This is a genomic window from Jeotgalibacillus salarius (genome assembly GCF_004405125.1).
Lineage (GTDB): Bacteria > Bacillota > Bacilli > Bacillales > Jeotgalibacillaceae > Jeotgalibacillus > Jeotgalibacillus salarius.
Window position 1 is genome coordinate 95,058 of record NZ_SORX01000008.1, and the last position, 57,671, is coordinate 152,728.

At 42.9% G+C, this 57,671-nt stretch carries 59 protein-coding genes and 1 pseudogene (1 of these 60 only partly in view); 22 read left to right on the forward strand and 38 right to left on the reverse strand.

Annotated elements, in window-relative coordinates:
• Positions 1-688: 688 nt before the first annotated feature.
• Positions 689-1,519 carry an STAS domain-containing protein gene (locus tag E2626_RS13390; protein ID WP_134382285.1) on the forward strand — a complete coding sequence of 277 codons (831 nt, stop codon included), beginning with the start codon at positions 689-691 and terminating at the stop codon, positions 1,517-1,519.
• Positions 1,520-1,585: 66 nt separating this feature from the next.
• Positions 1,586-2,299 carry a GNAT family N-acetyltransferase gene (locus tag E2626_RS13395; protein WP_134382286.1) on the forward strand — a complete coding sequence of 238 codons (714 nt, stop codon included), beginning with the start codon at positions 1,586-1,588 and terminating at the stop codon, positions 2,297-2,299.
• A 7-nt stretch (positions 2,300-2,306) separates the two neighbouring features.
• Here E2626_RS13395 and E2626_RS13400 read toward each other — a convergent pair whose 3' ends face one another.
• From E2626_RS13400 to E2626_RS13415, 4 genes are all read right to left on the reverse strand, one after another.
• Positions 2,307-3,476: an alanyl-tRNA editing protein gene (locus tag E2626_RS13400; protein ID WP_244094332.1), complete on the reverse strand. Its 1,170-nt coding sequence runs from the start codon at positions 3,474-3,476 to the stop codon at positions 2,307-2,309.
• The gene (locus E2626_RS13405; protein WP_134382287.1) at positions 3,473-4,195 is read right to left on the reverse strand and encodes a CBS domain-containing protein; all 723 of its coding nucleotides are present in this window, start codon (positions 4,193-4,195) and stop codon (positions 3,473-3,475) included. Before E2626_RS13405 ends, E2626_RS13400 begins: the two co-directional genes overlap by 4 nt.
• A 161-nt stretch (positions 4,196-4,356) precedes the next feature.
• A complete protein-coding gene (locus E2626_RS13410; RefSeq protein WP_134382288.1) occupies positions 4,357-4,566 on the reverse strand; it encodes a hypothetical protein in 210 nt (69 codons plus the stop codon).
• A 12-nt stretch (positions 4,567-4,578) separates the two neighbouring features.
• Positions 4,579-4,839 (reverse strand): DUF4190 domain-containing protein, encoded by a 261-nt coding sequence (locus E2626_RS13415; RefSeq protein WP_244094333.1) that lies wholly within the window; start codon positions 4,837-4,839, stop codon positions 4,579-4,581.
• Positions 4,840-5,032: 193 nt separating this feature from the next.
• Between E2626_RS13415 and E2626_RS13420 the strand changes: the two genes are divergently transcribed.
• From E2626_RS13420 to E2626_RS13435, 4 genes are all read left to right on the forward strand, one after another.
• Positions 5,033-5,281 carry a hypothetical protein gene (locus tag E2626_RS13420; protein WP_134382289.1) on the forward strand — a complete coding sequence of 83 codons (249 nt, stop codon included), beginning with the start codon at positions 5,033-5,035 and terminating at the stop codon, positions 5,279-5,281.
• A gap of 14 nt (positions 5,282-5,295) precedes the next feature.
• On the forward strand, positions 5,296-5,730 hold the full coding sequence (locus E2626_RS13425) for a GNAT family N-acetyltransferase (protein WP_134382290.1): 435 nt from the start codon (positions 5,296-5,298) through the stop codon (positions 5,728-5,730).
• Positions 5,731-6,085: 355 nt separating this feature from the next.
• The gene (locus E2626_RS13430) at positions 6,086-6,211 is read left to right on the forward strand and encodes a 3-methyladenine DNA glycosylase (RefSeq protein WP_134382291.1); all 126 of its coding nucleotides are present in this window, start codon (positions 6,086-6,088) and stop codon (positions 6,209-6,211) included.
• A gap of 171 nt (positions 6,212-6,382) precedes the next feature.
• Positions 6,383-8,128: an ATP-binding protein gene (locus E2626_RS13435; RefSeq protein ID WP_134382292.1), complete on the forward strand. Its 1,746-nt coding sequence runs from the start codon at positions 6,383-6,385 to the stop codon at positions 8,126-8,128.
• 50 nt (positions 8,129-8,178) lie between these two features.
• Here the strand turns inward: E2626_RS13435 and E2626_RS13440 are convergent, their stop codons facing one another.
• The 3 genes from E2626_RS13440 to E2626_RS13450 form a co-directional block, all read right to left on the reverse strand.
• Entirely contained in the window at positions 8,179-9,501 is a 1,323-nt protein-coding gene (locus E2626_RS13440) for a TrkH family potassium uptake protein (protein WP_134382353.1), read from the reverse strand.
• A gap of 354 nt (positions 9,502-9,855) precedes the next feature.
• The gene (locus E2626_RS13445; protein ID WP_166786827.1) at positions 9,856-10,419 is read right to left on the reverse strand and encodes an NADPH-dependent FMN reductase; all 564 of its coding nucleotides are present in this window, start codon (positions 10,417-10,419) and stop codon (positions 9,856-9,858) included.
• Positions 10,420-10,484: 65 nt separating this feature from the next.
• On the reverse strand, positions 10,485-10,835 hold the full coding sequence (locus E2626_RS13450; RefSeq protein WP_134382294.1) for a hypothetical protein: 351 nt from the start codon (positions 10,833-10,835) through the stop codon (positions 10,485-10,487).
• Positions 10,836-11,173: 338 nt separating this feature from the next.
• On the opposite strand from E2626_RS13450, the gene zupT reads away from it, so the two are divergent.
• The 3 genes from zupT (at position 11,174) to E2626_RS13465 (ending at position 13,734) form a co-directional block, all read left to right on the forward strand.
• Positions 11,174-12,028, forward strand: a complete 855-nt coding sequence (gene zupT / locus E2626_RS13455; protein ID WP_134382295.1) for a zinc transporter ZupT — start codon at positions 11,174-11,176, stop codon at positions 12,026-12,028.
• A gap of 155 nt (positions 12,029-12,183) precedes the next feature.
• Positions 12,184-12,426 (forward strand): hypothetical protein, encoded by a 243-nt coding sequence (locus tag E2626_RS13460; RefSeq protein ID WP_134382296.1) that lies wholly within the window; start codon positions 12,184-12,186, stop codon positions 12,424-12,426.
• Positions 12,427-12,639: 213 nt separating this feature from the next.
• On the forward strand, positions 12,640-13,734 hold the full coding sequence (locus E2626_RS13465; RefSeq protein ID WP_424955136.1) for an endonuclease: 1,095 nt from the start codon (positions 12,640-12,642) through the stop codon (positions 13,732-13,734).
• Between the two features lie 52 nt (positions 13,735-13,786).
• Here E2626_RS13465 and E2626_RS13470 read toward each other — a convergent pair whose 3' ends face one another.
• The 4 genes from E2626_RS13470 to E2626_RS13485 all read right to left on the reverse strand — a co-directional run bounded on the left by E2626_RS13470 (position 13,787) and on the right by E2626_RS13485 (position 18,201).
• On the reverse strand, positions 13,787-14,269 hold the full coding sequence (locus E2626_RS13470) for an STAS domain-containing protein (protein WP_134382298.1): 483 nt from the start codon (positions 14,267-14,269) through the stop codon (positions 13,787-13,789).
• Positions 14,270-14,375: 106 nt separating this feature from the next.
• Positions 14,376-15,911, reverse strand: coding sequence for a methyl-accepting chemotaxis protein (locus E2626_RS13475; protein WP_166786828.1), 1,536 nt, complete (start codon positions 15,909-15,911; stop codon positions 14,376-14,378).
• Between the two features lie 435 nt (positions 15,912-16,346).
• Positions 16,347-16,796, reverse strand: coding sequence for a FixH family protein (locus tag E2626_RS13480; protein ID WP_134382300.1), 450 nt, complete (start codon positions 16,794-16,796; stop codon positions 16,347-16,349).
• Positions 16,789-18,201 carry a PepSY-associated TM helix domain-containing protein gene (locus E2626_RS13485; protein ID WP_134382301.1) on the reverse strand — a complete coding sequence of 471 codons (1,413 nt, stop codon included), beginning with the start codon at positions 18,199-18,201 and terminating at the stop codon, positions 16,789-16,791. Before E2626_RS13485 ends, E2626_RS13480 begins: the two co-directional genes overlap by 8 nt.
• 253 nt (positions 18,202-18,454) lie before the next feature.
• On the opposite strand from E2626_RS13485, the gene E2626_RS13490 reads away from it, so the two are divergent.
• A complete protein-coding gene (locus E2626_RS13490) occupies positions 18,455-19,792 on the forward strand; it encodes a hypothetical protein (protein WP_134382302.1) in 1,338 nt (445 codons plus the stop codon).
• Positions 19,793-19,983: 191 nt separating this feature from the next.
• Here E2626_RS13490 and E2626_RS13495 read toward each other — a convergent pair whose 3' ends face one another.
• From E2626_RS13495 to E2626_RS17495, 3 genes are all read right to left on the reverse strand, one after another.
• Complete coding sequence (locus E2626_RS13495; protein WP_134382303.1) at positions 19,984-21,486, reverse strand: cryptochrome/photolyase family protein; 1,503 nt, start codon at positions 21,484-21,486, stop codon at positions 19,984-19,986.
• 278 nt (positions 21,487-21,764) lie between these two features.
• The gene (locus tag E2626_RS13500) at positions 21,765-22,610 is read right to left on the reverse strand and encodes a GGDEF domain-containing protein (protein ID WP_134382304.1); all 846 of its coding nucleotides are present in this window, start codon (positions 22,608-22,610) and stop codon (positions 21,765-21,767) included.
• Positions 22,611-22,642: 32 nt separating this feature from the next.
• A complete protein-coding gene (locus E2626_RS17495; RefSeq protein ID WP_134382305.1) occupies positions 22,643-23,542 on the reverse strand; it encodes a methyl-accepting chemotaxis protein in 900 nt (299 codons plus the stop codon).
• Positions 23,543-24,062: 520 nt separating this feature from the next.
• Here E2626_RS17495 and E2626_RS17380 point away from each other — a divergent pair.
• A complete protein-coding gene (locus E2626_RS17380) occupies positions 24,063-24,350 on the forward strand; it encodes an NAD-dependent epimerase/dehydratase family protein (protein ID WP_244094338.1) in 288 nt (95 codons plus the stop codon).
• A gap of 673 nt (positions 24,351-25,023) precedes the next feature.
• Here the strand turns inward: E2626_RS17380 and E2626_RS13515 are convergent.
• Positions 25,024-25,848, reverse strand: a complete 825-nt coding sequence (locus tag E2626_RS13515) for an SDR family oxidoreductase (protein ID WP_134382306.1) — start codon at positions 25,846-25,848, stop codon at positions 25,024-25,026.
• Positions 25,849-26,129: 281 nt separating this feature from the next.
• Between E2626_RS13515 and E2626_RS13520 the strand changes: the two genes are divergently transcribed.
• From E2626_RS13520 to E2626_RS13535, 5 genes and pseudogenes are all read left to right on the forward strand, one after another.
• On the forward strand, positions 26,130-26,324 hold the full coding sequence (locus tag E2626_RS13520) for a hypothetical protein (RefSeq protein ID WP_166786829.1): 195 nt from the start codon (positions 26,130-26,132) through the stop codon (positions 26,322-26,324).
• 338 nt (positions 26,325-26,662) lie between these two features.
• Positions 26,663-26,848 (forward strand): annotated as a pseudogene (locus tag E2626_RS17560) (MerR family transcriptional regulator); the annotation flags it as partial.
• A gap of 3 nt (positions 26,849-26,851) precedes the next feature.
• On the forward strand, positions 26,852-27,040 hold the full coding sequence (locus tag E2626_RS17385; protein WP_244094334.1) for a hypothetical protein: 189 nt from the start codon (positions 26,852-26,854) through the stop codon (positions 27,038-27,040).
• Positions 27,041-27,078: 38 nt separating this feature from the next.
• A complete protein-coding gene (locus tag E2626_RS13530) occupies positions 27,079-28,389 on the forward strand; it encodes a hemolysin family protein (protein ID WP_134382309.1) in 1,311 nt (436 codons plus the stop codon).
• Between the two features lie 117 nt (positions 28,390-28,506).
• Positions 28,507-29,424, forward strand: a complete 918-nt coding sequence (locus E2626_RS13535; protein ID WP_134382310.1) for a metallophosphoesterase — start codon at positions 28,507-28,509, stop codon at positions 29,422-29,424.
• 78 nt (positions 29,425-29,502) lie between these two features.
• On the opposite strand, the gene E2626_RS13540 is transcribed toward E2626_RS13535, so the two are convergent.
• The 5 genes from E2626_RS13540 to E2626_RS13560 form a co-directional block, all read right to left on the reverse strand.
• Positions 29,503-29,685 carry a CsbD family protein gene (locus E2626_RS13540; RefSeq protein WP_134382311.1) on the reverse strand — a complete coding sequence of 61 codons (183 nt, stop codon included), beginning with the start codon at positions 29,683-29,685 and terminating at the stop codon, positions 29,503-29,505.
• A 198-nt stretch (positions 29,686-29,883) separates the two neighbouring features.
• Positions 29,884-30,978: a Ger(x)C family spore germination protein gene (locus E2626_RS13545; RefSeq protein ID WP_134382312.1), complete on the reverse strand. Its 1,095-nt coding sequence runs from the start codon at positions 30,976-30,978 to the stop codon at positions 29,884-29,886.
• On the reverse strand, positions 30,975-32,060 hold the full coding sequence (locus tag E2626_RS13550) for a GerAB/ArcD/ProY family transporter (RefSeq protein ID WP_134382313.1): 1,086 nt from the start codon (positions 32,058-32,060) through the stop codon (positions 30,975-30,977). Before E2626_RS13550 ends, E2626_RS13545 begins: the two co-directional genes overlap by 4 nt.
• Positions 32,044-33,549, reverse strand: a complete 1,506-nt coding sequence (locus E2626_RS13555) for a spore germination protein (protein ID WP_166786830.1) — start codon at positions 33,547-33,549, stop codon at positions 32,044-32,046. Before E2626_RS13555 ends, E2626_RS13550 begins: the two co-directional genes overlap by 17 nt.
• Before the next feature lie 192 nt (positions 33,550-33,741).
• Positions 33,742-36,057, reverse strand: coding sequence for a bifunctional diguanylate cyclase/phosphodiesterase (locus E2626_RS13560; RefSeq protein ID WP_134382315.1), 2,316 nt, complete (start codon positions 36,055-36,057; stop codon positions 33,742-33,744).
• Between the two features lie 218 nt (positions 36,058-36,275).
• Between E2626_RS13560 and E2626_RS13565 the strand changes: the two genes are divergently transcribed.
• On the forward strand, positions 36,276-36,566 hold the full coding sequence (locus E2626_RS13565; RefSeq protein ID WP_134382316.1) for a hypothetical protein: 291 nt from the start codon (positions 36,276-36,278) through the stop codon (positions 36,564-36,566).
• A 78-nt stretch (positions 36,567-36,644) separates the two neighbouring features.
• Here the strand turns inward: E2626_RS13565 and E2626_RS13570 are convergent, their stop codons facing one another.
• The 13 genes from E2626_RS13570 to E2626_RS13630 form a co-directional block, all read right to left on the reverse strand.
• Positions 36,645-37,169 carry a hypothetical protein gene (locus E2626_RS13570; protein WP_134382317.1) on the reverse strand — a complete coding sequence of 175 codons (525 nt, stop codon included), beginning with the start codon at positions 37,167-37,169 and terminating at the stop codon, positions 36,645-36,647.
• 26 nt (positions 37,170-37,195) lie between these two features.
• Positions 37,196-37,510 (reverse strand): hypothetical protein, encoded by a 315-nt coding sequence (locus E2626_RS13575; protein WP_134382318.1) that lies wholly within the window; start codon positions 37,508-37,510, stop codon positions 37,196-37,198.
• Between the two features lie 150 nt (positions 37,511-37,660).
• The gene (locus E2626_RS13580) at positions 37,661-38,173 is read right to left on the reverse strand and encodes a GNAT family N-acetyltransferase (RefSeq protein WP_134382319.1); all 513 of its coding nucleotides are present in this window, start codon (positions 38,171-38,173) and stop codon (positions 37,661-37,663) included.
• Positions 38,174-38,289: 116 nt separating this feature from the next.
• Positions 38,290-39,285, reverse strand: a complete 996-nt coding sequence (locus tag E2626_RS13585; protein WP_134382320.1) for an HNH endonuclease — start codon at positions 39,283-39,285, stop codon at positions 38,290-38,292.
• A gap of 21 nt (positions 39,286-39,306) precedes the next feature.
• Complete coding sequence (locus E2626_RS13590; protein ID WP_134382321.1) at positions 39,307-39,630, reverse strand: nucleoside triphosphate pyrophosphohydrolase; 324 nt, start codon at positions 39,628-39,630, stop codon at positions 39,307-39,309.
• 105 nt (positions 39,631-39,735) lie between these two features.
• On the reverse strand, positions 39,736-41,025 hold the full coding sequence (locus E2626_RS13595; RefSeq protein ID WP_134382322.1) for a (Fe-S)-binding protein: 1,290 nt from the start codon (positions 41,023-41,025) through the stop codon (positions 39,736-39,738).
• Positions 41,022-42,431: an FAD-binding oxidoreductase gene (locus tag E2626_RS13600; protein WP_134382323.1), complete on the reverse strand. Its 1,410-nt coding sequence runs from the start codon at positions 42,429-42,431 to the stop codon at positions 41,022-41,024. Before E2626_RS13600 ends, E2626_RS13595 begins: the two co-directional genes overlap by 4 nt.
• A gap of 263 nt (positions 42,432-42,694) precedes the next feature.
• Positions 42,695-43,573 carry a MurR/RpiR family transcriptional regulator gene (locus E2626_RS13605; protein WP_279587262.1) on the reverse strand — a complete coding sequence of 293 codons (879 nt, stop codon included), beginning with the start codon at positions 43,571-43,573 and terminating at the stop codon, positions 42,695-42,697.
• 66 nt (positions 43,574-43,639) lie between these two features.
• Entirely contained in the window at positions 43,640-44,482 is an 843-nt protein-coding gene (locus E2626_RS13610) for a carbohydrate ABC transporter permease (protein WP_134382324.1), read from the reverse strand.
• A gap of 13 nt (positions 44,483-44,495) precedes the next feature.
• Positions 44,496-45,389 carry a carbohydrate ABC transporter permease gene (locus tag E2626_RS13615; RefSeq protein WP_134382325.1) on the reverse strand — a complete coding sequence of 298 codons (894 nt, stop codon included), beginning with the start codon at positions 45,387-45,389 and terminating at the stop codon, positions 44,496-44,498.
• A gap of 257 nt (positions 45,390-45,646) precedes the next feature.
• A complete protein-coding gene (locus E2626_RS13620; protein WP_134382326.1) occupies positions 45,647-46,978 on the reverse strand; it encodes an ABC transporter substrate-binding protein in 1,332 nt (443 codons plus the stop codon).
• A gap of 59 nt (positions 46,979-47,037) precedes the next feature.
• Positions 47,038-47,949: an N-acetylmuramic acid 6-phosphate etherase gene (murQ, locus tag E2626_RS13625; protein WP_134382327.1), complete on the reverse strand. Its 912-nt coding sequence runs from the start codon at positions 47,947-47,949 to the stop codon at positions 47,038-47,040.
• 8 nt (positions 47,950-47,957) lie between these two features.
• Complete coding sequence (locus E2626_RS13630) at positions 47,958-48,923, reverse strand: N-acetylglucosamine kinase (RefSeq protein ID WP_134382328.1); 966 nt, start codon at positions 48,921-48,923, stop codon at positions 47,958-47,960.
• Positions 48,924-49,061: 138 nt separating this feature from the next.
• Here E2626_RS13630 and nagA point away from each other — a divergent pair, with 138 nt between their 5' ends.
• The 3 genes from nagA to E2626_RS13645 all read left to right on the forward strand — a co-directional run bounded on the left by nagA (position 49,062) and on the right by E2626_RS13645 (position 52,342).
• The gene (gene nagA / locus E2626_RS13635) at positions 49,062-50,375 is read left to right on the forward strand and encodes an N-acetylglucosamine-6-phosphate deacetylase (RefSeq protein WP_134382329.1); all 1,314 of its coding nucleotides are present in this window, start codon (positions 49,062-49,064) and stop codon (positions 50,373-50,375) included.
• Complete coding sequence (nagB, locus tag E2626_RS13640; RefSeq protein WP_134382330.1) at positions 50,366-51,094, forward strand: glucosamine-6-phosphate deaminase; 729 nt, start codon at positions 50,366-50,368, stop codon at positions 51,092-51,094. Before nagA ends, nagB begins: the two co-directional genes overlap by 10 nt.
• A gap of 99 nt (positions 51,095-51,193) precedes the next feature.
• Complete coding sequence (locus tag E2626_RS13645; RefSeq protein ID WP_134382331.1) at positions 51,194-52,342, forward strand: GGDEF domain-containing protein; 1,149 nt, start codon at positions 51,194-51,196, stop codon at positions 52,340-52,342.
• 186 nt (positions 52,343-52,528) lie between these two features.
• Here E2626_RS13645 and E2626_RS13650 read toward each other — a convergent pair whose 3' ends face one another.
• The 4 genes from E2626_RS13650 to E2626_RS13665 form a co-directional block, all read right to left on the reverse strand.
• On the reverse strand, positions 52,529-53,161 hold the full coding sequence (locus E2626_RS13650) for a DUF421 domain-containing protein (protein ID WP_134382332.1): 633 nt from the start codon (positions 53,159-53,161) through the stop codon (positions 52,529-52,531).
• Positions 53,162-53,244: 83 nt separating this feature from the next.
• Complete coding sequence (locus tag E2626_RS13655; RefSeq protein ID WP_134382333.1) at positions 53,245-53,610, reverse strand: DUF2512 family protein; 366 nt, start codon at positions 53,608-53,610, stop codon at positions 53,245-53,247.
• A gap of 147 nt (positions 53,611-53,757) precedes the next feature.
• Entirely contained in the window at positions 53,758-54,201 is a 444-nt protein-coding gene (locus tag E2626_RS13660; RefSeq protein WP_134382334.1) for a threonine/serine exporter family protein, read from the reverse strand.
• Between the two features lie 15 nt (positions 54,202-54,216).
• Positions 54,217-54,978 (reverse strand): threonine/serine exporter family protein, encoded by a 762-nt coding sequence (locus E2626_RS13665; RefSeq protein ID WP_134382355.1) that lies wholly within the window; start codon positions 54,976-54,978, stop codon positions 54,217-54,219.
• A gap of 576 nt (positions 54,979-55,554) precedes the next feature.
• Here E2626_RS13665 and E2626_RS13670 point away from each other — a divergent pair.
• Both E2626_RS13670 and E2626_RS13675 read left to right on the forward strand, forming a co-directional pair.
• Entirely contained in the window at positions 55,555-56,016 is a 462-nt protein-coding gene (locus E2626_RS13670) for a helix-turn-helix domain-containing protein (protein ID WP_134382335.1), read from the forward strand.
• Positions 56,000-57,172 carry a PstS family phosphate ABC transporter substrate-binding protein gene (locus tag E2626_RS13675; protein WP_244094336.1) on the forward strand — a complete coding sequence of 391 codons (1,173 nt, stop codon included), beginning with the start codon at positions 56,000-56,002 and terminating at the stop codon, positions 57,170-57,172. The genes E2626_RS13670 and E2626_RS13675 overlap by 17 nt, the downstream gene beginning before the upstream one ends.
• Positions 57,173-57,575: 403 nt before the next feature.
• Here the strand turns inward: E2626_RS13675 and E2626_RS13680 are convergent, their stop codons facing one another.
• Positions 57,576-57,671: the end of an oxidoreductase gene (locus tag E2626_RS13680; RefSeq protein ID WP_134382336.1), read on the reverse strand. It continues 903 nt past the right edge of the window; only the last 96 of its 999 coding nucleotides appear in the window; its start codon lies beyond the right edge, outside the window; it ends in the stop codon at positions 57,576-57,578.

The following is a 57,671-nucleotide window of genomic DNA, read 5'->3' on the forward strand; positions in this document are numbered from 1 at the left end:
ATGAGCTGAGGGAAGCGCACTAGCCCCTGCGAGCCGGAGCTGGACACCAAGAAAAGCGGAGGCGAGCATTTAGGGGCGTATGCGGTGGACTGAAGCGATTAAGATAAAGGATTCACTTGAACGTAGTGAACCGATGATGACTTATCGAAATGAGCTGAGGGAAGCGCACTAGCCCCTGCGAGCCGGAGCTGGACACCAAGAAAAACAGAGGGCGCTCGTTCAGCTCCGACAGGCATAAGACGCGAAGCGGAAAACGGGTGACCTTTCCCGTTTATCGATGCGTGGCTTATGACCCGAAGAGCTAGCGCCCGGAGCTGGACACCATCAGAAAAACTCAAAACCTTCCTCAGAATTCGTCTGCAGGAAGGTTTTTTTGCGCGTTGCGCATACTACCGAATGTGTAGTGGCAAACATTTCAATTCTGGCTTACGGAACATAGTTCAAAAGATACTTAACTCACAAAAGTCACTGTTGAACTGACGAATTCAACATACACACTCACAAACCGAAACCACCAACTTACAAATTCGCACCGTGAACTCACAAATCCCTCTACTGAATTCACAAAACTTTACACTTTCAGTTTGATCACAACGCCCAGCATGACCTTTCTCCCATTCTGACTCAAACCATATAGTCAGAACCCCTTTTATCGAGTAAAATAAAATCAAAAAAGGTGTGAACTGCTTTGCCTCATCTTGTGAAGTTTGCGGAATATGTAAGCAGCCATAAAACTCAGTTGGCTGAAGAAATTGTAGACTCAGTGGTCGAAAGAGCAAGCCTAGGTATTTCTTCTGATGAGCGTGAAAATGCAATTGAGATGTATAAGGAATTTTTAACTTTCCTTGGTGACCTTGCTGAACAGCACAGAACGACTGCGCCTGAAGCCTTAATTAGCTGGAGCAAAAAAAATGCAGCAATGCAGGTTGCTGCAGGAGGAAAAATTTCAGAAATTATCGTCCGCTATCAGCCAACCCGTGAAGTATTTATTGAAGTGGTAAACGAAATAGGCGAACAATTAAACCTTTGTATCAAAGAACAGTCAGAGATTATTAAAAAAGTAGACCTGCTGCTTGATACAAGCCTGAATGAGACTGTTTTTGCATTTGAAGCGATGACGGAGCGGAGAGAAGAACGTTTTCAGGAAGAAGCCGCACGTCTGTCAGCACCGATCGTACCTGTGAAGGAAGGTGTTGTCGTGTTGCCGCTCATTGGTGAAATGACAGCTTTCAGAGCCCAGTACATTCTTGAACACGTACTGCCCGAGGTCTCAAAAACAGATATATCCTATGCCATTATTGATTTTTCAGGGATTACTCCTGTAGATAACGAAGTTGCACAATACCTGCATCAGATGAAAGGCATGCTTCAACTACTGGGTGTAGAAGTACTTGTATCAGGCTTCAGACCGGACACAGTAAAATCACTTGTCAGCAGCGGCCTGATGGATTTCAAAAAAATTAAATCCTTCACGACAGTCAAGCAGGCACTTGAAAGTCTGGATGGTTTGAGAATCTGATAATAGGAAAACAGCATTTCTATTGCAAAATACTGTTTTTCATATTTTAAATACAGGAGGAATTTCATGGATTTATTTATCCCGTTGATGAGCACTCTTATTTTTTTCTTTGTTCTATTTTATGTGATCCGATCCGCTGTAACTGAAGGCATAAATCGTTCTGTCATTGGGCGGCAGCATAATCAAAACAGTGATGTGCCTGTACCTCAGCGTGCGGAGCGTAACTATTCACTACTTAGAGGCGGCAAAGTCATCACTTTTCAAAAAGCGAAAGCATCTAAATTTGAACCTATATTGTCACTGCTTAAAAATTGTGCCGAAGAGCTGCAGAATCGCGGCATTAAACAATGGAGTTATTTACTATCCGGTGGTGAAGACGCTAAGGTCAGGAAAGACATTGAACAGGGCAATACATACGCTGTGTATGAAAAAGACGAGCTAATTGGCACGTTCACTTTAAAGAAAGGCCCTGAGTCCTGGGACGAACATATCTGGAAGGATAGAGTAGATCACGATGCACTTTATCTTCACAGGCTTGCGGTGAGTTCGGATGTCAGGAAAGAAGGAGTCGGCGTTCATGCCTTTCATGGATTGAGGAGCACCACACAGGAAATGTACTCATGCTTGATTGCGTGGAAAGTAATGAGGAGCTTGGTCGATTTTATCAGTCCCACGGCTTCGAATCAGCCGGTTCTTATGATGGACACAGTCGATATTGGAAAAGACTTTAGATTCGATGATCATGCAAAAAGCTCATTGCCTGAACATCACAGGCAATGAGCTTTTTTCAACCTTTTATTCTATCTGCACAAGTCTCCAGCAATGCTTCGGCGGAAATCAGTTTTTCTCCTCCACCCTGTGCGAAATCCGGTTTCCCTCCGCCTCTTCCATTTATTTCAGGAAGTACGGACTTAATCAGCTCGTTCATATTCACCTGATTTTCAGTGCCTCTTCCGCATACAAGCTGAAGCTTTTCCTGCGTTTCATTTACAAAGATCACGACGCTTTGATCAGATTTACTAATAATCATTTTTGAAAGCTGCTGCAGCTCGTCAATTGGCTGGTCCCTGAATATTTTCTTCACAACCTTTTCACCAATATACTGCTCAGCTTCAAACGCTAACACCTTAGCCTTCAGCTCAACAATGTCCTTTTCAAGCAGTCTATTTTGCAAGATCATCCGTTCAGCCGCGTCTGCCAACTGATCCTGCGGCGCACTCAGTGTTGCAGTCAGGTTTTGTATGGCCTTATGTTTTTCATTCAGCTGGTGCAGCACCCTGCTGCCGCACACAAAGTGAACGCGCGTATTCCCACGCTGTTTTTCCGTATGAAGGATTTTGATCGACCCTACCTGCGACGTAGACCGTGGGTGAGTGCCGCCGCAGCCGTTGTAATCAAATTCCGGAATGATCACAAGTCTGATATGATCGGATACAGCAACATCTTTTCTGAGCGAATATTGCTTCAGCTCGTCCTTGTTCACCCATTTCGTTTCAATTGGACGGTTCTGCAGTATGATTTGGTTCGCTTTTTCTTCCGTTGCTGTCAGCACTTCTTCGCTCACGCTTGCCTCCAAATCAATCGAACAAACCTCTCCCCCTAAATGAAAACTCACCGTTTTGAAGCCAAAATCATTTTCAAATACCGCAGATAAAATATGCTGACCGGCGTGTTGCTGCATATGATCAAAGCGGCGCTGCCAGTTAATTTCACCGTCAACAGTCTCCGGTAATTCATCTGTTCCTTCTATATAATGTCTGATCTCTCCATCAACTTCTTCAACGTCAAAGACAGGCACTCCATTCAGGTGCCCTGTATCATGCGGCTGTCCCCCGCCTGTCGGATAAAAAGCAGTCTGATCCAACACCACATAGTTTCGTCCCTCTTCATCAGTTCCTGAACCAGTTTTCTTTGCTTGAAAAGTTCTCATCTCAGCATTCTTATAATATAACTTCAAGGCGTACTACTCCCTTTCTCTTTCGTGTCCATCACGTCCCACGGCGTAATAATGCCGAGGATTGGTTTATTGCTTGCACCATTCTCTGTAATGATGAGCGTAACAAGCTTTTCTCCATGCTCAGCCGCCTGTGCAAAACGGTCCTGTGCTTCAAATAGGCTTGCTTCCTTTCCGATAAAACGATAACTTTTTTTCTTTTTATCAAAAGGCTGCAGATCCTTTACCTGAACATGTTCAATTGATAAGTTGTCATGATCAAGATGTGCCGCCAGCCAGTTCGCCACCCCACTGTCAGTCACCAATGATGTAACGAGGTTATGTTTGTCCACAAGCGGAAACTGGGAATACGCTTTCTCATTCATGTTGTGAAGTACTTTTCTTAAAGAAGAATCTTCATGCAGCGTCACGACATCTTTAATAAAGCGCTCTACAGTTGGCGGCACAATTAGCTCACTTCTGATTTCTTCAATCAGATTCACTACATAAGGTGTCGGTTCAGCCAGCACTTCATTTGTATAAGTATGTACAATCGCATTTCTCAGTTCAGCAATTTCTTTCAAATCGCTGATATAACGCTTCACAACCCGGTCATTACGCTGAGCCGCTTTATCTAAAAGCGCCTGAAAACTCATGTAATCACCTTTATTATGCTTCGTTTTCAAATAGCTTTCAATTTCATTAAAATCACGCAAAAATGCGCGGGAATTTGCAGAGTCCATTATTTTGTCCCCTTTTTAATTTATGATACAGGTTTTGGGAGGTGTGGTCACTTATTTGAGGGGTTGAAGAAGTTTAAAAAGGTTATATTTGATATCGCACAATCTCTATCAACGTGAAAAAACCGGAAAATGATTCCGGTTACTTTTACATATAAAAAAACTCATCCTGTGTCTTTTTTATAGGTCTTGCTGTCCCACGCCCAGTTAAAAAAAGAATTGCCGATCAGGATAAACAGTGGGATCACAATACTTTGAGTCCAGTTAATCTCACGCCCGCTAAATATATCAAATAATATTAATGTGATAAACATCAACACAAATGATACAACCCAAAACCGGGGACCTTTTCTAAAGCGATCCGCCTTCTTCAAAACACCACCCCTTTACCCCGAAAAAATTGCTACGCCAACAAACAAAATCCATGCCAGCACCGTAAACAGCTGAATGATAATTCCAACAATGCTGCAGATCAATCCTGATATCGCCAGACCTTTCCCGGCTTCTTCAGACATTGCAATCTGTTTCATCGAGATGTTAGCTGTAATGATGCCACCTATTCCCAGAAAAAAACCTAGAAACGGAACCATAAGTGATAAGATTCCAAGTGTTAACGAAACAATTGATTGTGTATTTGTCTGTGTCACGTGATCAGCTCCTTACAAATATTTACGGTTGAAATGAAAAAAAGATTCATCCTCTTCCCAATAATCGACATTTAGAAGCGTGAAGCACAATAAATTGCAGGACATGTATGCTATGATCATTCATACAAAGTTTAAAAGGAGATAATAAGGAGGTCATTCTATCACTTTCTTACGTCCTGCTTTAAGAAGTATATTGTTTCTTTTACTGACTGCTGTGATTACCGGCCTAGTGCTGCTGATTGGTGCAGCCCCTGCGGCATTTTCAACACCGCTTGCAATTACGGCTGCAGTGCTGTTCGCCGCTTCAGTAGTGATGGCATTTTTCCAGCTGTTTGTAGCACCGCAAATTAATATTTATACCATCGTTGGCATGCTTTTTTCGGTCGTGAATATCGCTTCACTGTTTTCATTTCTGATGCTGATGATGGCTGAACCGATCTGAGTGAGGGATTGTTTATGGAAAAAATTGAGTTCAAAGAATGTAAGACGAATGAAGAGATGATTGCTGCCTTTCCTGTGATGAAGCAGCTGCGGACACATTTAAACGAAGAAACTTACATCAGTCTGGTAACCGAAGCACGTCAAAAAGATCAGTATAGGCTATTTGCACTTTACGAGGGCAATCAGATTGTGGCAGTTGCAGGTTTCAAACCAATGATCACACTCTACTATGGAAGATTTGTATGGGTCTGCGATCTGGTGACTGATCAGGCCAAACGATCACATGGTTATGGTGAAAAGCTTTTGAATCTTGTGCACGACTGGTCACGCAAGGAAGGTTATGAACGCGTTTCCCTCTCTTCAGGACTTCAGCGCAAAGACGCTCACAGATTTTACGAGGATAAGATGGATTATGATAAGGTGAGTTATGTATTTAAAAAAGAGCTTTAACAACTTTATGGAATGAACACAAAAAGCAGGCATACACGCCTGCTTTCAGTTTTTTCTTAAGCTGTTTATTCTCATTGCAGTCACACAATCGCTGCACGAAAGCTCAAATATTTTATCAAAACCGCTCTGTTTACGCGGGCGATGAGCTCTAATCACAAACTCTTCATAGAGCTCCATCTTCTTATAACATCTGCTGCATTTTAAACCGTTGGGAATCGTACTCACCCTTTCATTTCACTCGATACAATTTGCTTTTTGCACAGATTCATTATTCCCTAACTGCCATTTCCCATAACATTTCAAGAATAGTTTTTTCTATTGTGGAAATCCTTTTAACTACAGGAGGTTATGCACAATGAGTGAAGATACTAAAAACGATTCTGTTGAGCAGCGCATGAAAAAAAGACGGGGGCAGGATATTGAACCACAGCGCGACCCTGAAAAACCGGCTCATACAAAAACGGCAAAGGGTAAAATGTGACTGAAAAGAGCCAGAAGATGGCTCTTTTTCATTTATCTCACTCATTTATTGAAAGAATAGGCATAAGCAGTGTGCAAATGAACTTCCTTTTGCTAAAATTAGACATTGACAGTACATATTTGTGAAGTATTGCGCATATTTACTCAGGCAGTTCAGAAAGGACGACCCCTTATGGCGTTTTTTTTATTAATGGCATTGGCCAGTATTCCGCTATTTTTAGCGATTTCGTTGTTATACTACTCAAGATCATCAAATACAAAAGCACTTTCTGTATTTTTAATACTCATTTCAGTATGGCAAATGAGTATCTCATTCTTATACAGCCAGGATTTATTTGGCCTGGAGATCATTGATTCATTTTTCCGCACACTGAGATTTGGCCCAATTTTTCTGATGCCGCTTATGTATTATTTTGGTATCATCACAGTTCGTCAAAATCAAAAACTCGGCAATTACAACAATTATTATAATTTCAGCATATTAATCTTTCTTACTCTTTTCAGTCTTGTAACCTATGTGATTAACTTTACCCAATCGGGAATCATCGGCTATCATACTGTTCATGATGGTATGCATTCCCCTGTCCATTTGATGCCCCTATATGGTGACCTTCATGTGATTTATGCACTGAATACTTTTCTTGTAGTTGTTACAACATTAATGTTTATCTTTATTGCAAATAAAATAGAATCTAAAAAATTACGATCCTTTTATGTGCAGATCAGCATTGGGGCAATTATCATTTTCGTTAACGGCCTGCTAAGTGCTTTTACACCGTTACCATTGTATTTTTCAAGCTTCAACTCAATCATTATTGCGATTTTATTATTTTTAAGCTTTGTACGGATGCAGTCCGGCACTCTGATTGAAGCAAATTCAAACCTTGCAAAACAGCGTACACTGCTTGAAAAAATCATGGATATCAACCCAAATTATCTCGTCGTCATTGATAAAAACGATCAGATTATCAGGCTGAATGATTCGATTTGCAGGCTTCTGTCTATTTCACAGGAACAGTATACAAAAAAAGACTTTACCGCCCTTCTTGCTATCCGTGAACTGAATCCCGCACAGAGCAGAATGCTCACACGTTCCGGAGAAATCCGTTATATCAAATGGAATTACGAAACGCTTCAGCTCGATAATCAGGAAGTATATACGCTATTCATCGGGGTTGATTTCACCGAACAAAAGCAAAATGAAAGATTACTTCTCGATTCCGAGAAATCCAAAGTCGTTGGAGAGCTTGCAGCAAGTATTGCACATGAAATCCGCAATCCCCTCACAACTGTAAGAGGGCTGATACAGCTATCTAAAGAAAAAGTGGCAGATCCGAAACTGGAAAATATAATTTTAGAAGAAATTGACCGGATTGTTGACGTTTTAAAAGAATTACTTCTTCTTGCCCGCCCTGAAGCAAAAATTGAAACTGAAGAGAAGAACGAGATCGTAAATGTTGTAGAAGAGCTGGAAAATATACATTTCCTTTATCAATCAGTCGCAACGAGTGAAAATAAATTTATTTCAATCGAAAATTTGCTAACATCCAACGGCTTGATTGATATTCAAAAATCCCATTTTAAACAGATCATGATCAACTTTTTAAAAAACAGTCTTGAAGCAACTGTTGCAGAAAGCAAAATCAAAATCAAAGTAGATAATGCCGGCGAGCACATCCGGATCAGAATTTTGGATAATGGCAGAGGAATTGAAAAATCCAGACTCTCCAGAATTGGCGAACCTTACTACACAACCAAAGACAGAGGGACCGGTATCGGCATGGCCGTCTGCTTTAAGCTGATAAAAGACTACAACGGAGAAATCAAAGTAAATAGTAAAGTTGACTGGGGCTCCACCATCACGGTGTTGTTCCCTGCAGCAATCGTGAAATATCCTATAACATCAGAAATAATTTAAAAGAAATGGGACAAAAACTGTGTTCATCACATCGTTTTTGTCCCATTTTATTACCCTGTATATACATCTTCTTTTGCATATCGGATCCTATCCGGTTTAATCGTAGCCAGAGAGAATGCCAGAGTGATCGGTCCCACTCTGCCCAGAAACATTAAGATAATGATAATGATTTTACCAGGCGCACTCAAATCATCCGTAATTCCCATGGACAGACCGACTGTACCGAATGCAGAGAACACTTCAAAAACGACTTCTAAAAATGGCAATTCAGGATCAGTGAGTGTCAGACCGAGCAAACAGAAAAAAATCGTGATAAAACCAGCAAACGTAATCGAAAATGCTCGCATCACAATATTATTTCTAATCGTTCGCCCTAACACTGAAACTTCACTTTTATTCTGAAGATAGGTGATGAACGTCAGTATGATAATAATTGCGGTTGTCAGCTTAATTCCACTTCCCGTAGAACCGCTGCCCGCTCCAATAAACATCAACATCATCATAAATAAAATAGATGACTCCTCCATACTGCCAATATCCAGTGAATTAAAACCTGCAGTTCGTGTAGTTACGCCTTGAAAATATGAAGCCCAGAATTTATCCATCAGTGAAAGGCCGCCCAGTGTATCAGGATTACCATACTCTGCAAAGAAGATGAACAAAAGCGCAACAGTATTAATAATAAGTGTTCCGACAATCATCAGCTTCGAATGTAACGTCAATTTTTTGAATCGGGGCTTTTTATAGACATCCACAAGTACAGTAAAACCAATACCCCCCAATATAAACAACCCAGTGATGACGAGATTGATCAGTGGATCACCCACATACCCGATCAGATTATCTGACCACAACGAAAAACCGGCATTGTTAAAAGCAGAAATAGAATGAAACAAACTGACATGCAGCCCTTCCATCCAGCCATACTCCGGCACCCATACTGTAGCAAGTAAAACCATTCCTGCCAGTTCAATGATCAATGAAAATATAAATAAAGATAAAACAAGCTTAACCACGCCACCAATAGAAGTCTGACTCAACGCTTCCTGGATCAGAAGCCTTTCCTTCAGGGTAATTTTTTTCCTTAAAAAAAGAATAACCAGCACCGCAAACGTCATAAAACCAAGTCCGCCAACCTGGATCAACATCATAATGATTGCTTCTCCAAACAGCGTAAACACCGTACCAGTATCAACTGTGACCAGCCCGGTTACAGTTGTAGCCGAAGTAGCTGTAAACAACGCATTCAGCCAGGAGATACCATCATACGTAGAGACCGGCAGTTTAAGCATCAGCATCCCTGCCATAATCGTTATACCAAAGCCGCACATCAGAAACTGCGGCGGGGTCAGCTGCACCTTTTTTAGTTTCATCATAGCGCCTCAATTCTATCTTATTGACGATAAATTACTCCTAATGGAAAGCTTTGTCAATAGGAGCAATATGGATAAAATAAAAGCACTTGAATGACCTTGTAAACGGCATTTATACAAAAAAAGTGCCCTCCACTGGACAATGGAGAGCCAAAACTAGCTAAAAGGTGATTTCGTCATGGTTAACAAACCGTTGACTGTTTTTTCTATACCCTGATTTTTATTTTTAGAAACTAGTTGGAGCACAGCGGGGACGGAGTTGTGTGATTCGTTTATGGAATTATTCTAATTTTGGCACACTCAACTCCGACCACCCTGTGCTATTTTTAGAATCATTCTAACCCAATCCAACCATCATTCCCCAAACACATTCACAAACTTCGTAAAACTCTCAACAAACTTATCAATCTGCCTCACTGTCCCTTCATCTTTCAGCCGGCCGGATTCTGGATCTATTTTTGTCTGATAGCGGCTTGCGATGATTTTAGGGTTGGTCATAATGTTGGCATTCATGTTGGTGAGTGTCTGGCGCACCTGCATTTGTGAAAGTGCGGTTCCGACACTGCCGTTAGAGGCTCCGGCAATTGCAACCGGCAGATTTCTAATGGAGAATTCTTCTGGTGAACGAGAAGCCCAGTCGAGTGCATTCTTCAGTCCTCCAGGCATACCCGCATTATATTCAGGTGTGACAATCAGCACCCCATCCGCCTCATTCAGTTTTTTTCGGAATGCTTTAACAGGGTCAGGGTCACCCGCTTGTTCTATATCTTCATTGAATAGCGGCAACTCTCCAATCTCAGCTTCTTTTACTCGCCACTTTCCCTCTGACTGATGAACGATCTCATTCATCAGCTTGCGATTCAGGGAATCTTTTCTGAGACTTCCACACATGGCTACTATAACCGGTAAAGATTCCATAAGCACTTCCCTTTCGCAACACATATTTTCTCTATTGTAAAAGAACTCGGATCATTTCACATCTTCTAATGTTGTTTCTGTTGTACATGAACCAAGCCTTCTTCCTGACCCGCTTTTCGTTTCGTTAAATAGTTGAGCCCGCTCAGCAGCGCACCTGAAATCGCCATGGCAATCGCAAGCCAAATCGCATCAAGATAGACGTAACAAGCAAGTCCAATACAGCCAAAAATGATGAACAACATACTTCTATCTTCTTCTTTTGTAAGAATCAAACCCCACAAAGTAATTAAGGAACCGAGTAGTATCACTTGCAGAAGCCTCTGCAAATTAAAATCCAAATAAACCTCAAGAAATGGTGCAATTACACTGATTACAATTCCACCGGCTGCCTGAATGCCCTTACCTAATTTCTCCATTTTAACCCCCACTATATGCGGCATGCTTTACAGGTAAATCATACCATTTTAAATTATTTTTTTCAATAGTCAGTCTTTATGATTCAAGACGCCATGTGCATGTTCGGGACGGAGGTTAAAGTGTCATGATATGTACGCTTCAGGGACAGAGTTAGCACACTTCCTCAACTATCAGTTGTTTCAAGTCTGTCCCCACATGCTCATTTCATGTACATTTAACCTCCGTCCCCAAAGTTAGTCTCAGCAATTTTTATTATACATTCACAAAAAAGTTGCACTAAGCAAAGTTTTATCATATAGTATGTTTATAATTATTTTAATCTGAAGGAGAATGCTGAATGGATGGTGCAGTTTTATATGCGTTTCTGTTGACGCTTTTTGCCGGGCTGGCCACTGGTGTCGGCAGTATGTTTGCTTTTTTTGCTAAACGGACAAATACAGCTTTTTTATCGATTGCGCTTGGCTTTTCAGCTGGTGTGATGATTTACGTCTCATTTATTGAAATTTTCCCAAAGGCGCTTGATGAGTTGGCGTCTGTACACGGGGATCAGTCAGGCATGCTTTACACGGTTCTGGCATTTTTTGCAGGTATGTTATTTATCGCACTGGTTGATAAGTTAATCCCTACTGTTGGGAACCCCCACGAATCTAAATTTGTCGAGTCAGCTCAGGACCCTGATGATGGTGAAACGGTTGCTGCTAAAGCAACAAAAAAAGCTACGCTCAATAAAAGTGCGGCTTTACGCTTGAGGAAAATGGGTGTGTTTATGGCGCTGGCGATTGCGATTCATAACTTCCCTGAAGGTTTGGCAACATTTATATCAGCACTGGATGACCCGGCAGTTGGTCTTGCAATCGCAATTGCAATTGCGCTGCATAATATTCCAGAGGGGATTGCAGTTTCTGTACCGATCTATTATGCAACCGGATCACGAAGAAAAGCATTTAAGCTATCGTTCCTGTCAGGACTTGCAGAGCCTGCAGGTGCACTGATCGGCTTCCTGATTTTGATGCCTTTCCTGTCAGATACAGTGTTCGGCCTTGTATTCTCAGCAGTCGGTGGAATCATGGTTTTCATTTCACTGGACGGTCTGCTCCCTGCAGCACGGGAATATGGGAAAGCCCACCATGCAATGTATGGTATGGTCTCAGGTATGATGGTAATGGCCGCGAGTTTGATATTGTTAATGTAATAAATAAACCTGGCTGCTGAAGAACGGTTCAGCAGCCAGGTTTTTTACTGTCTATTACTGTAAAATAATGACTTCTTGACCTGTTTCCTATGCAAACCGTGTGCTACAATAAAAATATCATATTTTACCAACTACATATTTTTCGGGGGAACAGCATGGTTATACTTAAAGCTTTCAGGCTCATCCTTGCAGTGTTTGCAAGTGGGGTTGCGCTCTATACTGCGTTTACAGGACATATACTATTTCCAATCTACTATTTAATTTTAGCGATCAGTCTGATTTTTGTGTGCACAGGGGTTGAACGGCTGCAAAGCAGTGATAGAAATCGTGGTGCATATGCCGATTTCGCTCTGGCAGCCGCGTTTATTCTTGCAGTAGTTTTTGTTGACTGGTGGTAAGTGTTTAACTATTAATCATACATAATTTCAGAACCAGTCCTAATTACTGGTTCTTTTTTTATTGAGCTTTTCCTACAAAATTTGCAATATCAAACATTATTACATGTTTATTTGTTTATTTATGAAAACATGACTTTATTTTAAAGGAATTTGCCTGTTTTACAGGAAAGTTAAGAGGTGCCAGACGACAATTTTTTTAAAAGGAGTGTCATGATGAAAAAGGCTGTTTTACTGATAGTAACCCTCGTATTAATGATTGCGGTGCCGGTTGTTTCCGGTTCATCCCTTCAGTCTGTGAATGATGCAATGAATGAACAAAATGGAACAGATGTCACGGTTGGCGGCTATATTGTTGGTGTACCGGTGTCGACTTCTACTGTTCAGCAATCCAACTTTACAAGTGACTATGCACTGGCTTTAGCGGATGCCCCTGGTGAAACGCAGATGTCAGAGATGATCTTTATTAAATTGGATGCTGCCTACCGCAGTGAGTTCGGCTTGATGAGTGATCCATCAAATTTAGGTGACTATATTGTAGTTGATGGCACGCGCGATGATTATTTCGCACATGAAGGCGTTGAAAACGTGACCTCGATCAGTCGTGATGCCACAGAAGATCCCGGGACAGGAACAGGCTATTACGCTGATGCTGAAGGGCAAAGCGGCGTGGCATTGAAGCAGGCACTACATAATATTATTGATGACCACAACGAAATTTCTTATGCAAATGCGTGGGACGCACTGCGCAACACGGATGAAGATCCAAATAACCCGAATAATGTGCTACTGTTGTATACCGGAAAATCGATTTCTAAATACGACAACGGCGGACTCGTAGATGAGTGGAATCGCGAGCACGTCTGGCCTCAGTCTAAAGGAGATTTCGGCACCGTGATGGGAACCGGTACTGATTTACACGCACTGCGACCGACTGATGTGACGGTAAATTCATCAAGACAGAACCTGGACTATGATAACGGTGGCAGGGTTCATCCCGAAGCACCAAATACATTCTATGACGGTGATTCATGGGAACCGCGTGATGAAGTAAAAGGCGATATCGCACGTATGGTCTTTTATATGGCTGTTCGATATGAAGGTGATGCAGGAGAAGTTGACCTTGAAGTGTTAGATCAGGTTGAGGTGGATGGTCCCTATCTCGGAAAGCTTTCTACTTTAAAAGAGTGGCATGACCAGGACCCGGTTGATGCATTTGAACGCAACCGGAATGAAGTGATTTTTGATGAGTATCAGGGGAATCGCAATCCGTTTATTGATCATCCGGAGTATGTAGAAGCGATCTGGTAAGAATATTCATAGAATGTAAGCCTGCTGGTACGACTACGGCAGGCTTGTATTTTTAAAGAGGTTTGATCTCGTATCCTTTCAATTTCAACAGATGCTGAAGCGCGTTTCTGAAAGTCGAAAATGATTGTACCCTTATGTCTTTCAGCACACCGGACAGCACCATCTCTTTTGCGAAATGAGGAGAGAACCCCACAAAAATCGTATTGGCGCCCATCAGTTTGACAGCACCGACCAGATCTTTCATCTTTCCTGCAATCAGCTGATAATCAGATGGATCTACATCGTTCGTATTCGTTCCAGTCAGATCAATGAGCACATTCTCCACCTCACCATGCTCAAGATGTTTCACCACAACTTCAAGAATATGTTCGAGCCTCCCTTCTGTCAGCCTTCCAGTCAGCGGCACCAAAATCGTGTGCGGCACAATTGAAGGGATAATCGGAGCAGAAAGGTCTTGAATATCACGCTCATAATGCGTAAGCTTTTGATTCAACAAAGCAATAACTTCCTTTAAACTTTCAATCGTATCAGTCATAAACGTCCCCCTCTTGCATCAGGCATGAAATTTGTGAATAGTATTACATACCCTTGAATGGAGGATTGGTAACCTCGGGATAAGCGAATCTAACCCAACCTGTTCTTTATGCTGTGTAAGCCCTGATTTCATTTGATAATTGCTCAAGACTACCTGTCATTTCCTCCAGATGCTTTGCAAGAGAAAGTGATTCGGTTGCTGCAGCGAGCTGTTCTTCTGACATTGAAGCAAGTTCCTGAGACAATAGATTGCCTTTTTCTGCGGTACTGATGGAGTGGTTCAACGTGTTACGGATCATCGTTTCCTGTTGAACAATTGTCTTTGAAAGTTCAGTAAGCTGCGATATACTTTCGACTATCTTAGTAGACGTTTTTTGTATCTGGTCAAACGCATGATTTGTCTGTTCAATCTTCTTTTCGCTTTCACTGATCAGATTTCTTTCCACTGCAGCAGCTGCCTTTACATTTTTCATCCTGCTCACAACTTCATTGACTGCCGTTTCAATCTGATCCGCTGTACGATCTGAATCGCCGGCTAGCTTCCTGACCTCTTCCGCCACAACAGCAAATCCTTTTCCGCTCTCCCCTGCTCTTGCAGCTTCAATCGAAGCATTTAGTGCTAACAGGTTTGTCTGATCTGTAATTGTTTTAATCATACCGGTGAACCCCGAAATCTGATTGAATTCTGATTCAAATTGATCCAATTCAAAGCCCATTTCTTTTGATAAGGTTGATACTTTTTGAAATTTTTCTGTGGTTTCCATGATCAAGTCCTTACCGGTATTTACTTCATCAGAAGCATTCCTTGTCTGCTGTTCCCATTCAGCAGCCTTAATACCTAATGTATTTGAAATATCATTTAATGTCTGAATTTCATTTAGCCCCGTCTGGTTCTGCTTGAATAGATTTTCAGCATCATCCTGCCAGTTTTGCAGAGCAGCAGTTGTTTCATGATTCACTTTTTGTGACTCCTGTGACCCTGCTACCACACCAGCTGAAACCACCTGAAGAGAAGAAACACTGGCAGTCAATTTATGAATCACCTGTTTAAAATAATGATCACTTTCTTCCTTTTGCGCTAAATGCATGCTTTCAATCCTGTTTTTATTTTGGACAAGTGCAATGTTTGCCCCCGCAGTTAGTAAAAGGAACACAGCATGAATCATCAGTAGCCCAAACATATAATCAGTTGTTCCGCAGAGTAGAACCGGATATAGAAAATACCCGCCAAGATGATGCAATGCAAAAATAGCCGTACTGAAGGCAATCATTGTGACTGAAGCAAAATAAGAAATCAGTGCAATGACCATAAAAATCGAAAAATGATACTCTACCCAGCCATCTCCTGCCGCAATTATAAACATCGACCCAAACGTTAGAGAGCTCGTAACGTAGAATTTGAACAATATATGATTTTCATCTTTTTTATACTGAAAAACCGCTGCTATAAAAGTAATTCCCATTAAAAGAGCAATTGTATAAAATATAGCATGATCAGTAGACGTTTTTTCACCAGACCTTAGCAACTGTGCTGCACTTTGGTTGAACTGAAATATTTCATGAGCTCCCCAAACGACTGCACCAATCAAAATTGTGACCAGGTTAAAAAACAAGATTAACCTGTTTCCATTTAACTTTTTCATCTTTACCCCCATCTATTTACTCATTACACTCATTATATTACCAATCCTTTAGTCCCTTAAACCAAACAGTTATATAAAACTTAAGAACCAAAAAAATAGAATACGATAGAAATAAACCATATCACATATTAAATTAGAACTAATTTATCTGTAACAGAAGATATTTTGTAAAGAGAGCAACTCGGGGTCAAACTTATGTATATGTTGGGGGGAGGAGATTCAATTGACAACCCTGATGCTTCAACCGATTTAAGTCTGTTACAATCGGGTCAGTGTATGCAACTTGACCTCCGTCCCCACAAAGTACACTCATTCCTAGTGATGATGTCCTTCAGAATGCTCTTCAGTTTCTTCCTCAAGTAACACTTTTTCATCTTCAGTCAAGCTGCCTACGGTAAAGCTTTTGACCGGCATAGCCGCTAATAAAACTACACCTTAATGATGATGCCCATCATCGTGCTCTTCAGGCTCTTCCTCTAAAGCCGCTTCCTCTTCTTCAGTCAACTCACCAACTGTAAAGCTTTTAACTGGCATGGAGGACACGTCTCCTGAACTGACGTGTGCCTGTATATAGTAGAGTCCTTCTTCCGTAAATTCAGCTTCAGCAGTGTAAACGCCTGCTTCACTGCTTTGCGCTTCGAACCATTCAGATTCTCCTGCAGTTCCCTGCCATACCTCAATCATAATATCGTCAGCAGATTCAAGTAATTCACCGTTTTCGGTTACATGAACTGTAAAAGTTTCAGGTGTATTTGCTGATATATTTTCAGGTAAATAAATATACGTTTCAAGAGGCTCAGCCAATCTCACTTCAGGATTCCCTGCTGCGCATCCGCTTAAAAATACTGCCCCTGCTAGTGTCAATGCTGCAATTCTTTTACTCATTTGCTCCCCCTCCTTCAAACAGCTGCTTTCGTAAAGGTCTGATGCGCGGGATCACAAACCGGTCAAGCAAATACATCACGATGATTGAGATTCCGACAAGTGGCATCAGTACACCAAGCGCCAGCATGATAAAAAATACTACTCTCGTAATTTTCTTATCCTTTGGCTTAGCAGGTGCACCGTAACGCCCTTTTGGTTTACGCTTTTTCCACATCACATATGAACTGAGAATCACAAAGATCAGTCCGATACATACAATCAGTCCAAGGATCTGATTCGCAAGACCAAAAAGCCGTCCTTCATGCAGTGCGATACCAAGTGTAATGCCCTGCGCCATGATGCCGTAATCCTGAAAACGTACATCACTTAAAATGGACCCCGTATACTGATCCAGGTGAAGTGTAGCACTATCAGATGGATTCGAATGAGAGGTTGCCAGTGTATAAACACCAGCTTCTCCCTGAGGCATTGAAATCGTATAAGGCTTTGCGATATTTTGCTGTGATGCCACACCCACAGCATCATCAACTGAGATCGGCACATAGCCATTATCCACTGATGACGGCACAGGCAGATTTTCAGAAGCCCACGGAACGTCAGATGCTATATCTTTAGCAAGTATCTGTGACTCAGGCTTTTCGCCAAAACTCTGGGCAAATGCAGGATAGCCTGTATTTGTAGAAGTAGCCAGGCGATTAATCTGCTCACCCATCACACCTGACCACGGCAGTCCGGTTAAAATTAAAATTAGAATACCAAGAGAAAGCCAAAATGCAGGCACTGCATGCATATCACGCCAAAACGTTCTGCCTTTGCTTCTGAGTCTCGGAAGCACCGTTCCCCAGATCGCTGACCGCTTTCTTGGCCACCACATATAAAGACCCGTGATCAGTAAAATCACAGCCCAGCATGCCGCAAGTTCAACAAGCAGGTTTGCTGCTGTTCCGCCAATTAACAATTCACTATGAATACTGACGAAAATATCAGTAAACCTTTCTCCTGACTGAATCTCACCTAACACGGCACCATTATATGGGTTCACATAAACAGAAGCTGCCTCCCCATTTTGTAAAATGCCAACTTCCGTTGTGCGGGCAGGATCATCATAAAAACTGACCGATGTCACACTTGCATCCGGATAACTTTCAAGCACACCGGCAGTTTGCGCAGTCACAGCAAGCGCTGTTGCTCCCTCTTCCACAAAGTACAGGTCCTGATACAGCACATTTTCAATCTGAGGCTTAAATAAATACACGCCCCCGCTAAAAGCTAAAATCAGTAAGAACGGCGAAAAAATTAACCCCGCATAAAAGTGCCACCTCCAGACCGCCTGATACAATGAAATACTGCGTTTTTTCCTCTTCTTCTCACTCACTTCACGCTCACTCATCTTTAACGCTTCCATCCTCACCACTCCTTCCCGGGCACACATGCCCCTTTCATTTCACAATCCTATTACTTAATTAACGCAGAATTTTTTTAAATGGATCACTTTTTCTGAGCCGTATTTAAAAAATTGTAGCAGTGGTGTGTGAAGTCAGCGTGAAATAGAACTGAAAATAAAAGTAAGAATGTCAATCTTTCACTTGCATAACTTTCAAAGAAAAGATAATATGTAAAACGTAATCATTACTATTTACATAAAGGAGCTGACGTTTTTGAAAAAATACTCATTATTTATCTGGACACTTATGCTGGGTGTTCTTTTACTGGCTGCATGCAATACTTCTGACACCTCTCAGGAGACAAACAGTACTGACAGCAATGAAACTGGAACTGAGGAGAAGAGTGAAAATGCGATAGAGGATCACAATCATCATGAGGAGGACGACCATGAAGAGCATGCGCACGTCAATGAAACCACTGCGCGTTTGACAGTGGCTCATGAAAACGGCATCTGGATTTTGGACAGTGATCATGATGAAGTCATTGAATCTCTTGATCTGAGCGTTTCTGCGCTTAGTCTTTCACCAAATCAGCGCCATATTTTTGTAAATGACCGTGAGAACGGCGTTGTAAAACTACTGGATTCAGGTGTATGGTCGGAGTCTCACGGAGATCATGCGCACGATTACATAGAAAGTCCGATTCTTTCATCATACGAAATAGAAGGTGACCAGCCCACTCATTTTGTAAATCACGCCGGCCGCACCGCTATCTTTGATGACGGCAGCGGAGAAGTTCATGTTTATGAGGATACATCGTTAACAACTGAGAATGCACCGGCACCAGTGGCAGCAATTCAAACAGTTCCTCACCACGGGGTAGCAGTCCCGCTTTCAGACGGACGTAATATCGTTTCTTACACACCTGAGGAAAACCCTCAGCCACTTCCTGAAGGCATTTCGATTTATAATGCTGAAGGTGAGAATGAGACAAGGTATTCGAACTGTCCTGGCCTTCATGGAGAAGCTTCCGGTGGATCAGATGAAGTTGAAACAGTGGCTTTCGGCTGTAAAGGCCAGGTGCTTCTTTATCACCCAGCTGAAAATAGCATAACGGAACTCGCACTCCCTGACGCAGGTGCACGCGTTGGATCACTTAAGGGAATCTCAGCCTCCAATTATATGATTGGGAACTATAGCAGTGAAGAAGATTCTGCATTAAATACTCACCTCTCCCTGATTCACTTAAGGGATCGGACAATTGAAACAATCGACCTTGGAACGGAGTATGTCGGCAGCATAACAATGGATGAGGAGCACGCTTATGTGCTGGGTAAAAACGGTTCACTATTTGTGATCCATTTATCGACAGGAGAAATTGAGTCAGAAACTGCAGTAATTGACCCGATCGAACCTACAGAAGGTCATGGCCATGGAACACCAAACCCTGCCCTTGCACTCGTTGAAGGGATTGTATATGTAACTGATCCTGCTACAATGACACTTCATCAGGTTGATCCTGCACATGGAGAAGCAAAAGCCATTCAAACTTTCGATACAGCACCAACTGCACTAATTGCGATTAAAAAAGGTGACCCGCACGACCATTAATATTCATTCCCCCTAAATGAATATATATAAAAAATGCCGGGTGTTGTGCCCGGCATTTTTGTGATTTGAACTCATATTTTTTGCCTTTTTGAGAATGATGACAAAAACGGCACACCCGGGACGGAGTTCAGTGCGCCACTTTTAGAATGATTCTTAAAATGAATCACACAACTCCGTCCCCGCTGTGCCGCTTATTCTTTAAGCAGCCGCGCTCCCTTCTCTAAAATCTCCTTCTTCTTATCAGCATCCCGCTTCTGCCACTGTTTATAGATTAGTCCCATCCGGTGATTATCGCTGAGTTTGTCAGCGTTCCGGTCTAAGAAGTGCCAGTATAGGGCGTTAAATGGACAGGCGTCTTCTTCTGTCTGGTGGTTGACGTTATATTTACAGGAGCCGCAGTAGTTGCTCATTTTGTTGATGTATCTGCCTGATGCGACGTAAGGCTTGGTGGAAAGGGTGCCTCCATCTGCATAGAGCGCCATACCTAGTACATTCGGCAGGACCACCCAGTCTTGGGCATCGATATACATTTCGTTGAACCAGTCTGAGGTCTGCTGCGGCGATAGCCCGTAAAGAGTTGCATAGTTACCGATCACCATGAGTCGTTGAATATGGTGGTTGTATCCATGCTCCACAACCGGCCGGATTGATTCATGCATACAATTCATATCAGTCTCTGCATCCCAGAAAAAAGAAGGCAGATCGCGCTGATGATTGAATTTATTTACATCACGATATTGAGGCATTTTCTTCAGGTAGACTCCGCGTATAAACTCGCGCCAGCCGATGATCTGCCGGATAAATCCTTCAGCTGAATTAAGCGGCACCTCTCCGTTAAGATAGGCCTGTTCAGCTTTTCTAACAACTTCCATTGGCGTCAGCAGACCAATATTAATAGAAGAAGAAAGCAGCGAGTGCGACATAAAGTCATCTCCTTCAAGCATGGCATCCTGATAAGTCCCAAAGGTTTCAAGCCTTTCTTTTATAAACTGATTCAGTGCCTGAAGTGCTTCTTTTCGCGTTACCGGCCACCTGAACGGCTTCAGTTCACCCGGGTTATCTCCAAACTGTTTTTCAACCTTTTCCATCACTTCTTTGGTGACATCATCAGGTCTGAATGATCGCGCCTTTGTAAATGTGGTGTTTCCCTTAGCAGACTTGCGATTCTCCTGATCAAACGACCACTTGCCGCCAACCGGATCATCGCCATCCACCAATACATTCAGCCGCTTCCGCATCCTCCGATAAAAAGGGTCCATCTTCCACGGTCCGTCACCTTTCAGCTCACTCTTAATCTCCTCAGCAGCCAGCAAAAATAACGGACGTGCATCAAGCACCTCCACTTCAATATCCGACAGCGACTTCTCCCACTTTTTCATCGCCTGCGTCATCCGATAATCCGTATGAACCGTATAGTAAACTTTTTCAGGCTCAAACGCTTTCACGTGCGCCTTCCACGCATCCTCAAATGAATCCGCTTCACGGTAATCCACCCGAAACCCTTTCTCCTCCAGTTCCGATGCAAAATGACGCATTGCAGAAAAAATCAACACAAGCTTCTGCTTATGATAATGCTGCCACGTTGAACGTGACTGCGCCTCAATCATCAAAAAAACATCCTTATCCTTATCTGCCTCTCTCACAACCGGCAGCTCATGGCACAACTGATTCCCAAAAATCCAGTGCGTCGCCATCAGCATCACCTCCTGATATAAATATACCCCGGGAGAAGTGAAGTCAGACTGTGTGGGTGTGTTCTGATGAATGTGCATGCTGGGGACGGAGGTTGCGTTGTCATGATATGTACACCCTGGGGACAGAGATGAGAAAAGCGGCACACTGGGGTCGGAGTTGTGTGTGTCAAAATTAGAATCATTCTCACAACAAATTGCTCCGTCCCCACAGTACACATGTCACAAATAAAAAAGGCGGACTCTGCTTTGCACAACAGACCCCACCAGTATGATTTCGTTTAAATGTTGCTGACCCGAGAAGGCGTTAACCCCTTCTTATCCTGATACATTGCCTGATCAGCTTCTTCAATAATATCTTCAAAAATCAATGATTCTTCAAAAACAAAATGACTGATTCCAATACTCAAGTGGATCGTGAGCTGAAATTCGTCATCAGTGAAGGGTTCATCAAATAAGCGGTGCAGTTTATGACACATGTATTCCAGCTGACCTGATTCATTGGGTTTTCTTTCAGTTAAAAGAATGAATTCATCCCCTCCAAACCGGTAGCTGATCGATTCGTTCATTTGCGTACTTAAGCATTCTGACACATACTGCAGAACCTTATCACCAAAAACATGTCCGAAACTATCATTGATTTCTTTAAAGTCATCAAGATCAACAAATACAAGATAATACTCCTTTTGACTTTCTTTCATATCTGAAATGAATGCCTGCAAAGCATGTCTATTTGGCAGTGAAGTTAAGTCATCGTGTGAAATCGTCTGACGATTCTCCTCGAGACGCTGCACCATCATTTTAATACCAGTTGAAAATTCCCTGATCATTCCTCTTTTAACACTTGGGATATGGACGTTGTAATGACCATTTTTTATTTCATGGAATACATCCATAAAAAGATTTAGAAAACGGGAAAAGAAGAAACAAAATACAATATAATTGATCAGACCCAGCACCAGACCTGCACCAATACTGGCCACCACGAAGTAAAGATGAACATCTTCAGGTACCGGGATGATCAGCGGCATACCCATTGAAAAAATGATGCCAACCAAGATGCCAAATAACACATAACTTCCCAGGACAATTTTATAGTAATTTAAATGCTTCACTTCAATGGTCATCACTTTCACACCCTTACAATTGCATTAAAGATTTATACGCTTTCTCTCAACTGCGTTGCATACGTGTCGATTTTGACAGCGGTATTTTTCAAATCATTAAAATCATAAACCGTCTCATTAATTTGCTCTGTTCCTTTTTGGGAGATCTTCTCGACTTGTTCTGTCCCTGCACCGATTTCATTAATTTCAGTCGTGATTCCCTTAACAGATTCACGCACGGTCAATATGGATTCTTCCACTTTTCCTGCGAGCTTTTTCACTTCTTTGGCGACAATATCAAAGCCGCGTCCGTGTTCACCGGCTCTTGCTGCTTCAATTGCTGCATTAAGCGCAAGCAGATTCGTTTGAGAAGCAATTTCACGAATCGTCGTTGTAAGCTGCTGGATATTTTCAGCCTGCGTCGTGAGCTCCTTTAATGTTTCGATATTCTTCTTCGAGTGAGAAAGCGTGTGCTCAATGCTTTGTCTTAATTCCTCACTTCGCTTCACTCCATTATTTGCTTTATCCGTCATTTGATTAGATACCTGAGAAAGCGAGGAAACCATTCCTGATACATTTTCCTGTCTTTGTGTAATATCAGTGGCGACCTTGACCACACCTACTACTCTGCTCCCTTCATAAATTGGCATGTAAGTAGCCTCCAGCCAAATGATATCCCCATTTCTTTTCCTGCGTTTAATTTTGTCCTGAAATTGAATACCTGCACTTAAGTCACGCCAAAACCGAACATAGTCGGTCGAATGTGTAAAATCATCAAAACAAAAAATCTGATGTTGTAAACCAATCAGTTCATCAGCTCTGTAACCCACAGCCTGCGCAAAAAGTTCATTTACATAGGTCACTTTTTTATCCAGATCAAACTGAATAATAGCCAGATTTTTCTTAAAAGCTTCCATTACATTTGATTCACTTACTGCAACTATAGTTTGCATTTAACCATTCCCTCTCTGTTCTTAACTCACTATATAAGTCTTTTTACCCAAATTATATTCAATCAAACGAGCCAATGTGCTCACCATTGAAAATTTATCTTTAACTGTCATACAGTCATTCAAAAAAACTAAAATCATTCATAAAAAACATGTAAAAAAGTACTGAACAAACCAAATCATCCCACTGTATTTCCTCAAGGTATTTCGAATTCGTAATATCAGTATACACGAACAAAAATAAAACAAAAGTACTATTACCCATGCATCTTTTACATAAATTAAATCATTATTTCAATGAAAATAGTCGGATATTGTCGAAATTCATCACTTAAAGATGTGCATGGTGGGGACGGAGGTTGTTTTGTCATGATATGTACACTTGAGGGACAGAGATGAGAAAAGCGGCACACGGGGGTCGGAGTTCCGTGTGCCAAAATTAGAATCATTCACAAAATGAACCGCTCCGATCCCACTGTGCAGGTACCACGATAATGTATGGAGTAATGTCATATATTGATTGATGAAGAGCTTAGTCATAAAAGAAGATGCTCTCAATTTGCTATGGCAGATCTGGTCTGTCTCAAAGGAGGGTGGTCAGGTAAGCGTGCTTGTGACTGGTGCATCTGGAAATGTTGGTCAGTATGTAGTTGAAGCCCTGCTTGGTAATGGAGAACATGTAATCGCCGCTAGTACGGATGTGGAAAAGTTAAAGCGGATTTTCGGACATTCTGCAGACGTTGTTCATCTGGATTTCACAAATGAAACAGTTTTGATGCAGCTCTTAGAGGCGTGGACCGTGTATTCCTGATGCGTCCACCACACCTTGGTAACCCCGAAGATCTCTGATCTCTATCCGTTTATTGATATGATGAATTTACACAAAATCAAACTCGTTTCTTTTTTATCACTGATGGGCGTTGAATCAAATCAAACTCCCCCTCACCATAAGATCGAGAAATATATCGAAAAGTCAGGGCTTCTATTTGCCCATATCAGACCCGGCTTTTCATGCAGAATCTATCCGGTATTCATGCACAGGAAATCGTAAATAAGAACCAAATCTTTGTGCCAGCGGGTTACAGCAGAACAAGCTTTATTGACGCTAAGAATATTGGGCTGTCAGCAGCCGTATTGTTAAGTGAGCCTTCTACATATCAAAACACTGCTCATATAATAACAAGTCCGGAAGCTCTCAACTATGATGAAATCGCAGAAATATTACTTATGCTAAATCGGGCTACTTACAATACCGCAAACTTCACATTAAAAAAAGAGGCCTTCCAAAAGACTATGTGAATGTCACCGTCGCATTATATTTTATGACAAGAATGGGAACCGCCAAAAGAGTAACTGATCATTTTTACAAATTAACTGGTCAAAAACCCAGGGACATTAAGACATTTGCTATGGAAAATATAGATGAGTTTGTATAATCAGTACATTGACAAAACGCCACTCCAATGCGGAGTGGCGTTCATTCATTATTCCGTTCCTTTTTTCCATTCATCCTGTTCGATCAGCATTTTACCCGGCCATGTGTAAGCAAGGATACCGCCGTCTGCTTTGATATCTTCACCTGTGACGTATGAGCTGTCATCTGATGCAAGGAATAAGGCCACTGTTGCCATTTCACGCGGCTTACCAAGTCTGCCAAGCGGCGTAATCCACTTGTTCGCATCACGGAACTGCTCGCCCATTTCCTCTTTTTTAGATCCTACAAGCTCATCAATCAGCGGTGTTTCAATTGTACCTGGCGAAACCGAATTTACGCGAATGCCATTCCGTGCATAATCAATCGCCGTTGCTTTTGTAAAGTTGATGATACCGCCTTTCGCCGCATTATAGCCTGAACGGTCAAGGTCTGCCGCGTGTCCAGACATAGAACCATTATTAATAATCGAACCACCCTTTTCCATCATTAGCGGAATAATAAACTTACTCATTAAAAAGGTTCCTCGAAGATCTACTGCCACGATACGGTCAAACAGTTCAATCGGATATTCATGCACTTTTCCGCCCTGCTGATCAACTCCTGCATTATTAAATAGCACATCAATAGTTGAGTACTTTTCTTTCATCTCTTCTGCAAATGACTGCACACTACCTTCATCTGAGACATCGACTTTATAGGCAAACGCCTGTCCACCATTCTCTGTGATTTCACTTACCACCTGATCAACCTGATCCTTATTCACATCAGCAAGCACAGTCGTTGCCCCTTGCTCTGCAAAAACATGTGCCGTCGCTTCACCTATTCCAGTTGCAGCACCCGTAATAATCGCTACTTTATTTTCTAATCGGTTCAATTAAATAACCTCCCAGTAATTGTATATACAAGAGGTATTCCCGATTTGTGAAATAGTAAACAATGTAATTGGTTATCATGCGCACTTTGGGGACGGAGGTTGTTTTGTCATGATATGTACACTTGAGGGACAGAGTAGAGAAAAGCGGCACACGGGAGTCGGAGTTCCGTGTGCCAAAATTAGAATCATTCACAAAATGAACCGCTCCGTCCGCGCTGTGCACACACTTCTTTTTTATGCTAAAATATTTTACATCTAATTGGAAAATGGTGGTGATCATGTTGAAGTTGAAAGTTTTACAGTGGATCCCAAAAATTGCTGCTGTGGTGGCTATTGCTAATTTTGGATTTATGCTATTTGGCGATGGAGGATTTCTTTCAGGTATTGCGCTAACACTGATTGTTGCACTTCTTTTTTCACGACTGGAGCAGAAAAGTATACAGATAATGAACGGGGTAATAAAAGTGCATATGTGAATTTTGCTTTGAGTGGTTTAGTTATAGGGTTCCTCTTGTTCTCAGGAATTAGAAACTTATTTGCTTAAAGGTGCACAACTGGGACAGACTTTAAAACCCTGTACAATCGACTTTTTCCATGAGGCACACTAAACTCCGTCCCGGCTGTGCCATTATTGTAATCATTCTAATTTCGACTCACTCAACTCCGTCCCCACCATGCACATGCACGTGCATATGCACCAGCGCATCCCTCAACCTAAAAGAAAAACATTGCCAAACCACCACGTTCCACTGTATACTTTTCTTACTTTGCAAAACGAGGGGAAGATGAACATATTGGGAAGGCGTTAATACGAATCGGAACGGTTGCGAAGCGCAGCGGTCTTTCAACCCGGACGATTGATTACTATACCCAGATCGGGCTTTTGCCTTTTGAGCGTTCAGATTCCAATTACCGGTTATATTCTGAATCGGTTTTAGACACACTGGAAAAGATACAGACTTTGAAAAGCAGCCGGATGACGCTTGAGGAGATCAGGACGTTTATGGCTGCTGAGCACTACAGCCCTGCGCTGGAAGATGTGAATGAAGAACTGGCGCAATTAGAGGGGAAGATTTTGTCGCTGAAAGAGGAGCTGGCAAATGCTGCTCCTGAAGAAAGACGTTATATAAAAGAAGAAATCCAGCTGAAGATGATTCCACTTCTGCAGTTGATGACCACATTGTTAAGTTAAAAATTTCGGAGGTGAATCCCCTATTTCAGGGGAACTTATTGGATAGTATATTAATATTGAATCTTGTGCTTGTAGCTGTATTGATCGGCTTGACTGCTTTTTTCGTAGGCTCGGAATTTGCTGTTGTAAAGGTGCGTGCTTCACGTGTTGACCAGCTGATTGCTGAAGGAAATAAGACTGCACCCATCGTGAAAAAGCTTGTGACTGACCTTGATTATTATTTATCAGCGTGTCAGCTTGGTATTACCGTCACAGCGCTTGGACTCGGGTGGCTGGGCAAACCGACTGTTGAAAGAATTCTGTATCCATTATTTGATGATCTTGGCGTGTCTGCGGCGGTATCTACAGTTGTGTCGTTTGTGATTGCATTTTCTCTGGTTACATTCTTGCATGTAGTCATTGGAGAACTTGCGCCTAAAACGCTGGCGATTCAGTTTGCTGAAAAAATGACGCTGCTTCTCGCACGTCCTCTTTACTGGTTCGGTAAGATTATGTTCCCGGCTATCTGGTTACTGAACGGATCAGCGCGTCTCTTACTCCGCTCATTTGGCGTTCAGCCGGCAGGTCATGAACAGGCCCATTCTGAAGAAGAGCTGAAGATTATTATGGCACAGAGTTTTAAAAACGGTGAAATCAATCAGGCTGAGCTGTCTTTCATGCAAAACATCTTTGCTTTTGATGAAAGTGTGGCAAAGGATATTATGGTGCCGCGTGTTCAGATGGAAACACTTGCTATTAATATGACAATCGAGGAAATCCTTGACATCATTGATGAGCACGAGTATACCCGCTTCCCTGTAACGAATGACCGTGACAAGGATCATATTATTGGTTTTATTAATGTAAAAGAAATGCTGACGAACATTGTGCGTGACCGTTCTCATAAAATCGCGGATACACTTCACGAGATTGTTTTACTGAATGAACACACGCCACTGCAGGAGGCTATGGTGAAAATGCAGCTGGAACGCGTTCATATGGCGCTGATAGTTGATGAGCATGGCGGGACCTCGGGACTGCTGACGCTTGAAGATATTCTTGAAGAAATTGTCGGTGAGATCCGTGATGAATTCGATGAAGATGAACGTAATGACATTGAAGAAATTGACGAGCTTGCCTATTGTGTGAACGGGCGCGTCCTACTGGATGAACTCGAAGAACGCTTCGGTGTAGAATTTAAAGGTGCAGAAGAAGTTGATACGATTGCCGGCTGGGTACTGCACAAGCAGAATGAAGTATCTGAGGGCGACCGGATTCCGAGTGATGATCGTCATATCTGGACTGTGGAAGAGATGGATAACCATCAGATTTTGAGGGTCAAACTGGAAATTGTAGATCCTGTAAATTAATTGATGTAAGGCAGGTTGATGCGAAAAGCATATCCTGCCTTTTTTTGTATGTATATCTGTTCATAAATGGGGTATATGAAATAAGCACTAAAACCCGATTTAAAAGGAGCAGTTGAAATGAAAGTTTTTAAAAGAATCGTGATTGGATTCGGGGCACTTATCCTCTTCGTAGTTTTGTGGGGATTAGTAGAACCCTATTTTATAAATACAGAAGAAGAGGCTGCTGCCATCACGAATCTTCCTGAAGAGTGGGAAGGTCAGGAGATTGCTGTGATTGGTGATTTTCAGGTCGGCATGTGGATGGACAACACGTGGACGATTGAAAGAGTTGTAGATCGTCTGATAGAAAGAGAGCCGGCCGCTGTACTTCTGACCGGTGATCACGTGTACCATGTAAAAAAGGGTAGTGAAAAGGAGCTGGACCAGGTTCTGGAATTGTTAGAACCCCTTGCTGAAACAGATATCCCTGTGATGACTGTGATGGGCAACCATGACTATTCAATGGAAAAGAAAGACCATGAGCCTGATACAGCCTATGTGGAAAAAATGAGCGAGAAATTTGAAGAGTTAGGCATTCACGTGCTTGAAAATGAACATTTCGTACTTAATTTAACCCCAGACGGCACAGCAGAAGGCGAGCCTGACGGGCAATCTCTCTATATAGGCGGAATCGGTTCATCCTGGGCCGCCATGGCTAATGTTGAAGAAACACTTTCGGGTATTCCGGATGATGCCCCACGTTTTATGCTGATGCACAACCCTCAAGCTTTCAAATCAATTCCAGCTGATTCTGCTCCGGCTGCCACAGCCGGCCATACTCATGGTGGGCAAATTAGCATACCATTTACCCCACACTGGTCTTATATGACCCTGTTTAAAGGTGAAGAAGTTCACGCTGCTGGGTGGGCGGAAGCTGACTTTGGAGAAAAAAGAAATTTGTTATACGTGAATCCGGGAATTGGTTTCAGTGATGTACCATTGCGCTTTACAACTCCTCCTGAGATTACGTATTTTGAATTAAAACAAAAATCCTGAAATTGCTGAGATAGGCTCAGTATTGATTCTGCATATACAAAAGCCCCTGTTCACACATATAAACAGGGGCTTCTCTTATTACTTATTCGCGTTATTCTTAAAATTTCCGACGCCATCCTGAATGTCGCCTTTCGTTTTATCCTTCTTGCCCTCTGCCTGAAGGTTCGGATCATTTTTTGCATTACCTACCTGATCCTTCGTTTCGCCCTTCACCTTGTTCACAGCGCCTTTTACTTTATCGCTCAATCCTTTATCAGCCATTCTATCACTCCTAAAAGGTTAATAGTCTATTTTTTCCCTCCTCAGAATAATGTAAACATTTCCCTTAACCAGTATGTGCTCGTACAGGATCCGGGTGCATAATTCCTCCTCAAAGCTTCAGCTTTCAAGTCTGTCCCTCTCTGTACATTTCATGACATTTTAACCTCCGTCCCCAACATGTACATGTACATTCTATGATCAATCAATAATCCCTGTACCCAACATCTCCAGTTCGACAGTTACCTGCGTATCAAGCTGTTGATAGGTGTCACTCCATGTCCCCTCATCCCACAGCTCTTCATGAAAGGCTGCTACCTGGTTGCCAATTCCCAGTGCGTCTGATTTGGAAGACTGCAGTTTTTTCAGGACCTGACGGACGTCTTCGGTGAGCACATCGGTTAATATTTTCTTCAGCTCTTCCTCTTTTTCTTTTGTTATTTTATTTTGTCCGTACTCAAGAATGACAATCTCAAATTTCAGATCTGCCTTGAGTTGTGTTAACTGGCGATTTACTTTCAGGTCGCTTTTTGAATTCTTCACTTCAATCGTCACCCAGTTCTCCACTTCCAGCTTCCTGTCATCATGGACACGGCGGGTGATTCTGACTAAATCTTTTGTCGTGTTGTTTAAAAGGTTAAAAATTACGCTTTCTTCAATGTTCAAATATGCTTCAGTATATTTATTCTGATGAAATAGTGCAATGCCTGAAACTTTGGCACGCTTTACCTTCTCATCGTAGGTGATATAGGGCATAAACAGGTCTTTCCCCGGGTTAAATATAATGGTACAGGCATCCTGTAGTGACATATATGAAATCACACTGGTCAGTTCGGAACTTTCCAGCAGACCTTTAAAGTATTCCGATTTGTTGCGTTGCGTGTCAATCGGCTTTAATAACAGATCATTTGCCGGTAAATCCGTTAAGGCAATGCGTGCGTGTAAATTGTTTCTTGGATTCCGATATAACTCGTCTAAAAATGAGTAGATTGAATCTGCCGCCAAGCTCTTTCCGATCAATACTGCCTGTAGCTTTGAAAAGTCGGCATATTCTGCGATGTAGAGGTCCATTTCAAACATTGAATCATTCATGGAATACCCAGTGGCAGTAATTTCGTTCACTTTACCACTTTCTTCAATTGGAGGTGCCAATCCGGTAGATTGAACACGCCCATCTTCTGTCTGATCATACCCGACTGTATAGACTAACTGTACATCCTTCAAAAGATTTTGATCCCAGCATCCGGACAGAAAGAGATAGAGAAAAAAATGTAAAAAGAATAAAGTTTTCTTCATGTTCTTTTGTCCTTTCTAAATAAAAGGTAAACGATCAGAGTGACTAAGGGCAGAGTGAACGAAAATGCGATTGAAGCGGGAAAAAGTAATCCCTGAAAGCTGATAATATCCTGCTTGCCTTTGATAAACAGTGAAGTTAAAAAAACAATACTCATGATCACCATGAGCACACGCTGGTGGTTTTTCAGATTAAATAACACCTTTGCCTCCTCAGAAGCGATAAATAAAAAATTTATAAATGATGTCATCGCAATTACACTCCATAAGGAAATGAAAATTAAATCGATTCGATCAATAATGGTAAAACTCAGCGCTTTTAGGATATAAAGGACGCTGTAAGGCACGATGACTGTTTCATTTACATGAAAAAACAACTGAGTTGAAATGACTAGAAATAAATAAAAAAGTGTGACGAAAACAGTTGAGAAAGCAGCTTTTTTCAATTCTTTTTCACGGTTACTCTTCACGTATTTACTAAAATATAAAAATGACTCAAAACCGATATACGCGAGCAGTGTAGCTTTTAAACCACTGAATATTTTTTTAAAACCTTCTGACCCAATCGGAAATAAATTCATATAATCCGGGGAGCTGTAAACGGGTAGTAACAGGATGATGAGAACAGGTAATATGAATGAGATCACCATTGAAAACCTTGCTACATGAAAGATTTTCCCACTGGCACAGTATGCAGCCGGCAGCAAGAACAACAGCATCAGCACCCACTTCGGCGTATCCATATAAATCCATTCAGATAATACTCTTGTAAAGGACAGGTTTGACACCATTAATATATAGATAAAATAAATCAGGTAACAAATCACTAAAAATTTCCCAATCACCTTACCAAAAGCCTTTTGCAGCACGTCAAAATAGCTTATCTCACCCACTCTCAGCAGTAACCATAGGAAAATAAGCAACAGCAATTGAATCAAAATTCCACCGATTGCCAGAGAAATCCAGCCATCCTTACCTGCGACGACTGATAAATCTCTCGGCAGTGACAGGATGCCAACCCCAATCTGCGTCTGTATAATAAGGAAAAATAATTGCCAGCCCGTTACTTCATTTTTTGTTTGCATAGTGCCACCGCTTTGAAAAACCCTGTCTGATTTTGTTAGGCGTCAAGGTCTGGGACGGCCGGGTATTCTGAAGCCATGCAGGCATTCGGAAAATCGTGTCTCTGAAACCTGACTTATGAAAAGGTGCTAAAGGAGAGAGGTAAGGAAGTCCAAGTGATTCCAGACGAATCAGATGGATCATCAAAATAACTAAACCCACTGTCACACCGTAAAATCCAAAAAAAGTGGCCAGCAGCATAAATGGGAAACGTAAGATGCGTACAGTTGAATTCATTTCAACAGAAGGCACGACAAATGAAGAAATCGCAGTAAGCGCTACGACAATCACCATCACATTTGAGACAAATCCAGCATTTACCACGGCATCTCCAATAACCAGACCACCCACTACCCCAATCGTCTGACCTAACGGGAACGGAAGCCTGATCGCTGCTTCTCTGATCAATTCAATGGTTACTTCCAGAATTAATGCTTCGAATAAAGGCGGGTAAGGAATTGCTTCCACCGCTCTTTTAGTTGGCAATGTCAGTGATTCAGGGATGACTTCAAAATGAAAACTGATAATCGCAATATACAGAGCAGGCAGCAGCAAGGCTACGATAAAACTGGACAGACGCAGCATCCTGTAAAAAGTCCCGATAATAAAACGTCCGTTATAGTCATCCGGTGACTGATAAAATGAAAAGAAATTTGCCGGCCCTATAATCGCTGTGGGTGATCCGTCGAGCATGTAGGCAATCCGTCCTTCCGAAAGATTTCCGGTTACCCGGTCAGACCTTTCCGTTACCAGAAACTGCGGAAATGGAGAAAAGCAATCATCTTCTAACATCTCTTCCAGAAACCCGATACTGTGTGCTACATCCACATCTATACTTTCTATTCGTCTGATAAACTCTTCTACAACCAGCTGATTTGCTATATTGTCCACGTATACCAGCACGCTATTCGTATTGGATTCTCGTCCAACCTGAAAATATTTAACCACTAAATGTGGTGTTTTTAATCGTTTGCGAATTTGATAAATATTATTTGAGAGTGATTCTGTAAAACCACTGTGAGGCCCCCTGAGCACCTGCTCACTTTTAGGCTCTTCAATCGCCCTTGATAACTCCTTCGGAATCTTGATCCCTTCTACTTCCCATGCGTTATTTTCAAACGAGAGCAAAAAAGCCTCTCCTTCAAGCAGCTGCTTTACGAGCTGTTCAAACATTAATCCAGCATCATACATCTGAATCTTACTGCTCGTCATGCGCTCATTCGTCAGCCACTTCATTTCCCGGGACCATTCCAGCAGTTCTTCAAGCTTAATTTGATCAATAAGAGGCTCAATATAGATCATGAGTGAAGTTCGTTCTATTGAATCATTTTTAATTTGAAGCGTCACCAGATCATGCGTATTTCCACAATAATAAGAGACCTGCTCCTGCAATTCTTGAATACTTCCAGTCTGATGAACAACCTCTTTCTTTGAAAATGCAGAACCTTCCACACTATCACCCCCTGTTACAATCTTGAACAGAATGAGGTGGAAATATACGTTGGGTTTAAGTTGATAGGATGATTTTTTAAAAAATTAGTAATGAAAAAGAAGATGATGCTCAGTAATTAAACAGAGAGCAGCATCTTCCTTTGCCTGTAATTATTAAATTTTATATTCTTTAGCAACTATGATCACCTGTACTCAATCACCTTTCGGAAGTGGATAGACATTGTCGAAAGGTTTTGTGAATGCAATTTCTGAATGCCCGGTCAGGTGCTCTGTGATTAGTCTGGCGTGCAGTGGCTTGCTGAAATAATAGCCCTGCATGCTTGAATTGCTTTCTCTTGAAATGAATGCCAACTGCTCTTTATTTTCAACGCCCTCAGTCACTACTTCAATTCCAAGCTGTTTTAACAGACTATAAATTCCGATCAGTAAACTTGCGTTAAAGTTCTCATGAGGAATGCTCTCCATAAAACTGCGGTCAATCTTTACAATGTCCACTGGTAATTTGCGCAGTCCATGTAAGGAAGCTGTTCCTTTACCAAAGTCATCAAGCGCAACTCTTACTCCCCGTTGCTGCAAATCTTTGATGAATAACATCAGGTCATTATCGTAATATGAAACTTCACTCTCAGTAATTTCAATCACAAAATTTTTCACAGGGACGCGATTCTTTTTCAGCTCTTTATCCAGATGCTTCAGAAAATCCTCTTTATGAAACAGCTGCTTTTTCGAAAAATTCACTGACATGGAAAGCTGTCTATGGCCCAAAGCATGCCACTTGCTTAACTGCTTTAATCCCTCGCTCAGCACCCATTTTCCAACTTCATGGATTGTACCGCTCTCCTCCATCATTCCGATGAACAACTCAGGTGACACATGCCCGATCTCGGGGTGATGCCATCTTAGTAACGCCTCAGTTCCGACCATTTGTGATCCGCTTGCTTCAAAAACTGGCTGAAATGCAAGTGACAATTCTCCATTTTCCAGCGCTGATTTTGTATCCTCTTTAAGACGCTCACTTTGAATGTACTTGCCGGTTTCGACAAGTTTTTTATAAAGAAGAACTTTGTTCTTACCATCTGCCTTAGCCTCATACATCGCAGCATCTGCTTTTTTCAGCAATGATGATAAATCCTCTCCTTCTTCAGGATAGAGGCTGATTCCTATACTCGCTGATATATATGCACTCACAGAGCCCAGTCTGAATTCCTGACAGATGAGATTTTTCAGTTCTTCACCTCTTGTTAAAAGGTAATCCTCCTGATGATAAGAAACAACTGCCACAAACTCATCCCCACCGATTCTTGCAAGCATGACATCTTCATAATCAAAATACCCTTTTAGTCTTGCAGTCATCTCCTGGAGTAACAGGTCTCCAACTTCATGACCCCAGGTATCGTTTACTTTTTTAAATCCATCTAGATCAAAAAACATCACAGCTTTTTTTTGAGCTGTCTCTTTAACAAATGAACCAAAATTCTTTTGCAGGTAAAATCGGTTTCCAAGCCCGGTCAGTTGATCATGATATGCCATAACCGTAATTTCTTCATTCGCCTGTCGGATATCTCTGATCATGTCTGAAAATTCATTTTCTAGCTGCCTTACTTCATACAACCGCTTGAACAAACCACGATCACTGCCTATTTTTAAATTTCCATCGTCTCTTCTTAAACCACTGGCTAATGAGATAATCGGGCCAAGTACCATTTGCCTGAACAGAAAGTAAACCGCTAATGCGATCAGCAGAAAACCCACTGCAGCCATTGTTTTAAATTTTTTCAGATTATTCTGCTTCTCCACATAAAATTCTCTATCTGCTCCGATGCTTAATGGAAGAACAGAGCTGCGATCCAGGTTTTCGATTATATATTCACCGCTGATTTTATCTGATTGCTCCAGCGCAATCGTTCGTTCAGCAGAAGACAATGCGATATCCACTGATAGAGTTTCACTCAGTTCTGTCAGATACGTCCCGTCAATGACCCTGCCCATCATCAGATAGCCTGAAGGATCTGAAAAATCATTGCGCGTGATGGGGTGCGAAGCCACCATCATCATTTCTCCCAGGTGCGATTCATAAAACACTTCATTATCAAATTCAATTTCACTGATCTTCTCCAAAAAATTCTGATCCAAGTTAAATGTCGTTCCATCTCTATTAACACCCGCAGTATGAATAAATTCACCCTGTTCGTTCACGAAAATCATTAACTGAACCTGAAGATTTGCGATCATTTCTGGCTGAAGATTATCTGACACATAATCCGAATTTTTACCGTTCACATAAAAGTGTGTTTCATCCCATGCGCTCCAGTCGATCGCCTGATAAAGTAAATCTTCCTGTTCCTTTATAAGATAATTCCTGACCCGCTCTACGTCTCTTTCCACTCTCTCCTGATCAAACTCATTCGCTTCTTCCAGCTGAAGAGGAGTCATCAGAAACTGGATAAACATGATCGCTAAAACCAGGAAACTGCCCAATACCAAGATCGCCAAATTCCTTATTCTCATGACCGCTCATCTCTCTTTTATCTTTTATATCGGCTGAAAGAATTATATTTATAATAAGGATTTACGTATGAGTGAGCAAAAGGAACTATAAAAATATGATTTTATTGATCAGTCCGTCTTCCTGAATCTAACCTATTAGTCGTGGATCAGTTTGTTTCATGTCTTTTAACTGTTATAATATAGAAAATATTTTGTATGATCAGACAGGAGTTTTACATATGGAGTTTAACTTAATTGAGGTTGTCACATTGGTCACTGTTGTTTACTTACTATCAACCATTTTCAGACTCGAACAGCGTGTTAAAACCCTGAACTATAAGGTGGAGCAGCTATCTGTACACACTGATATTTCGGAGGACGAGTTGTATCAGGAACTGCATCAGGAGCTGAAAGGACTGATTCATCAGGGTAAAGACGTGCAGGCTGTTAAAAGAGTTCGTGAAACGAAGGGGCTGTCTCTCATTGAAGCGAAGCAGTATGTGGATGCTTTGAAGTATGACGTGAAATGATGTGCATGTTGGGGACGGAGGTTAGAGTGTTATGAGATGACACTCTAACCTCCGTCCCGGCACTGTACATGGTCATATTTAGAAACCTTCTCTGGCTCTCTCTTTTACAAGCTCCATCCAGCGCTCATCCTGCGCCGAGAACCCAAACTCCATCTCCAATGAAGCGAGCCATTTCATATCATTAATGCCAAGTTTAAATAACATCGGTGGTGCAGTCGGGGTGAATAACTTTACACACCACGGCTCTGTGATATCGAACTTTTTGTCAAAACTGTTCCATTTCGCCACAGTCAGGTCATTGTCCTGAACAAACTTCTTCACTTTCTCTATTAAAATATGTAGCGCAATATCATGATTCCAATCCGCCACTTCCAGCTCCTCTTCGTTCAGCGCAAACAGCTTCGTCCAGTAGGCAAAACCCGCTTTCCCATGACCCGCCAGCAAATTGTCCTCTCCCCTATCAAAATGCAGTGACCCCTTTATCCCGAAGTGCTGCTCAAGCTCTGCCGCTGTAAACACATGCACATCGTCAAATTCCGTATCAGGTAAAAGAGATTTTGGTGCTGATGCGATTACAAATCCTAATACAAATTCATCAGTCATTGAATATCCCCCCGTAGTTAAATGGTTTATTTAAAAAACGCTTCCTTTTCATAGGTTATATAATAGAAAGCATAGAAGAATTGAATCAAAATCAGCGCTACGAAAGCCAGTGCGCCTATCACAAATTCTATGTACAGCATAAAGATCATTGCTAAACAGCTTAAAGAGATAATGAAAAAGATGTTTGTTCTGTATTTGTTTTTGATGGCTGTAGAGGCTACTACCGAAAGAAAGAACATAAAGCTTATATAATAGAACAGTAAATCAAAATCATATACTGCATCATAAGCGATCGCGACAAACAGCCCAATCAGACAACACACTTTGATCGCTTTGGTCATGGCTTGCCCCCTCTATACAGTCGCAGGACGTCAATCCGTTTAGTAATCATAATGTAAATGATAACACGAAACATCCATTTGAATGGATTATACACTAAAAAAAGACATTTACAAAAAGACTGGTTAGTCAGTTCGTAAATGTCCCTGCCATTAAATTTTAACCTGCTCGAGATCCTTCCAGCCATACACCGCTTCCTTCAGATCTTTACCACCAAAATTAATCTTCACCGTATCAATTTTCTCAGCGCCAAGCACCTCATAAAAAAGCTTTGAATCATTTTTTTCGAGCACGCAGACGATCATAGACTTGAGCCCCTGAGTCTTCATCTCTTCAACAAGCGGTGCCATCAGCTTTTTACCAAGCCCTTGCCGCTGGTAGGCCTCAAGTATGTAAATGGCAAACAACTCACCATCAAAACCTGAATACTTATTACTTCTCTCCGGACCACCATTCGCGAATCCGACAATCTCATCATTGTCTTCTGCAACATACACAACCTGGCCGTTCCCGATAATCTTCTCCCACATCTCCTCCCGGCGTGAATAAGACATGTGGTCAAGGTATTCGTCCGGCACCATCCCTTTGTAAGTCGTCTTCCACGTGTCCACCTGTACCTTCGCAATCCCTGCAGCGTCTTTGATTGTTGCTTTTCTGATGTTCATTGGGCACCTCCGTGATGGTATGAGTTAGCTAATCCTATACCTATGTATTCTGGATGTTTTTTGGAAAGTCCTTTTTTAATAAAAAAATATAGGCATCAAAGTAAGTTACATTTAAGTTATTGAGCCTTTTTTGGCATCCAAATTGCCGTATATCCATTCTTCTTAGAGTAGTCATAAAGACTTTTTAACTTTTCCGGCACATATAAATCCATATCATTTCTGCTTTGTAAAACTCTATTATCCATCATGTCCTGATTACGAACAATTAATTTTTCTAGATAATAGACTTCTGCTAATTTATCATTTTTGGATAAATTACAGCCGCTGCAGGCAATTACTAAGTTCCATAACTGATCAGTCTGTACAAAGCTCCAGGGAATAAAATGGTCTACGTGATTACCTTTCTTTGACTTAATTTCTTTACCACAGTAAAAACACTCCTGCTGATAAACAGCAGCCAATAGATCATAGAAACTGTTAAGAGAAAAACGTTTGGAAACATTCTCTACCTTTAATAATAATCGCGTTGTATTACCCTGATCATTAAACTTCTCAAGAAAAAGAGCCAGATGATAGTTTGATAAATACATAATGATCTTTTGAAACTTTTGCATGAATGAGTAGAACGATGGTGTAAACTTCATCTTTTCATCGTAGTTATCAAATGAATAAATAGTTCCTCCGGTATCTCCGTAAATCGCACCCATCACGTTGATTTTACATGCCCTGGTTACCTTCTCAACCAATTCAACCTGAAGCTGAGAAGGTAGCTTATCAAATACGATCGAGTCTTCTATTTGAAATTTTTCCTGGAATTTTTCAAGGACTGTCTGCACCCCTGCCTTCTTTCCCTGCATATTAATCTGGTTAAGCTTATGGTGAATGACAAGATTCCAATAAATCTTTGTGAAGCTTTCGAACACTTGAAAATAATTCAGCTCAAGAAGTTCGTTGACATTATAAAGATTTTCAAGCAGAGACTTAATGAGCACAAATTTATAAGAAGTTGAATTCTTAGAACGTGGAGAGAAAATAAAATTAAAGTGACTCCACACGTCCTGCTCTGTTATGTACTCCGCTCTCGCTTCAGCTACCTTAAGCTTGTGACTCATTTGCATTCACCTGCTTTCTAATCAATCCTCCACACTCACCAAAAACACCTTCTCATTAAATCTGCCCCTGTCCCGTGCCTTTACTTCACGTACTTCCTCCACTTCCTCGAGTGTTACACCGTGCGTCTTTGCGGCTGCTGAGATGAGTTCGAGCAGGTCTGCGAGTTCTTCGATTGCGTCTTCATCGTTTTGGGTGGCATGGTATTCAGCGAGTTCTTCTTTCATCTTTTTCTTCACTTCAATCACATATTCCTCATTACTTAAAATACGCGTCTCCATCGACTTCCCGCTTGCTGCGATGATGTCCGGGATGAGGTCACGTACGAGCTTGTTGTAGACTGGCATTTCAGACACTCCCTCTCTGTTTCTTTCTATTATATACCTTATAATAGGAAGCTTCATCCAAAACAAAACAGCAGTGTGCGTTCACTGCTGTTTTTACGTATCTGGTCATTCATCCATCAAATAATCCGCCAGATGCACAGCCTCTATCTGTCTGCCAAGACCCGCTCTCTCAATCCCGAGCTTCATCTGCAGCAGGCACCCGGGATTCGCCGTCACAATGACGCCAGGCTCAACTTCCATTACATTCTCCATCTTGTCATCGAGGATCTGCATGCTCATTTTAGGCTGTACGAGATTATACACGCCAGCCGATCCGCAGCAGCCATCTGCGTTTTTCATCTCAACGTAGTCTGCGCCTTCAACCATCCGGATCAGTTCCCTCGGTTCGTTACAAACGCCCATCCCATTTCTGAGGTGGCAGGAGTCCTGAAAGGTAACGCGGTGCGGCTTCTTTTTGAAATGGATACGTTTATCAAAACCATGCTGGATCAGAATGCTTGAGAAGTCTCTGATTTTCGCCTTGAATCTGCCAGCGCGTTCCCGCCACTGTTCATCCTGGGACAAGAGGTGATCATAGCCTGCCAGAAACGCCCCGCATCCTCCTGCATTCATGACAATATAGTCTGCTTCCATTGTTTCAAATGCTTCAATATTACGCTTAGCCATATCAACCGCTTTATTTTTCTCACCGGCGTGACCGTGAAGCGCGCCGCAACAACCCTGATCTTCAGGGATCACGATGTCACAGCCTGCGGACTGCAAAAGCCTGATTGTGTTCTGATTTGTGCCCTGGAACATTGTATCCATGAGACAGCCCTGAAAAAATGCAACAGTGGCTTTCTTTTCACCAGTCGCAAGCAGACGTCTTCTGTCAGACTGTACTTTTTTCGGGATGGCAGGCAGGACCTGCTCCATCTCACGCATCGACTCAGGAAACAGTTTTAAAAATCCAATTTTCCGAATCCCTTTTTGCAGTCCTGACGTCTGATAAAAGCGGACAAGCCCTACCGCTCTGTTCATTTGCTCATTTTTAGGGAAAAGCTCGTTCAGAACTGTTTTACGTACTATTTTTTCTTTTAGAGAAGGCTTTTTGTAATCCTGGATGATCGATCTTGCTTCCTCGAGCAGCTGTCCATATTGAACGCCTGCCGGACAGACCGGCTCACATGCGCGGCAGCCAAGACAGACGTCGAGAGAATTGGTCATCTCATCCGTCACTGGTATAATGCCGTCATGCACGGCTTTCATCAGCGCAATGCGTCCGCGCGGAGAATGCACCTCGTCGCCGCCGGTTTGTATGTATGTGGGGCAGCTCGGCAGACAGAATCCGCAGCGCATACAGTTCATCAGTTCGCCTTCATCCATCCGCTCTGTAAATGCCTGTTCAATTGTCATCTGCCAACCACCACACGTTTCTTTTCAGACTTCCCAAAAATCTTATTTGGATTCATGATATGATCGGGATCAAGCGCCTGCTTGATCATTCTCATCACATTCACCCCTGATTTTCCAAGCTTCCACTCAAGATACGGAGCCTTCATTTCACCAACGCCATGTTCACCGGTAATCGTTCCGCCGAGACGGATCGCTTCCTTGAAAATCTCTTCAAATGCTTCTTCCACACGATGCATCTCTTCCTTGTCACGCGCATCGGTAATGCAGGTAGGGTGTAGATTTCCGTCACCTGCGTGACCGAATGTACAGATTGTCACATCATGCTTTGCAGCAATTTTCGCGATCGCTTCTACCATTTCGGCTACCTTAGACCGTGGAACTGTCGCATCCTCTAAAATGGTTGTCGGCTTCAGTCGGGCAAGCGCGGACAGCGCAGAACGTCTCGCAGTCATCAGGTTGTTTGCTTCTTCAGCTGTTTTGGCAAGTTCAACTGAAAAAGCTCCATGCGTTTCACAGATTTCTTTCATCAACTGCATCTCATCTATCACTGCCGCTTCCGCTCCGTCCTGTTCAATCAGCAGAATCGCCTCTGCTTCAAGCGGCAGGCCGACTTTTGCAAAATCCTCCACCGCACGGATTGTCGCACGGTCCATAAATTCAAGTGTCGCAGGAATGATCCGGTTGGCGATGATTGCAGAAACCGCTTCAGCTGCCTGTTCCATCGTGGAAAACTGGGCAAGCATCGTCTTTTTAGCAGCAGGCATGGGAATCAGTTTCAGTGTGGCTTCCGTCACGATTCCAAGTGTTCCTTCAGCCCCGGTTAACAGCTTTGTCAGATCATAGCCCGCCACATCCTTCGCAAGCTTTCCACCCGTTTTAATGATGGAGCCATCAGGCATGACCGCTTCAAGACCTAGTACATAATCCTTCGTCACACCATACTTCAACCCGCGCAGACCACCTGAATTTTCACTAATGTTGCCGCCAATTGTTGAAATCTTCATTGAAGATGGATCAGGCGGATAAAACAGCCCGCGCGCTTCCACCGTGTCGATCAGATCTTTTGTAATCACACCAGGCTGGACTTTTACAGTCAGATTTTCTTCATCCACTTCAAGAATGTCATTCATCCTGTTAAAAAGAAGGACAACGCCTCCCGCAGTCGGCGTCGTGCCAGCACTCAGATTGGTACCCGAGCCACGTGGAACAATCGGGATCCCTTCTGTTCGACAAAATTTTACAATCTGTGACACTTCTTCAGTGGTTCCTGGTGACACTACCGCATCCGGCATCGCCTGGAAACCAGGTGTTCCGTCGTAGGAGTATGCCAGCAGGTCGGCTTGAGATCCACGTGCATGACCGCCTGTGATTGTATTAAGCTGACTGATCAGCTGTTGTTGACTCATGGTGTTCACTCCTTTCAGATAGAGAAAAAAAGACTGAGACAAAACAATCTCTTTTGTTGAGTTAAACAAACTTTATATTAAAATCTAAGTGTAGCGGAGCGTAAGGCGGTGACTCCAGCGCGAGGAGACGGACAGGTGAGACCCCGCAGGCGCGAAGCGGTGAGGAGGCTCACCGCCGGCCGCGCGGAAAGCGTCCGCCTGAAGCGCAGCGAAACGAGGTAAAGGATGAGACACCTTCATCATGTCTCATCCTCTCTTGTAAACTATTTCTTCAAAAATTCCATTGCTGATTTGATCTCATCTCTATATTTTGTTGCTTCATCGTAATGATCAGTAACTACACATGTAAATAAAATATCAATCATATGAAGCTGTGCAAGTCTTGAAGACGTTGCGCCGCTCCTGAATGGCGCCGGTATCTCACGCGAAGCTGATATGAATAAGTTGATGTCTGCATGTGAAGTTAATTTCGACTGGCCATATCGGGTCAGGCTGATTGTTGTTGCACCCTGTTTCTTCGCAAGCTCCATAATTTTGACTGTTTCATGTGTCTCACCTGAAAATGAAATGCCGACCACCACGTCATCTTTTGTTGCGTTGGCAATATACATCGCCGCATTGTGAATATCAGTGAATGCAGACGTCGGTTTATTCATGCGCAGAAATTTCTGCTGGGCATCTTTTGCGATAATGCCTGAAGCACCTACCCCATAAAAGTGGAGACGATCTGCTTTTTGAATCGCCGCTACTGCTTTTTTCAACGCTTCGACATTCACCATTTCTGTTGTTTCTTTAATCGCCTGTATGCTGTTACTCGTTACCTTATTAATAATCGATTCAATGTCCTCACCGGGCTGAATATCCCGATATTGTGTTTCTTCAGGCTTATGCAGATCACCAGAGATTCTTACTTTCAGCTCCTGATAGCCTTTTAAGCCGAGTGATTTACACAGTCTGATCACCGCTGCACTACTGGTCCCACTCGCTTCTCCAAGCTGGGAGGCAGTGAAATATACAGTTTCATGAGGGTGCTTCAAAATGTATGCTGCTATTTTTTTCTCGGATGGCGGCAGTTTATGCATGAGTTCATTCACCAGCACCAGCCCGCCTGTTATAGATCTGTTACGCTGAGGGTCCTTCACGGCCTTCCTCCTTATTGTGATTTACAATTTTCATGAACGTATCATTAATTTAACATAGTAGAGCGCTTATCCTTTAATCGCACCTTCAGTCATTCCTTTAGCAATACGCTTCTGGAAGATCGCATACAGAATAATGACCGGGATAATCGCGATTGTCAGACTCGCAAACAGCGTGCCCCACGCGTTGGTATATTGCGCTTCACTGCTGATAAAATCAATTGCCAGACCAAGCGTATATTTCTCACGGGTGTTAAGGAAAATCAATGCCATAAAATACTCATTCCAGAACTGGATGGCATTCATAATTGAAACGGTAATGATCGCTGTTGTTGAGAGCGGTGCAATAATTTTAAACAAAATGCCGTATGGTGACATGCCATCCATTGAGGCTGATTCTTCAAGCTCTTTAGGAATAGTACCCATAAAACTGGTCAGCACAAAAATTGAAAATGGTAGCTGTGAAATCGCATAGACAATGGATAATCCGATAATACTGTCCAGCAATCCGAAATCCATGAGCAGGAAGAATAGCGGAATCCATCCAAGCACCATTGGAATCATCATCGCTGAAATATAGACGGTAAACAGGATATTGCTTCCGCGAAAGCGCAGGCGCTCCAGTGCATAAGCTGTCGGCAGTGCCAGCACCAGCGTCAGTGCCATTCCGAGCACTGTGACGATCGCACTGTTAAATACGCTTGTATCAATATTATAATTATTCCATGCATCTGCGAAGTTTTGAATATTAAATGTTTCAGGAAGGCCCCACGGATTCGCATAGATTTCTGCATTTGATTTGAAAGAGCCGATAAACATCCAGATAATCGGATACAGCACCGCAAGCGTCCATAGGATCAGCGGAATCCGGATACCCGTTCTGATGAGTGTTGGCTGCCATTTCTTTTTCATTCCGTTTCCCCTCCTAGTACTGTACTTTCTCTCTCTTCATAAAGAATTGCAGGATTAATACTGTCAGCAGTGACAGAATCAGAATCATGACGCCAATTGTTGCCCCGTATCCGAAGTTATACTGAACAAATGCCTGCTGATAAAGGTATGACCCCATCACATGCGTTGAATTATTCGGTCCACCGCCTGTCATGATCTGTACAATAATGAATGATCCGTTTAGCGTTGTGATGACGATATATAGAATTGAAATTTTGATCTGTGGCCATACGAGCGGAAGCGTAATCTTCCAGAACTGCTGCCACTGGTTCGCTCCGTCAATTTCTGCGGCCTCGTAATAACTTTTAGATACGTTGGAAATCCCGCCGATCAACAGCAGCATAAAGAGTCCGATTCCTGCCCAGACAGAAGGCAGCACAAGACTTGGCAGTGCCCAATCCTGATCACCAAGCCATGGACGCGTCCAGCTTTCAAGTCCAATAAATTCAAGCCCTGAATTCACAAGACCCAGGCTCGGGTTATAGATAAACGTCCACAAAATACCAATTACCACAACTGACATGATGTTCGGAAAAAAGAATACAACTCTGTAAAACGGTGCTTCTTTAATTTTCAGCTGCGTCAGTGCAACTGCGAAGAAGATAGCCAGAATCATAATGCCAAAAACTTTTGTGATGACTAAGAAGTAGTCATGCCAGATCGTTTGCGGGATAATCGCATCACTAATCAGGCGCCTGTAATTGTCGAGCCCGATAAATTCTGAGTTTGATGAAGAACCTGACCAGTCAAAGAATGAATAGTATAGTCCACTAAACAATGGGTACAGGGTAAAGATGGCAAACAGGATAAAGGTAGGCACGAGGCAGAAAGCCAGGAACAGATTTTTTTGTTTTTTCGACTGTACCATTCACATCACTCTTTCTATCTGTTTTTAACAAGGGAAGGAAGAAATGAACCGTTGAACTGCGCTTCAGCCGGACGCTTTCCGCGCGGCCGTCGGTGAGCCTCCTCAAGCTTCGCTTTGCGGGGTCTCACCTGTCCGCCTAATCGCGCTGGAGTCGCCGGCTTCCGCTCCGTTCAACTCAATATAACTTTTTTCATTTTATGTAGATTCTTTTAAGAACAACAGAGGCAGTTACCAGACCTGCCTCTGTTGTGTTGTTGTTATTGTCTGTACTGGCTTGCTGCTGCTTCTGCTGCTTCAACGAATTCTTCAGCTGAGCTGTCGCCGAGCATGAGTGATAGAAGTTCGTTTCCTACAGGTGTTTCCAGATCAGCGCTCATTGGATGAGGCTTCTGATAGATTGTGACCTGTTCTGTATCATTAATCATTTCATTTGCATCCTTCAGGTACTGTGGAACATTTTCATTTTCAGAGAGGTCTACGCCTGCTACGTTCATGATCGCACCAGTGTGCTCTGAGAATGATTCTGCGTATTCACGGGAGAAAACAAATTCAACAAATGCTTCTGCAGCTTCTTTATTCTCTGCATTTTCAGCAATCGCTAGTGGACGCAGATCCGGTACGATTGCGAAGTTTTCACCTGCATCCTGCATTGGTGATGGAATAAATCCAAATTCAAAGTCTTCCGGCGTATCATTTGCCATCTCATTTGGCAGCCAGAAACCGACCGGTACAAATGCATTGTCATGTAACAGGAAGTTCATTTGAGACTGGGTATGGTTCAATGCGCCAAGCCCTGAGTCAAAGTATCCTGCTTCAACCATCTGTTCAACTTTCTTCATCACTTCTAGTGTTGTATCTGAAGTCCAGGCACCTTCTTCTCCTTTGATCAATGAAGCAAGAAGTTCTTCACCGCCAGCTGCTGCAAACGCCGGGTAAAGTACGCCACGCAGGAAGTAGTAAGGGTGCTGTCCGCTTGTAACGAATGGATCAATACCTGCTTCTTCCTGAATGTTACCCATTGAATCCATGAAGCTGTCAAAGTCTGTCGGCACTTCAAAGCCTTCTGATTCGAACCATGCTTTGTCATACCACGTTCCCCACGTATCAAATACGAGCGGCAGACTGTAGATTTCACCGTCATGCTGATCAGGATCTACGATGAAGTTATCAAGCATCGGTGAGCCGTCTTCAAGCTCCATGCCTTCAACAAGCTCAGTCATATTTGCAAGCTGACCGTCTTCAATCATTTGAGTTTCACTTGAGCCGGCGCCATCAATGTATACAACATCAGGTGGATCATCCGATACCCAGCGCGATCTCATTTCTTCATTTATATTTGGTCCTGCGTGCTCTACAATCGTCAGATCAGGATACTCTTCCTGGAAGTCTCCAATCACTTCTTTCCACCATGAATCTCCGTAACCGCCGACGAAATATTGAATCTCAAGTTCCCCTGACATTCCTTCTCCGCCGCTGCTGTTTTCACCATCTGCGTTTCCTTCTTCATCAGATGAGCATGCTGCCAGAAATCCTGCTGAAAGTACAACTCCCCCTAAGATTAAACCCGTGCTTCTCCAGTCCTTTTTCAAGATGTTTCCCCCTCTGTTTTAATATGTTTATTGGAACACCCCGGTTGACCCGGGATGACTCAATCCTGTTTTGCCAGCCGGATTGCTTCTCTTGCATAACCTGATGCCTGACCAATATAATCATCTGCTTGTTCATAGCTGACCCCGGCTTCAATCATGACAATTGAATGCTTTACTTTTAAATGCGCTTTTTCAAGTGTCTCGGCAGCAATTTCATAAGATGTGCCTGTCAGGTCCATAATGATTCGTTTTGCACGCTCCATTAATTTATAATTGCTGGCATGGACATCAATCATCAGATTATCCTGGACCTTGCCAAGCTGCACCATTGCTGCTGTGCTCATCATATTCAGCACCATTTTGTGCGCACTCGCAGCCTTCATTCGCGTTGAACCTGTCAGCACTTCCGGACCCGTGACAACTTCAATTGCACTGTCAGCATAACGGCTGATTTCAGCGTCTCTGTTACTGGATAGAGCGATGGTGTATGCACCTGTTGAGGTTGCATACTTTAATGCGCCGGCTACATAGGGAGTACGCCCGCTCGCCGCAATCCCGATGACTGTGTCTTTAACGTTTAGCTGTTCATTTTTCAAATCAGCTTCGCCCTGCTCTTCACTGTCTTCAGCATTCTCACGCGCTTTTCCGAAAGCTGACATGCCACCTGCCATAATCGCCTGCACCATTTCAGGAGGCGTCATAAAAGTTGGCGGACATTCTGATGCGTCAAGATAGCCAAGCCTGCCGCTCGTTCCCGCCCCAATATAGAAGAGGCGTCCTCCGGCTTTCAGCCGCTCGGAAATTTGTACAGTTGCTTCTGTAATAGCCGGCAGTGCTTCTCTGACTGCTTCAGCCACTTTCTGATCTTCTTTGTTGATCACCTTCAGCACTTCTTCAACTGAAAGCTGATCCAGGTTCATGCTGTTTTCATTCCGCTGCTCTGTTACAAGTGAAGATAAATCTGAAGACATATCACCCATCACCTTCTTTTCTCTAAACTCTTAGCTGACTCTGCTGCTTCCTTGAGCGCCCCTTCAACAGGCGTGCCATGCGCTGGTGTCCAGATGCCAAGCTTACGTTCTTTCAATTCTCTGATAAATGCCGTTCTGACTGACGTTGCGTATTTAAAGATTGAACCGGTTGTGGTCACGATTGTCTGTTCATTGTATTCACCTGACTGCAAATGCAGGCTGTGCACATGGTCTGCAAGGTCAGTTGCTGCTTTTTTAATGATTGATTCCGCTACTGCGTCTCCACTGTCAGCCGCTTCTGTGACAACCTTTGCAAGTACAGCAATTTCACTTTTATCCCTTTGTTCCTGATACATGTATGTAACGAGCTGTGTTTCATTCGTGAGACCCAATGCCTTAAGAATGTATTCATTTAAAACGGTTGCCGGTCCTCTGCGGTCGTATGCTCTGACCACTGCCTGCAAACCAGCAGCTGCAATAGCATAGCCACTCCCCTCATCACCTAATAGATGACCCCAGCCGCCTGACTTCACCATGGAACCGTCCTTTAGAAGCCCGGCTGAATTTGAGCCGGTACCTGAGATAATCAGCATGCCCTGTTGATGCTCAGGCGGGATGGCACCTTTAAGTGCAATTTGAAGATCCGACTTAATTAAAACGCTTACATTTTTGTGAAAGCCTCTCAATATGAGCTTCTTCTTTAATGCATCATGTGCAGTATCAGCGTCATTTGCTCTTCCGACTCCTGCATATCCTCCACAAATTGCTTTTACCTGATGCTTTTCAATTCGGTGTGACTCCAGCAGTTCTTCGAGCTTTATCGCAATCCGCTCTGCCATTTGCTGAAAACCGATCATTTGCGGATTTGTTCCCGGTCCTTCAAGCTCAGTACCAAGGATTGAAACGTGATCAATCCGACTGACCGCATAGCTCGTTTTCGTGCCGCCGCCGTCCATTCCGATGATATATGCCATCCCATCCTCCTTGCATGAGTTTTTCTCATTATAAAGTTTATGATTTTTTATGTCAATATATTTTAAAAATAATGATTTTTTGTTTCAATCTGATATAATTGAGGCAAATGAACGGTGTTAAATGGTGCGATAAGACGTATGATCGGGATGTTAAGACCGTTGTTCGGGCTGATAGTACCATCAGATGCGATGATACGACCGTCGATCCGGGTGTATCGTGCAGTCAATCGCACAAATACAACCATCGCCAGCAACAATACGACATTAAGCAGGCCGATAACGACCATTTATAAAGGAGACGATCTGATGAAAAGTGACTTGATTATCCAAACAACGGCTGAAACAATCATGATCAATAATGGTGAGATCGCTGCAGTCAATGACCAACCTCCGGACTTTAGCAAGCCACATATCGCCATTCCTCCCACTTACCACCTCCTCCCCGGCTTCATTGACCCCCACATCCATGGTGCAGGTGGCGCGGATATAATGGATGCGACTCCTGAGGCACTTGAGACGATGGCCAAAGCGCTGGTTAAGGAAGGTGTAACTTCTTTTCTGGCAACGACAATGACGCAGACGGAAGATTCAATGATGAAGGCGCTGAAGAATACGGGGGAATATATGAAGCAACAAAAGTCAGGTGCAGAGGTCCTCGGAGTTCATTTAGAGGGACCGTTTCTGTCACCTGAAAAGGCTGGCGCACAGGATCCTGATGCAATGCTTACACCTGACACAGAATTGTTCAGCAGATTTCAGGAAGCTTCAGACGGGAATATAAAGGTTGTGACCGCTGCACCTGAGCTGGAAAATGGGTATACATTTACTAAAGAGGTTTCAGACAGCGGTGTGGTTGTGTCGATCGGTCATTCCAACGCTACTTACGATGAGTTTAAGCAGGCAGTTACTGCCGGTGCGAGTCAGGTCACTCATTTATATAATCAGATGAGTCCTTTTCATCATCGTAACCCGGGTGTGGCAGGCGGTGCGCTTTTGGAAAAAGGATTAAAGGCTGAAATCATTGCGGATTTTGTACATAGTCACCCTGAAGCAGTCCGGCTCGCCTGGAATGAAAAAGGGGCTGGCCTGATACTGATTACAGATGCGATGCGGGCGAAAGGTTTGGCAGACGGTGAATATGACCTGGGTGGACAACAGGTGACGGTAAAAGGGGCTGAAGCGCGCCTTGCTGATGGAACGCTCGCAGGCAGTGTGCTGACAATGGAACAGGCAATTAAGAATATGATGTCGATAGCTGTCCTTTCTATAGAAGAACTTGCAAAAATCACCTCTGAAAATGCGGCACGCCAGGTTGGAGTATGGGATCGCAAAGGCAGTATTGAAGAAGGAAAAGATGCTGATTTTGTGGTGCTTGATGAATCATACAACGTGGTCATGACAATCTGCCGCGGTGAAGTTGTCTATCAGAAGGAGGGAACGTCATGGATGTAGTCATTGTAAAAAACTATATTGAAATGAGCAAACACACTGCCGGAATGGTTGGTGACCTGATTAAACATCAAGAAAAACCTATCCTCGGACTCGCAACAGGCGGCACTCCGATTGGGATGTATCAGCTGCTCGTCAGGCAATATCGCGAGGGTCTTCTTTCTTTTAAACATGTGCGTTCATTTAATCTGGATGAATATATTGGCCTTGACCCAACGCATGCGAAAAGCTATCACAGGTATATGAATGAACATCTGTTTTTACATGTTGATATGCCTTTCCATCAGACTTATGTACCAGATGGGATGGCGAAAAACCTTGATAAGGTATGCAGAAGTTATGAAAAACTGCTGAAGAAGATTGGTCCGCCGGATTTGCAGATTCTCGGTATTGGTGAAAACGGCCATATCGGTTTTAACGAACCTGGCAGTGATTTTAACGGGCATACACATGTGATTAGACTGGCTGATTCCACACGTGAAGCCAACGCGCGCTATTTCCAATCGATTGATGAAGTGCCGACGCACGCAATTACGATGGGCATCAAATCTATTCTTCGCAGTAAAAAAATTGTGCTGATGGCTTCCGGAGAAAAGAAAGCAGCGGCTGTGAAAAGGCTGCTTGAAGGTAGTCCTGATGAGGATTTTCCGGCTTCTGCACTGTGCAGACATCCGAATGTGACACTGGTTGCAGATGAAGCAGCATTTGGACAGAATGACTAAATCATGAAATTTTAATAATATTCTGTATTTAAATTAGATATTTAGTCCTATTTCGATGTATAATGATTAAAAATATACATAAGGAGGTGGGACTCTTATATGCTAGATCCGCTGACGTTAGGTGCCGTTGTCTTTGTACTCGCGATTATATCTTCTATTGTCATGACAATTACCTGGAGAATGAACCTTCAGGAAAGAGGTTTGAAAATGTGGGCATGGGCAGCGATTATCGGCGGACTGGGCTTTCTCCCACTTCCTTTCGCCCCACTGATTGGCTCATATGCAGCTGTATTAAATAACATCGCGACATTGATCGCACCCATTCTGATTCTGGAAGGCATTTTGCGATTCAGAGGTTATCCAAGAGAGCGCTTACGTCGCAATATTTATATACTCGTGATCATTTATGCAGTATCTTTCATCTTCATTTTACGTGATTCTCCAAATACCCGATTCTTATTTTACGATTCACTCAATATCGTCATCTTCTATTTGTCTGCGTTCCTGCTTTTATGGAAATCAGGCGGAGTTGAAAGAAAAATTTACATGCTCTCTGCTATACCATTTGTGATGATCGGCAGTTCTTTTGGAGTAAGATGGTTCCTGGCGCTGAACGGTTCATTCGAAGCGAACTTTGTTGCCCACCCCTATACGAGCTATTTGTTTTTCGTGGTTATTATCTGGACTGTCGGGTGGACTTACGGTCTAAGTCTTGCTGTAAACTACCGCAATCATACCAAAGTCATGAAGCTTGCCACTCACGATGACATGACCGGACTCGCTAACCGGAAACACCTGAATCATTATCTGGATTCCCTGTTAACAGATGCAGAAACTAGTAACGAGCCTTTCGTTCTGTATTTGCTTGACCTCAATGGGTTTAAGCAAATTAATGATACGTATGGTCACAATTTCGGTGATCAGGCTATTATTCAAATGGCTGAAACGATTAAGGAACTGATTGATGAACACGATTTTGCTGCACGTCTTGGCGGAGATGAGTTCATTATCGTGAGCAGCCGGGTCAGTCTGAATGCAGATGTGAACAAGCTGAAAGAAAAAATCCGAAAATCAATTGAGCGGCCCGCCAGACTTGACGAACAGTTGATCCAGCTCAGAACCTCCATAGGATACGCAATGTTCCCTGCTGACGGGAAAAACACTGATACGCTGCTGAGTACTGCTGATCAAAGGATGTATCACGATAAAACAGCTGATCGTGCACGCTCGACTGTGATGAAGGGTTAGTGACGGATCAGAGAGTTGATGCTGACCGTTTTAACATTACCATTGGTCATTCAGTCTGTATCTCCAATGAAAAACGATGAGTGAATGATTCATCGAGACAGATAATTAAATACAATTCAACCTTCTGAGATTAAAACGGCAAGGTAAATTATCAATTTCCGGTGCGTTTTCTAAGTATTCGATTATTTATTTAACCACCGGAGCTATTTCATTCGTAGCCCCGGAGTCATCTGACTTTTGACCACTTTCTATCTCTGTAAATAATGGTGAATGAGCTGCTAATTTACTATGATGATTAACTTGAACATTTAATTTCTGTGCAATTCCTATCACCATTAACTCTAATTCATGATATTCTTTCTTTGTAATTGGCTGATGTTCGGGTTTCAGGATATACCCCAGCTGTCCGCTTGGTTCAATCGTAGCCCACTGTACTTTTTTCATGTCATCAATCCCGCTCTGTCTTAACCACATTTCCAACTTATCAACCGGGAGTCTGAGCTTTTTTAAAGTCTGCACACGGAGCTGTCCATTTTCGATCACTACTTTCGATTTCCCACTGAAAAAATTTTCTGCTTTGTCCCATTTTATTTGAATAAATTCTATGAACACCAGTGTGCTAATCAATAACCCTGCTACTCCAAATGTTGTCCACAAGTTCTTGCCCGAAACTGGCTGAATGAGCAGACTTCCAATCGATATCATGATAATCGTCTGCGCAATGGTCATCTGCGAAATCGATTTCCTGCCTGAAACCCTAAGCAGTACGACTCCTATTGTAACAATTAATATTGCTTTCCAAATCCAGTCCAATTCCAAAGCTCATCACTCCCTTTGTGATAGCATGGCTCATCATGCGAGCTCTATGTAAATAAAAATCCCTAAACAAAGGGATTTAAGTATTATACATTTGGCGAAGGCACTTCAGTTTCTTGAAACAGATTGTTAATCAACCATTTGTGATAAAAATATTCTCCTGCCGTCAGAATCAGGGCTGCTGCAATCGCTTCACCCATCACGTTGTTATAACCAAGAAGGACGAGTGTAAACCAGATCACAAGCGTACCCAGAATCAAGTCTCCAATTGTGCCAATCGTATTTCCTGCATTTCTGACGACCAGCATATCCCCAATATAAGCAACTACGTATAAAATCACTGCAACAATCGTAGCGTCTACAAATGTCACTTGGTTAAAACCTGTTAGCACAATCCAGATAACCGGAAACAAGAGAAGTGCTTTAATCAACATTGATTTCCCATGATTCATGTCTTCACACCTCCTGTCCTACCCCACTTAAGTTTCCCATTGTAAAAGTTACTCATACAAATGAACTGATGCTAATAGAGGTCATCATATCCAACTGCAGAAAAGATCAGAGAAGCCCGGTGTCTTATCGACACCGGGCTTCTCTGATCAACCAATTCTCTTCAAACGGCTCTGTTTCATAATCTGACTGATCACTTCTGACAGCACGATCCCCATTGCAATGGAACCCGAGATCATAAATGCTTTTGCTGCAAAAGCAAGCGCTTCGCTGTAGTCATTTGTCACGAATGACCGCATTGCATTATACGCTGTTCCTCCTGGGACAAGCGGGATAATGCCGGACACGATATAAATAATAATCGGTGCTTTATAGACGCGGGAGAAAACCTGGCTGATCACTGCAATCATGAATGCTGCAGCAACGGTGGCAGGTACCTCTCCAATTCCCTGGAGCGTCAATATGAAGTATGCCATCCAGCCCATCATACCAACTGCGCCGCATTTCCATAATGCTTCTCTCGGTGCATTAAATATGATTCCGAACCCAGCTGCCGCGATAAAACTCGTCACAATATTGATTAAAATATCCACAGGTCATCCCCCCTTCTATAACATCGTCACGACAACTGCTATCCCTGAACCAATCGCAAATGCGGTCAGGAAAGCTTCTGCCCCTTTAGATAAGCCAGATATAAAATGTCCCGCGATCAGATCCCTGACTGCGTTTGTAATTAACAGGCCGGGTACGAGCGGCATCACGGACCCGATAATAATTTTATCAAGCTCCTGCCCAAGTCCTGTCGCAACCGCCCCTGCAGCAAGTAATCCAATCACGAGTGCTGCCATAAACTCTGAGAAGAACTTGATGAGGACGAGATCGTGCACATAGACAACGCTCGCAAATCCAAGCCCGCCAATGATAATTGCGGGAATAAAATCCGCCCACGATCCCTGGAACATCATGAGAAAACAGCCACTCGAAATCGCCGCGGCGGCAATACGCGTTTTTAATGAATAGGTTTCATCATCTTTATAAATTCTTTTTAAAATCCGGTAAGCCTGCGGGACGTCGAGCTCCCCGTTCGCAATCCGGCGTGAGGTGCTGTTCACAAGCATGACCTTTTTCAAGTCGGTGGTACGGTCGGAAATCCTGATCAGTTTGGTCTTGGTTGGCTCTTCCGTCTCAATCGAGAACATGATACCGGTTGGCGTGACATAGCTGTGAGACTCTTTAATCCCATAATTCTTCGCGATACGCATCATCGTATCTTCGACGCGATATGTTTCAGCTCCGCTTTCAAGCATGATTTTTCCCGCTAAAAGACAGACGTCCATGATGTCGTACTGTTCCTCTAAATATTGTTCCATGTCTTCAATCTCCATACCGTCACCACCTCCGTACCATTTCAGTGCTATTAGTGTAGCATGATTTATTTAAGTATGGGTGATTGAAATTCATTGTGCGAGAGTCTGACGAGTGATGGGGATGTGGGGTTGTGCATCCAATTTGGGTTTTTGTGACGTCAACTCCTGACGTTGTGCACTCAACCCGGGTGTGTCGTCCACTCATTCCGGAAAGTTGCGCACTCAACAGCAAATATCGTTCAGTTCACGCGAAAGCGGCTTTGCATGCAGTTGGGTAACAGGCTTTTCGGTTTCTTAAGGGCATGAAGTGGGTGGGTGGTACGACTTCGCGGATGGATACGAAGTCAGAAATGCGGGATTGCTACCGCCTAGCAGGCCATTGCTGCGGCTTCGCGGGTGGATTGCTACCAGTTGGGCAAAAATCGCTGCATTTCAAACTCGAAAAACGATTTCAGGTAAAGTTTTTACACTATCCACAGCATTTACCCACATCTGTGCAGAAAAAAGTGATTGACGAACTCCATAAAAAGTGTAAAATTACACTAATAGGTTATTTTGAAACTAAAAGAGGTGACGAAAATGAATAAAGAACAGGTTATACACATTATCGCAGAGAAAATGAAACTGATCAGAACGGAAAGTGGATATTCACAGGACAGAATGGCGGAGCTTCTGGGGATATCTAAAAAAACGCTTGTGCAAATCGAAAAAGACCGCTCATTACCAGGCTGGAATACTGTAGTGGCAGTGACTGCCTTATTTCATCAGAGTGAAGTTTTACAAAACAGTCTGGGTGACGAGCCGCTTGAAGTGATCAGGCTGGTCACGTTTGAGCATGCTGAAGAACCATTTAGCCGGACGCTTGGCGGAAAGGTGTGGTGGAAGGAAATCAAGTCAGCTGGTCCCTATACACTTCAGCAGAATTTGATCAGCAAGCACTTTCGGATTCTTGATCAGGCGCACTTCAGATGGTTAAGTACGTTTGATGAAAGTGAAGCATTCACACGACTGGAGGAATTATCAGATGGAAAAAGGACCTAAGCACGACTTGTTAAGACTGGTTGCAGCAGTATTTGTTGGGGCGGCTGCGCTCTTTTTTGTCAGCATCGCAAGCCTCTTCTCCTACATGGCCGCAGGGGAACGTGCGATGCACACTGTGATTGGGGTCAGCATCGCATTGTACATATTGTTTATCCTCAGACTTTTCCGGCTGGCTCAGGGGAAAAAGCTCGCTTATACAGCCGCAGGTCTGGCTGCAGCGATTGCTGTGACCATCGGCAGCATGGCAGCCTATGACGCCTATATTGAAAGTATCACAAACTCTGCGGAAGTGGATCTGACGGAGTATGAACCGTTCCAGTCTGATACAAAAGCTGTATCCATGTCCGAAGAAGCATCACTTCATTTAGAGGATGATCTACCTAAACTGGACGGTGCAACCGCACTTTATCCACTATATTCAGCGTTTGTTCAGGCAGTCTACCCTGAAGACGATTATCCACATGTGGGTAACTCTTATCACACAGTGATGTCCACGAAAACGGACAACGCTTATCGCAGACTGATTGAAGAAGAAGTTGATATTATTTTTACCGCAGGACCTTCTGAAAGACAGGAACTTGCAGTTGAAGATGCCGGTCTCGAATTTGATATGACCCCGATCGGCCGGGAAGCTTTCGTGTTTTTTGTAAATGCGAAAAATCCTGTTGACTCTTTAACAATTGAAGAAATTCAGGATATTTACTCCGGAAAGATTACAAACTGGAATGAAGTCGGCGGTAAGAATCAGGAAATCCAGGCGTTCCAGCGTCCGGAAGACAGCGGCAGCCAGACTGGGCTTGAAAAACTGATGTATGGCATTCCTATCATGGAAGCACCGGGTGATGAAATCGTGACCGGTATGGGGGGGATTATCAAAGAAACATCTGATTACCAGAATCACGGGAACGCAATCGGTTATTCGTACAGATTCTTTTCTACAGAAATGGTGAGGAATGGGGATATCAAACTGCTGGCAATTGAAGATGTCCACCCTTCAGCCGAATCAATACGTGATGACAGTTATCCACTTTCAGCTGAGTTCTATGCGATTACAGTTGGTGAACAGTCAGAAAATGAACAGAAGCTGATTGACTGGATTCTATCTGATGAGGGGCAGTGGATTGTGGAGGAGACAGGGTATGTGAGTGTTGAGTGAACAGCTACTTGGGGATATGGGGTTGTGCATCCGAATCAGATTTTTGTGACGTCAACTTCGCACGTTGCACACTCAACCCGGGTGTGTCGTGCACTCAGTCCGGAAAGTTGTGCACTCAACAGTAAATAATGTGCAGTTCACGCGGAAGCAGCTCTGCATGCAGTTGAGTAACGGGCTTTTCGGTTTCTTAAGGGCGTGAAGTGGGCAGGTGCTTCGACTTTACAGGTAAATACGTGATTGCTACCACCTGGCCGGAGCATTGCTACGACTTCGCGGGTGGATCGCTACCGCTCGGGCGCAGATTGATACTATTTACGCCAAAACAGCTACAACTTCGTCCGCGCACCCAAAACATTTAAAAAAGCTGCCCGGAAACTACGTTCCAGACAGCTTTTAAACATTTCTATTCCCCTGTAACCTTCACCAGCACACGACCGCGGATCTTACTCTCAATAATTTCCGCCATTGCCTGCGGAACATCCTCAAGCTCAACTTCCCG

Coding starts and splice junctions, on each gene's coding strand:
- E2626_RS13395 (WP_134382286.1), top strand. CDS start 1,586: ATGGATTTATTTATCCCGTTGATGAGCACTCTTATTTTTTTCTTTGTT.
- E2626_RS13405 (WP_134382287.1), bottom strand. CDS start 4,195: ATGGACTCTGCAAATTCCCGCGCATTTTTGCGTGATTTTAATGAAATT.
- E2626_RS13425 (WP_134382290.1), top strand. CDS start 5,296: ATGGAAAAAATTGAGTTCAAAGAATGTAAGACGAATGAAGAGATGATT.
- E2626_RS13430 (WP_134382291.1), top strand. CDS start 6,086: ATGAGTGAAGATACTAAAAACGATTCTGTTGAGCAGCGCATGAAAAAA.
- E2626_RS13435 (WP_134382292.1), top strand. CDS start 6,383: ATGGCGTTTTTTTTATTAATGGCATTGGCCAGTATTCCGCTATTTTTA.
- E2626_RS13440 (WP_134382353.1), bottom strand. CDS start 9,501: ATGAAACTAAAAAAGGTGCAGCTGACCCCGCCGCAGTTTCTGATGTGC.
- E2626_RS13445 (WP_166786827.1), bottom strand. CDS start 10,419: ATGGAATCTTTACCGGTTATAGTAGCCATGTGTGGAAGTCTCAGAAAA.
- E2626_RS13450 (WP_134382294.1), bottom strand. CDS start 10,835: ATGGAGAAATTAGGTAAGGGCATTCAGGCAGCCGGTGGAATTGTAATC.
- zupT (WP_134382295.1), top strand. CDS start 11,174: ATGGATGGTGCAGTTTTATATGCGTTTCTGTTGACGCTTTTTGCCGGG.
- E2626_RS13460 (WP_134382296.1), top strand. CDS start 12,184: ATGGTTATACTTAAAGCTTTCAGGCTCATCCTTGCAGTGTTTGCAAGT.
- E2626_RS13465 (WP_424955136.1), top strand. CDS start 12,640: ATGAAAAAGGCTGTTTTACTGATAGTAACCCTCGTATTAATGATTGCG.
- E2626_RS13470 (WP_134382298.1), bottom strand. CDS start 14,269: ATGACTGATACGATTGAAAGTTTAAAGGAAGTTATTGCTTTGTTGAAT.
- E2626_RS13475 (WP_166786828.1), bottom strand. CDS start 15,911: ATGAAAAAGTTAAATGGAAACAGGTTAATCTTGTTTTTTAACCTGGTC.
- E2626_RS13480 (WP_134382300.1), bottom strand. CDS start 16,796: ATGAGTAAAAGAATTGCAGCATTGACACTAGCAGGGGCAGTATTTTTA.
- E2626_RS13485 (WP_134382301.1), bottom strand. CDS start 18,201: ATGGAAGCGTTAAAGATGAGTGAGCGTGAAGTGAGTGAGAAGAAGAGG.
- E2626_RS13495 (WP_134382303.1), bottom strand. CDS start 21,486: ATGGCGACGCACTGGATTTTTGGGAATCAGTTGTGCCATGAGCTGCCG.
- E2626_RS13500 (WP_134382304.1), bottom strand. CDS start 22,610: ATGACCATTGAAGTGAAGCATTTAAATTACTATAAAATTGTCCTGGGA.
- E2626_RS17495 (WP_134382305.1), bottom strand. CDS start 23,542: ATGCAAACTATAGTTGCAGTAAGTGAATCAAATGTAATGGAAGCTTTT.
- E2626_RS17380 (WP_244094338.1), top strand. CDS start 24,063: ATGAAGAGCTTAGTCATAAAAGAAGATGCTCTCAATTTGCTATGGCAG.
- E2626_RS17385 (WP_244094334.1), top strand. CDS start 26,852: ATGGCTGCTGAGCACTACAGCCCTGCGCTGGAAGATGTGAATGAAGAA.
- E2626_RS13535 (WP_134382310.1), top strand. CDS start 28,507: ATGAAAGTTTTTAAAAGAATCGTGATTGGATTCGGGGCACTTATCCTC.
- E2626_RS13540 (WP_134382311.1), bottom strand. CDS start 29,685: ATGGCTGATAAAGGATTGAGCGATAAAGTAAAAGGCGCTGTGAACAAG.
- E2626_RS13545 (WP_134382312.1), bottom strand. CDS start 30,978: ATGAAGAAAACTTTATTCTTTTTACATTTTTTTCTCTATCTCTTTCTG.
- E2626_RS13550 (WP_134382313.1), bottom strand. CDS start 32,060: ATGCAAACAAAAAATGAAGTAACGGGCTGGCAATTATTTTTCCTTATT.
- E2626_RS13560 (WP_134382315.1), bottom strand. CDS start 36,057: ATGAGAATAAGGAATTTGGCGATCTTGGTATTGGGCAGTTTCCTGGTT.
- E2626_RS13565 (WP_134382316.1), top strand. CDS start 36,276: ATGGAGTTTAACTTAATTGAGGTTGTCACATTGGTCACTGTTGTTTAC.
- E2626_RS13570 (WP_134382317.1), bottom strand. CDS start 37,169: ATGACTGATGAATTTGTATTAGGATTTGTAATCGCATCAGCACCAAAA.
- E2626_RS13575 (WP_134382318.1), bottom strand. CDS start 37,510: ATGACCAAAGCGATCAAAGTGTGTTGTCTGATTGGGCTGTTTGTCGCG.
- E2626_RS13580 (WP_134382319.1), bottom strand. CDS start 38,173: ATGAACATCAGAAAAGCAACAATCAAAGACGCTGCAGGGATTGCGAAG.
- E2626_RS13585 (WP_134382320.1), bottom strand. CDS start 39,285: ATGAGTCACAAGCTTAAGGTAGCTGAAGCGAGAGCGGAGTACATAACA.
- E2626_RS13590 (WP_134382321.1), bottom strand. CDS start 39,630: ATGCCAGTCTACAACAAGCTCGTACGTGACCTCATCCCGGACATCATC.
- E2626_RS13595 (WP_134382322.1), bottom strand. CDS start 41,025: ATGACAATTGAACAGGCATTTACAGAGCGGATGGATGAAGGCGAACTG.
- E2626_RS13600 (WP_134382323.1), bottom strand. CDS start 42,431: ATGAGTCAACAACAGCTGATCAGTCAGCTTAATACAATCACAGGCGGT.
- E2626_RS13610 (WP_134382324.1), bottom strand. CDS start 44,482: ATGAAAAAGAAATGGCAGCCAACACTCATCAGAACGGGTATCCGGATT.
- E2626_RS13615 (WP_134382325.1), bottom strand. CDS start 45,389: ATGGTACAGTCGAAAAAACAAAAAAATCTGTTCCTGGCTTTCTGCCTC.
- murQ (WP_134382327.1), bottom strand. CDS start 47,949: ATGTCTTCAGATTTATCTTCACTTGTAACAGAGCAGCGGAATGAAAAC.
- E2626_RS13630 (WP_134382328.1), bottom strand. CDS start 48,923: ATGGCATATATCATCGGAATGGACGGCGGCGGCACGAAAACGAGCTAT.
- nagA (WP_134382329.1), top strand. CDS start 49,062: ATGATCGGGATGTTAAGACCGTTGTTCGGGCTGATAGTACCATCAGAT.
- nagB (WP_134382330.1), top strand. CDS start 50,366: ATGGATGTAGTCATTGTAAAAAACTATATTGAAATGAGCAAACACACT.
- E2626_RS13645 (WP_134382331.1), top strand. CDS start 51,194: ATGCTAGATCCGCTGACGTTAGGTGCCGTTGTCTTTGTACTCGCGATT.
- E2626_RS13655 (WP_134382333.1), bottom strand. CDS start 53,610: ATGAATCATGGGAAATCAATGTTGATTAAAGCACTTCTCTTGTTTCCG.
- E2626_RS13665 (WP_134382355.1), bottom strand. CDS start 54,978: ATGGAACAATATTTAGAGGAACAGTACGACATCATGGACGTCTGTCTT.
- E2626_RS13670 (WP_134382335.1), top strand. CDS start 55,555: ATGAATAAAGAACAGGTTATACACATTATCGCAGAGAAAATGAAACTG.
- E2626_RS13675 (WP_244094336.1), top strand. CDS start 56,000: ATGGAAAAAGGACCTAAGCACGACTTGTTAAGACTGGTTGCAGCAGTA.